Genomic DNA, 45,554 nt, shown 5'->3' on the forward strand with positions numbered 1-45,554 from the left:
GGAGGGTTCCACCGGGACGGCGCGCTCCGTTGTTGCCGGGCCGGGCTACTTCAGGCCCAGCACCAGGGCGTCGGTGGGCGAGGCCCACACCGGGCGGGCCTCCGCGAAGCCCGCGTCGCGCAGCACGGCGGCGTGCCACGCGGCCGACGGGGTGTCGCCGTCCGCGTGCTCGCCGTAGATCTCGAAGCGCTCGGCGGTCGGCGCGGCCAGCCGTGGATCGGCGGCCGCCAGCTGCCACCACTCGGCCCAGTCCACGGCGCCGGCCGCCTTCGCCGCCTCCCTCCGCGCATGCCGGAAGGCCCGCTCGGCGGCGTTGATCCGCGGGGTGCCCTCCTCGGGCATGTGGTCGGCGTTCAGGAAGACCCCGCCGTCCCGCACCAGCGTGCCGAGCTGCCCGTAGAGCGCGCGCAGATCCTCGGTGTGGAGCCAGTGCAGCGCGGTGGCGGTGAGCACCGCGTCATACGTGTCGTGCGGCAGCTTGTCCGTCCACCGCGGGTCCTTGAGATCGGCCCGTACGAAGCGGACCCGGGGCTCGCCTTCGAAGTACCCTTCCGCGATGGCCAGCAGCGCGGGATCCAGATCGACGCCCACACTCGTGGCCTCGGGGAAGCGCGTCAGCAGCCGGTCGGAGATACTGCCCGTGCCGCATGCCAGGTCCAGCACCCGGGGCGCGGGACCCACCAGGGCCTCGACCATGTCCAGCATCACCCGGAACCGCTCCTCGCGGTCGGGGAGGTACCACTCCTGCTGGCGGTCCCAACTGTTCTGCCACGCTTGCCAATCGGCGCCGACGACGGTCTCGGTCATCGCTTCCCCTCCAGGCCGTAATACCCTCGTAGTGAGGACACCCCTTACTACGGGCATGTACCCGTACCCTAGCCTCCGCCCGTAAGGACTACAAGTGGAACTGGCCTATTACTCGGACTATGCCGTGCGACTGGTCAACACCGAACAGCCCGAGCGCGGCACCGACACCCTCACCTCGGTCGAGGTCGTCCGGGAACTCTTCGGCCCCGCCCAGCAGGCCGCCCGGCGCGCGACCGACAGCGACGTCACCAGGCTGCGCACGGTCCGCGCCCGGCTGCGCGCCGTCTTCGAGGCCGCCGACGCCGGTGACGAGGTGCTGGCCGTGGACCTGCTCAACGCCCTGATGATGGAGTTCCCGGTCAGCCCGCAGATCTCCGGCCACGAGTTCCGGGACGACAACGGCCGCCCCGACTGGCACATGCACATCGCCGATCACGCCGCCAACGCGACCGCCGGCTTCACCGCGACCGCGTGCATGGGGCTGGCCTTCCACCTCACCGAGCTCGGCGTGGACCGGCTGGGCATCTGTGAGGCACGGCCCTGCCGCAACGTCTACCTGGACACCTCGACCAACCGCTCCCGGCGCTACTGCTCCGACCGCTGCGCCACCCGCGCCAATGTCGCCGCCTACCGCGCCCGCAAGCGACTGGAGAGCGAACGCGCGGCCCGCACCGGCCGGACCGCCGAGACGACCCAGGACAGCACCCCGGCGGCCGACCGCTGAATGCCCCGCGGCGGCCGCACCCGGATCCAGGCGCGGGCGATGACCAGTTCGTCCGGGACCACCCCGAATTCCCGGCTGTCGTTCTCGACGAACGGATTGTCCCCCTGGACCCACCAGCCGCCGTCGCGCCGCTGCACGGCCCGCTTGACGATCAGCAGATCCTGCCGGAACGGATGCCGCAGCACGACCACGTCACCGGGCCGCACCACCGCCCCGTACCGCACCACCAGCTGGTCCCCGGGCTGGAGCGTCGGCACCATCGACGGGTTGTACACCTCGGCCAGCCCGAAGGCGCGAAGGAGGCCGCCCCGCTCCTGGCCCGCGTCCGCGTCCCGCTCCGGCTCGCGCTCGTGTACCCGCTCCGGCATCCCGTACCTCCCGGTCCGACCCTCCCCCGGACTCCGTCCGGGGGCACCCCCGTCTCGCTTCGCTCACCGGCCCATCCTCCAACAGTCCCGGCGTGACACCGGACTTTTGCCCTAAGACCCCCGGCCCGCCCGAGAAAAGCCTTCCCGCACCGAGTAATCTCGCACCTGAGAAGACGATCACGAGGAAGGACTGAGCATGCTTTCCCGCCTGTTCGCCCCCAAGGTCAAGGTCAGCGCGCACTGCGACCTGCCCTGCGGTGTGTACGACCCCGCCCAGGCCCGCATCGAGGCCGAGTCGGTCAAGGCCGTCCAGGAGAAGTACCAGGCCAACGAGGACGCGGACTTCCGCACCCGCGCCGTTCTGATCAAGGAGCAGCGCGCCGAGCTGGCCAAGCACCACGTTTCGGTGCTGTGGAGCGACTACTTCAAGCCCCCGCACTTCGAGAAGTACCCGGAGCTGCACCAGCTGGTCAACGTCACCCTCAAGGCGCTCAGCGCCGCCAAGGGTTCCAACGACCCGGCCACCGGCCAGAAGGCCCTGGACTACATCGCCCAGATCGACAAGATCTTCTGGGAGACCAAGAAGGCCTGACCCCGGCCAGGCGGACCCGCGGCTTCGCGGGTGGCCCAGCCGATCTGTCCGCACCCGGTCCGCGTACCGCCGAGCACGGCGGTCATGACGGAGCGGGTGCGGTCTTCTTTTGCCCGGCACGAGCACCCCGCCCCCGCCCTGCCGCCGGGGCGGCATCCCCTGCCGAAAAGGGACGTTGGACCACCAGGCGCCCGCGGCCCGAGCCGGGGGCGGACACCCGTTCGAGCGCCCTGGCCTGCTCCCCGTACGCCCCTCAGGCGCGCTGGTACGGCGGCGCTATGTCCGACATCGTCCGTCCTGTGCGCCTCTGACGCCATGACGCTTCGGCCCGGGCGCATCCCCATCAGCTTCTTGCGAAAGGGAATTCGTGCCTCAATTATCGCGAACCGGTAGCCGCTTCCTGGCCCTCGCGGCTGCCACCCTCCTGTCCCTCGGGGTGGGCACGGCAACGGCCGCCGAGGTGAGTGCGGCTCCGGCCGCCGAGGTCGAAATCATCGACGGTTACACCCGGACGGTGCGGGAATCGGCCGGCACCCCCGTCGAGTGCCCGGCGTATCAGGTCCTGATCGGCCGGAGTCACTCCGGCGACGAGAACGGCAACACGACGTACTACTGCGGCTTCATCCTCATCTACGGCGAGCTCGTCCACGTCAGCCCGCCCACCTGGAGCAGTTCCCAGCGGGAGAGCAACTCCTTCTTCGCGGCCGCCCCGAACAAGGCTCTGGTCGGCCGGGTCCACTCCGGCGACGAGAACGGACAGACGAGGTACGCGACCGCCTCGATGACCTGGCAGGGGCGAGCGGTGACACTGACCTCGTACCGCTGGACCCCGGGCCAGAGGGAGAGCTCCAGCCACTCCAGGGCCGGCGCCGGAGAGGTCATGACCGGGCGTCAGCACAACGGGGACGAGAACGGCCAGACGTTCTACCAGTACGCCCGGGTCTCCCTGGGCTGAGCCGAGTGTGCATGTCGCTGCCTGCGGCCACCGCAGGCAGCGAACCCATGCGTGCGTGCCGGACACCGCACCGCCACTCCCACCGGGCCGCGAGCCCGCCGTCGGACCGGCCGGCGCACCCCGCCTGCCCGGCCGACGCATCAATGATTCCGCGCCACCGCTCGCAAGCAACGGAAATGACGATTCGCCCAGAAATGCTTCCGGACGAGGAGAAGTCATGCACGCCACGAGCTCCGGCCACCCCCGGCATTCCGGCCCCGGGTTCCGCATCGGCCGCAGGACGATGACGACGGCGTCGGTCACCGCAATCCTGTCAGCCGTCCTGGCGGTGTCGTCCACCCATTCCTCGGCGTCGCCGAAAGGCTCCGGCGGCCGCGCGGCAAAGCCCACCGCAGTCGTTTCGCTCGGCGACAGCTTCATATCGGGCGAGGGCGGCAGATGGCAGGGGAACGTCGACTTACCGTACAGCGAGACGGACAGCCTGTTCGGCACGGACCGGGCCACCGTGTGCGGACCCTCCGGATGCCGGAAGGATCCGAACCGGGTCTATGTGGATAATTCCTATCTGAATCCGGAGACCGGGAAAGAAAACGGCTGCCACAGATCGGACGTCGCGGAGATCATCGAGTCGCACATCCCGGTGCAGCGAAAATTCAATCTCGCCTGCTCGGGTGCGGTCACGGACAACCTCCTGCCCGCGGCGGCGGGCGGCCGGCGCTTCAAGGGGGAGCCACCCCAGGCGGATCAGCTGAAGACCCTCGCGAACACACATGACATCAAGCTGATCCAGGTCTCCATCGGCGGAAATGACCTGGGCTTCAGCCATATCATCGAGAGCTGCATCCGGGGATTCCTCTACGGCCCGTTCGGGCAATACTGCTGGAAGAATTTCGACTGGGAAGTCAAGGAGAAGCTGAGAAGAGAAGTTCCGGCCAAGGTGAAAAACGTGATCGACCAGATCCGCAGGGTCATGCGGGACACGGGCCACCCGGACTCCTCCTACGCACTGGCGCTCCAGTCCTATCCTTCGCCGGTTCCACTGTCCGCCGCATATCGCTACGCGCAGGGCGTCAGCTTTTCTTCCCAGCGCTACAGTCCGGGCGGCTGTCCCTTCTACGACCAGGACACCAACTGGGCGCGGCTGGATCTGGTGACGGGAATCGCCGACATGCTGGAGGGAGTCGCGGCGGAGAAGAACATTCACTACCTGGACCTCCAGTGGAGTTTCAACGGCCACGAGGTCTGCGCCAGGGGGGTCCGCCAGGCCAGGAGCGGTGACACGCTGAGTTCTCCCATTCCCACCCGGGACGCGGAGTGGATGCGCTACCTGTCCCACGGAGCGGCACACTCACAAGGGCAGGTCGAGGAGTCCTTCCACCCCAACTCCTACGGCCAGAAGGTGCTGGGAGAGTGCCTGCGGGAGTTCTACGACCTGGCACGGTCCGCAGGGCGAAGTGAATACACCTGCCTGCCTCGCCAGGGCCAGGGGGCCGAAGGGATGCGGCTGAAGCCGCTCAGCCGGTCGTAGCCCTGTGCACCCTCACGACACGGACGGGCCGCCCCCGTGGCGCCGGTGCCGGAACCCGCCCGCCGCCATGCCCCTGACGGGCAGTTCCTGGGGCGGGGCGCCGGCCGGGGCCGGTTCCCCGGCCTTCGCGCCGTAGCGGTTCGCCAGCGGCGCGGAGGTGAGGCCGTGGGCGAGGACGCTGAGGAGGACGGTGCAGGCGATCACCGGGAGGACCTGCCGGGCCCCTTCGGGCGTGAGCTCCTCGACCGCGAGCAGGCCGAAGATGATCGAGGCCAGTCCGCGGGGGCCGAACCAGCCGATGAACCCCACCGTCCGGGCGTCCAGCCCGCTGCCGGCCAGACACAGCGCCACCGGCACCATCCGGATCAACGTCAGGCTCAGGACGGCGTAGACCACGGCCTGCCAGGTGAGGTGGGCGAACGCATCGGGCAGCAGCACGGCGCCGAAGAGCAGCCATACCAGGACGGAGAGCAGCGCCCCGGACTGCTCGACGTAGAGCAGCACCCGCGGGGGCGCACCGTGCGTCGTGCCGAACGCCAGGCCGGCGACGAAGGCGGCGACGAAGCCGTTGCCGCCGATCGCGAGGGACGAGGTGTAGCTGAGGAGGGAGAGCGCCAGGACGCCGGCGCCGGCGAAGTCCTCGGCGGCCCAGCCGTTGCGGAGGGTGGTGCGCAGCAGCCATCCGGCGGCCAGCCCGAGCGCCGCGCCGTACGCCGTGCCGACGGCCAGCTCCACCACGGCATGCCCCGCGGCGTCCGGCCCGGCGTGGTGTTCGGCCGCGACCACCCCGGCCAGGGCGAGCACCACCAGCGGCGTGACGATGCCGTCGTTGAGGCCGCTCTCCACGTTGATGACCCGGCGGATCTTCGCGGGCACCACGGGGTTGACCATCATCGTGGCGCCGAGCGCGGCGTCCGTCGGGGCCAGCGCGGCGCCGACGTAGAGGGCGGACCAGCCCGAGACCCCGGGCAGCAGGACGGCCGCCAGCAGCGCGCCGAGGCCCACGCACAGCGGCAGTCCGATCCCCAACAGCCGTACGTAGAGCCCGAGTTCCGGGCGCAGGGCGCGGAAGGAGAGCCGGGCGGCATCGGTGAACAGCACCCAGACCAGGGTGACCTCCGCGAGCGCCTTGACCGTCTGGTGCGGGAGGGCGAGATCGAGGGCTCCGGTGCCCTCGCCCAGCAGCAGGCCCAGCAGGACGAAGGCGGCCGGCGCGGTGAGTTCGAAGCGCTCCATCCGCCGCGAGCACAGGCACCACAGGAACAGCAGAAGCAGAACCAGGGAAAGCGTGCTGTCCACGGGGTCTCCAGGCTTGGCCGGGCCGGCGCTCGGACCTCCCACTCTCGGCCATCCCCGCGCCCCCCGGCCGCTCCGGGAAGACCGGCCCCGCGCCTTTCACACGGTTGGCGGCACCGGCGCCCCGGGGGCGGGGAAGGGGGCCCTAGGACCCCACCGGCAGCGGCCCGTCGTGCCGTACCAGCCACGCCCGGTAGGCGTCGCTCGCCCAGGCGATCTCCATGTACGCGGCGGTCAGGTCGGCGAACAGGTCGTCCGCCGGGGCCGCGGGGGTGTCGTCCTGGCGGCAGGCCATGAACAGGCGGACCGCCAGCGGGTCGCCGTACAGGGGACGGATCGCCATGCCGTGGCGGGAGCGGGCGGTCGGCTGGCAGGGGGTGACCACCTCGCCGGCCGTGACGAGATCCACCGTGGTGAGGTAGTCGCCGTGCACGACCCGGGGGTTGATTCCGGCCGCGGCCCAGATGCGGCGCAGTCCGGCCCATTCGCCGTCCACGGTCGGGTCGACCATCCACTGGTCCTCGGCGAGATCCGCCACCCGGATGACCTCCTGGGCGGCCGCCGGGTGGGTGTCCGCCAGGGCGATGAACTGCGGCTCCCTGGCGATGAGTTCATGTTCGGCCAGGCCGTCGGGGACCCGCAGCGGCGCGCCCTCGACCTCGTGCACGAAGGCGGCGTCGAGCTGCCCCGTCGAGACCATGTGCAGCAGGGCGTTGGCGGACACATCGGTTCTTATCGTGGTGTCCGTCTGCGGCAGCCGTATCCGTAGCCTCCGCAGCCAGCCGGCGACGGCGGGGCTGTTGGTGCTGCCGATATGCAGCCGGGTGCCCTGTTCGCGCTGCGAGGCCGAGGCGACTTCGTCAATAAGTGCCCGCATTTCGGCCACTATCGGCCGGGCCCGGCACAGCACCGAATGCCCCAGCGGGGTGGGCCGGCTGCCGCTCGGTTCACGGAAGAAGAGCTGGCCACCGAGGGCTTTCTCGATGCGGTGGAGCTGGGTGGTCAGGGAAGGCTGGGTCATGCCGAGCTGCCGGGCAGCCTTGCGTACGCTGCCGGTGTCGGCGATGGCGCACAATGCGCGAAGATGCCTTACCTCGAGCTCCACATCCGGAGCATAACGACGTCGGCATACGTGACACCAGACTCTCAAACCCGTCTGAACTCCGTTTTTTTCGCAGGGTATTGGCTGGCGCTATCGCCGCCTGACATCTCCGTCTTCCGGGTGAACTCCGTCCAGACTCAACGGCACCAAGAAATCCGCAGGGCCCCGGTCGCCGCCCCACACGGCGACCGTACGGCCCTCGGAAATTAAGGAGCCCCCACATGAGATCTCCCAAGACGGCGCTGTCGGCGGCGCTCGGTCTGGGCCTCGTCGCCGCGCTCGCAGCCGCGGCGCCGGTTTCGGCAGCTTCCCCCTCCCCCACCAAGTCCTCCCACAGCACCGCCGCTTCGATCGCGGCGTACAACGGCTCGGCCGCCGAGAAGGCGGACACCAAGGCGTTCTTCGAGGCCGTGATCAAGTCGGCCAAGGCGAAGATGAAGGCGCACCCGGACACCGCCTCGGTCACCGTCACCTATGACGCGAGCAAGGCCCCGAAGTTCGCGGACCAGATAGCGCAGAGCACCTCCATCTGGAACGGCGCGGTGCAGAACGTGAAGCTCCAGGAAGGCAGCGGCGGCGACTTCGAGTACCGCGAGGGCAACGACCCGCGCGGCTCGTACGCCAGCACCGACGGGCACGGGAAGGGCTTCGTCTTCCTGGACTACGCACAGAACCAGGAGTACAACTCCACCCGGGTGACCGCGCACGAGACCGGCCATGTGCTGGGCCTGCCGGACCACTACGAGGGCCCGTGCAGCGAGCTGATGTCCGGCGGCGGCCCCGGCACCTCGTGCCAGAACGCCAACCCGGACGCGAACGAGCGCGCCAAGGTGGACCAGCTCTGGGCCAACGGCCTGGCGGGCGTCCGCTTCGGCAAGCTCTCCTGACCTCCCCGACCGTCCCGCTGACGTAACGAGTCCGGCGGCGGCCCGCGGACCTGACCGAGCTGACGGTGGCCGGGTCCGCGAACGGCTTGGGGGCTGTCGAGTGCCGGAACCTGGCGGCCGGCCCTCGTACCCCACCAGCCCTCGCATCGTGCGCCGCCCCCGCGGTGGGGCTCCCCCCGGAGCCCCACCGCTTTCGTCTGCCGGTTTCGTCTGCCGCAGGCCGCAGGGCCGCCGGGTCAGCCCCACAGCGCCCGGGCGGCGGCCACCCCGGCGAACGCGGCCGCGAGCCCGGCCGCCACACTCGCCACGGCATTGGCGGCGGCATAGCCCCGCGCCCCGTCGGCCGCCAGCCGCAGCGTCTCGTACGAGAAGGTCGAGTAGGTCGTCAGCCCGCCGCAGAGGCCGGTGCCGAGCAGCAGTTGGGCGTGCGAGGAGGCGGCACCGGCGGCGACCGCGCCGGTCAGCAGGCCGAGGATCAACGAGCCGGCGACATTGACGGTGAACGTCCCCCAGGGGAAGACCGTGTCGTGCCGGGACTGCACATAGCGGTCGGTGAGATAGCGCAGCGGCGCCCCGACCGCCGCACCGGCCACCACCAGCAGCCAGTTCACCCGCGCCCGCCCTCCGCCGGAGCCGGACCGTCGGTGCGCGGATAGCTGATCCGCTCGCACGGGTCGAGGGTGACCAGGCCGCCGCCCGCGAGGAGTTCGTCCAGCTGCGGGAGAAAGCCGCGGATCCGTTCCTCGGTGTCGACGATCACGACCGCGACCGGCAGCTCCTCGCTCAGCGACAACAGCCGCTGGGTGTGGACGAGGGAGGTGGCGCCGAAGCCCTCGATGCCACGGAAGACGCTGGCCCCGGCCAGTCCGGCGTCGCGGGCGCGGTGCACGATCTCCGCGTACAGCGGCTTGTGGTGCCAGCCGTCCTGTTCGCCGACGAAAACCGTGAGCCGGAGCGCCGGGGTGCCGCCGGGGTGTGCCGTGCCGGGTGTCATACCGTCCGCCGCCTCAGTGCGAGAAGTGCCCGGGTGCCGGTCACCGCGCCCCATACGGCCGCGAGCGCGGCGAGCAGGGTGCCCGCGAGACAGGCCATGGCCTGGGCGGGGTGCCGGGCGTCGATCAGCCGCTGGATGTCCACGGCGTAGGTGGAGAAGGTGGTGAAGCCGCCGAGAATCCCGGTGCCGAGGAAGGGGCGCAGCAGCCGGTGGGCCTGCCAGACCTCGGTGACCAGCACCATCAGTACGCCCATCAGCGCACAGCCGACGACATTGACGGCCAGGATCGTCCAGGGGAAGGAGCCGTCGCCGGTGGGCCAGAGGAGGGCGGCGCCGTAGCGGGCCGCGGCGCCGATGCCGCCGCCCGCGGCCACCGCACCGATCACCGGCCACTGCCCCCGCCAGGGGGCCGCCCGGCGGCGTCGCTCGTCCATGTGTCTCCCGAGATCATCGGCGCTCTCAGGCTACCGCCGCTCCGCCGCCGGTGCCGCCGCAGACTGATCGGCGGAGACCGAAGGGAGACCCCTGGGGAGACCGAAGGGACACCCCAGGGAGCCGGCCGTTCCGCCTAAAGCCAGCCGTTCCGCTTGAAGCCGCGGTGGATCACCCAGCAGAGGGCCACGGTCACGCTCATCACCAGCGGATAGCCGAAGGTCCAGTGCTTTTCCGGCATATGGTCGAAATTCATGCCGTAGACCCCGCAGACCATGGTCGGTACGGCCAGGATCGCGACCCAGGCGCTGATCCGGCGCATGTCCTCGTTCTGGGCGACGGTGACCTGGGCGAGATGGGCCTGAAGTATGGAGTTGAGCAGTTCGTCGAAGGACGTGATCTGCTCGGTGACCCGGTCGAGATGGTCGGCGACATCCCGGAAGTACGTCTTGATCCGCGGGTCGACCTCGGACACCGGCTGGGTCGCCAGCTCCTGCATCGGCCGGTCCAGGGGGGCCACCGCGCGCTTGAGTTCCAGCAGCTCGCGCTTGAGCTGGTAGATCCGGCCGGCCCCGCCGCTGCCGCGGACGGAGAATACCTCGCTCTCGACGTCGTCGATGTCGTTCTGGACGGCGGAGGTGACATCGAGGTAGTCGTCCACGACGAGGTCGGCGACGGCGTGCAGCACGGCGGACGGGCCGATCGCCAACTGCTCGGGGTTGCTCTCCAGTTGCTCGCGCAGCGGGCCCAGTGAGCCGTGCCCGCCGTGCCGCACCGTGATCACGAAGTCGGTGCCGGTGAAGACCATGATCTCACCGGTCTCGACGACCTCACTGGTGTCGGTGAGCCGGTCGTGATCGACGTAGCAGACGGTCTTGAAGACGGTGAAGAGCGAGTCGTCGTAGTGCTCCAGCTTGGGCCGCTGGTGGGCGTAGACCGCGTCCTCGACGGCGAGCGGGTGGAGCCCGAACAGCTCGACGATTCCGGCGAATTCCTTCTCGGACGGCTCATGCAGCCCGATCCAGACAAATCCCCGGCCGGTCTTCCGGACCCGCTGGATCGCCACATCGGCCGGGTGGTCGCCCTTCTGCCGCACACCGTCCACGTACACCGCGCAGTTCACCACGGCGGTGCCGAGCGGCGACCGCGCGGGGTGGCTGAGGTCGACTCCCCGGCGGCGCGGCTGCGGCAGCCGCACGGCCTTGCGGAGGTTGCTGATCATCGACACCCGGCCAGTATGGCAAGCCGGAGGCCGCGAACGGTACGGCGAAGCGGCCGTTTTTACCCGGCGGGGCGGGGCGGTGACCCCGGGTCGCGCGGCGTGTTCCGGGGTCCCCGGCTAGGCGTGCGGCCCCACGCCGACCGTGCCGATCGTCAACTCCGCGGTGCCCTGGAGGATTTCGCCGACCCGCCGCACCTGGGCGTCCAGGGCGCGCCGCTGCCGGGCGGTCAGCGGTGTCAGCGGCTCGACCGTGAGCTGAATCATCCGGCGCCCGGAGCGGCGCTGGTGCCAGACGCCGGCGACCGTGCCGTCGATCAGCAGCACGGGGAAGTTCCCGGCCTGCCGCCCGGCCGTACGCGTACAGATAGCGCCGTACGAGGGCGGCCGGGCCGTCCGCCGGGCGGAATCCGGGCAGCGCGCGCCGCGGGCTGCGGGGCCGCCCCGGTGCGGGGCCGTTCGTCAGGAGACCAGGGCGGGCCGCTCCTCCGCTCCGGCTGCGTCCCGGTCCGTCCGCTCCGGCGCGTCCGGCGCGTCCGGGGCGTCGGGGGCGTCCGCCGCGTCCGGGGCCGGCACCGCGGGCGCCCGCCGCGGCAGCAGGAACAGCAGCCCGAAGATGAGGACCAGGCCGCCGGAGATCCACCACAGGGCGTGGGTCGTCGCGTCGACGAAGGAAGGGGCGAGGGCCGCGGCCGCCGCGCCGCGCGTCTCCCCCGTACCGCCGACGACCCCGAAGAAGGCCACCGACGACAGGCCGAGACCGAGCGCCATGCCCAGCTGGCCGGTGGTGTTGAAGATGCCGGAGGCCGATCCGGAGTGCTCGGCCGGGACCTCGGAGATCGCCGCGTCGGTGATCGGGGCGACGATCAGGCCCATCCCGCCCCCCAGCAGCAGCATCGCCGGTGCCATCTGCCAGGACTCCAGGGCGGTGCCGTAGTGCCCGGCCTCCCAGAGATAGAGCAGCGCACCGCAGAGCATGGTCAGCGCACCGGCCTGGAGCACCGCACGGCCGAACCGCGGCACCAGCTTCTGTACGGACAGCCCGGCCGCGGCGGAGCAGGCGAGCGAGAACGGCACCCCGGTCAGCCCGGCGTGCAGCGGGCCCCAGCCCAGCCCCAGTTGCATATGGAGCGTCCAGACCAGGAAGAACAGGCCACTGACGACGCCGAAGGTCAGCTGGACGCCGGCGCCCGCCGCGAAGGTCCGCACCCGGAAGAGGGCGAGTTCGACGAGCGGTGAGCCGTCCCTGCGGGCCTTGATCCGCTCGTAGCGGACGAAGACCGCCAGGACGAGCGGGCTCGCGGCCATCGACCCGAAGCCCCACCACGGCCAGCCGGACTCGCGTCCCTGGGTGAGCGGGTAGAGCAGCATCAGCAGACCCACGGTGGCCAGCGCGGTGCCGAGGAGGTCGACCCGCAGGGCGCGCGGGGCCCGGGACTCGGTCAGGAAGTGGCGGCCGAGGAGCAGCCCGGCGATCCCGACCGGCAGATTGATCAGGAAGATCGGGCGCCACTCCAGTCCGAGCAGATCGCCCTCGGTGAGCAGGGCGCCGATCAGCGGGCCGCAGACCGCGCCGAGTCCGACCACCGCGCCGAACATCCCGAAGACCTTGCCGCGTTCGCCCGCCGGGAAGGTGACGTGGATGATCGCCAGCACCTGCGGCACCATCAGCGCGGCCATCGCCCCCTGGAGCACCCGCGCGCCGATCAGCATCCCGGGACCCGCCGCGGCGCCGCACAGCGCGGAGGCGAGCGTGAAGCCGCCCATCCCGAGCAGGAACAGCTTCCGGCGGCCGTAGATGTCGCCCAGCCGGCCGCCGGTGATCAGACCGAGCGCGAAGGCGAGGGCGTAGCCGGCGGTGACCCACTGGACGGCGCTGAAGCCCGCGCCGAGGTCCCGCTGGATGCTCGGGACGGCGATATTGACGATGGTCGCGTCGACCAGGTCCATGAAGCTCGCGGTCAGCAGGACGGCGAGCGCGATCCAGCGTCTGCGGGCGGCCGGCGCGGGGGCCGGGACGGCCGCCTCGGGGGCCGCGGGCACGGTCGTGGTCATGGGCGTTCTCCAGGGGAGCCGGTGCGGAAGGAAGGGGTGACGGACGCCGGTGCCGCCGGGCGGTGGCCGGCCGGGGCGTCGAGGTCTTCGACACTAGGCCCGATATAGGACAGCACTGGTCCTACTGGGACCGCCATCATCGGTCCCATGAGTGAGACATCGGCGCGACTGCTGAATCTGCTGTCCCTGTTGCAGACCCCGCGCGAATGGCCCGGCAGTGAGCTGGCCGGGCGGCTGGGGGTCACCACCCGGACGATCCGCCGCGATATCGACCGGCTGCGCGAGCTGGGCTATCCCGTGCACGCCACGATGGGCGCGGAGGGCGGCTACCGGCTGGCGGCGGGCGCCGCGATGCCGCCGCTGCTGCTGGACGACGACGAGGCGGTGGCCATCGCGGTCGGTCTGCGCTCGGCCGCCGGGCACACCATCGAGGGCATCGAGGAGGCGTCCGTACGGGCGCTCGCCAAGCTGGAGCAGGTGCTGCCGGCCCGGCTCCGGCGGCGGGTGGGCACGCTCGGCACGGCCACCGTCGCGCTGCCGTACGGCGACCACCCGACCGTCGACCCGGAGCATCTGACGGTGCTCGCCGCGGCGATCACCAACCATGAGCGGCTGCGCTTCCGCTACCGGGCCGGGGCCGGCACCCGCAGCAAGCGCCTGGTGGAGCCGCACCGCCTGGTCGCGGCGGGGCGCCGCTGGTATCTCGTGGCGTACGACAACGACCGCGAGGACTGGCGGATCTTCCGGGTGGACCGGCTGAGCGAGCCGTTCCCCACCGGCGTCCGCACCCCGCCGCGCACCCTGCCGGCCGCCGACGCGGGCGCCTACGTGCGGGAGCGGATGCAGGCGGCGGCCGCGACGTACCGGGCGGTGGCGACCGTGTACGCACCGGCCTCCGAGGTGGCCCCCCGGCTGGGCGGCGCGGCGGCCGGCGAGCTCGAACCGGTCGACGAGGCGTCCTGCCGCTGGCACAGCGGCCCCGAGGCGCTGGAGTGGCTGGCGGTCCGGCTGGCCCTGCTGGGGCACGAGTTCACCGTGCACGAACCGCCGGAGCTGGTCGCGTATCTGCGGGCGATGGGCGGCCGGGCCCAGCGGGCGGCGGGCGAGGACGGGGACGGAGGCGGGGACGGGGGCGCGACGTCGTGATACCACCCTCGGGAATACCCTAGGGGGGTATATGGTTGACGCCGGAGACAAGCACTCGCAGCAGACCGAGGAGCAGGTATGGCCACCGCGATCGGAGCGCACGGCGTCGAGTTGGAGATCGGCGGGATGACCTGCGCCTCGTGCGCCGCCCGCATCGAGAAGAAGCTCAACCGCATGGAAGGGGTCACCGCCACCGTCAACTACGCCACCGAGAAGGCGCAGGTGACGGTCGCGGAGGGCAGCGCCGTCGCGCCCGCCGACCTGATCGCCACCGTGGAGCGGACCGGCTACACCGCGACGGTTCCGGAGCCGCCGGCCGCCGAACCCTCCGGCGGCGATGCCGGGGACGCGGCGGACGGCCGGGACGACCCGGCGCTCGCCGCGCTGCGCCAGCGGCTGCTGGTCTCCCTCGTGCTGACCGTCCCGGTGGTGCTGATGGCGATGGTGCCGCCCCTTCAGTTCACCAACTGGCAGTGGCTCTCGCTGACCCTGGCCGCCCCGGTGGTCGCGTACGGCGCCTGGCCGTTCCACCGGGCCGCCTGGACGAACCTGCGGCACGGCGCCGCCACGATGGACACCCTGATCTCCATGGGCACCCTCGCGGCCCTGGGCTGGTCGCTGTGGGCGCTGTTCTTCGGCACCGCGGGCATGCCCGGCATGACCCACCCCTTCGAGCTGACCCTCGCCCGCACCGACGGCAGCGGCGCCATCTACCTGGAGGCCGCGGCCGGGGTCACCACCTTCATCCTGGCCGGCCGCTCCTTCGAGGCGCGCGCGAAGCGCAAGGCGGGCGCGGCCCTGCGGGCACTGCTGGAGCTGGGCGCCAAGGACGTCGCGGTACTACGGGACGGCCGTGAAGTCCGCGTCCCCGTAAGCACGTTGCACGTCGGGGACCGCTTCGTCGTACGGCCCGGCGAGAAGATCGCCACCGACGGGACGGTGGTGGAGGGCGCCTCCGCCGTCGACGCCTCGATGCTCACCGGTGAGTCGGTCCCCGTCGAGGTCTCCCCCGGCGGCACCGTCACCGGCGCCACCGTCAACGCGGGCGGCCGGCTCGTCGTCGAGGCCACCCGGGTCGGCGCCGACACCCAGCTCGCCCGTATGGCGCGGCTGGTCGAGGACGCCCAGAACGGGAAGGCCGCGGCGCAGCGGCTGGCCGACCGGATCTCCGCGGTCTTCGTCCCGCTGGTGATCCTGCTCGCGCTGAGCACCCTCGGCTACTGGCTCGGCACCGGCCACGGCGCGGTGGCCGCCTTCACCGCGGCCGTCGCCGTCCTGATCATCGCCTGCCCGTGCGCCCTGGGGCTGGCGACCCCGACCGCGCTGATGGTCGGCACCGGACGCGGCGCCCAGCTGGGCATCCTGCTCAAGGGCCCGGAGGTGCTGGAGTCGACCCGGCGGGTGGACACCGTCGTCCTGGACAAGACCGGCACGGTCACCACCGGAGTGATGACGCTGACCGGGGTCCATCTCGCCGAGGGAGAGACGGAGCCGGAGGTGCTGCGGCTGGCCGGCGCGCTGGAACACGCCTCCGAACACCCCATCGCCCGCGCCGTCGCCACCGGGGCCGAGGCCCGGGGCGCCACCCTGCCCGCCCCTGAGGACTTCGTGAACGTCCCGGGCCTGGGCGTCCAGGGAGTGGTCGACGGCCATGCCGTCCTGGTGGGCCGTGAGCAGCTGCTGCACCGGTGGAGCCAGTTCCTCCCGCCGGAGCTGGCGGCCGCCAAGGCCGCGGCCGAGGCCGAGGGCCGTACCGCGGTCACCGTCGGCTGGGACGGCGCGGCGCGCGCGGTGCTGGTCGTGTCCGACGCGGTCAAGCCCACCAGCGCCGAGGCGGTGCGCCGGCTGCGCGCCCTGGGGCTGACCCCGGTCCTGCTGACCGGCGACAACGAAGCCGTGGCGAAGACGGTGGCCAACGAGGTCGGGATCGACGAGGTGATCGCCGAGGTGCTCCCCGAGGACAAGGTCGAGGTCATCGCCCGGCTCCAGTCCGAGGGCCGCTCGGTCGCCATGGTCGGTGACGGCGTCAACGACGCGGCCGCACTGGCCCGCGCCGACCTGGGGCTGGCGATGGGCACCGGCACGGATGCCGCGATCGAGGCCGGTGACCTCACCCTCGTACGGGGCGATCTGCGCGCCGCGGCGGACGCCATCCGGCTGGCCCGGGCGACGCTCGGCACCATCCGGACCAATCTGTTCTGGGCCTTCGGCTACAACGTCGCGGCGCTGCCGCTGGCCGCGGCCGGCCTGCTCAACCCGATGATCGCCGGTGCCGCGATGGCCTTCTCCTCGGTCTTCGTCGTCGGCAACAGCCTGCGGCTGCGGCGCTTCCGGGCGCTGTCGTGACGGGGAGGGGCCGGGGCCGGGCGGTGGCGTAACGGGGGGCCGGGCCGGCGCCGTAACGGAGCGTGGCCGGGCCCTTCCGTAACGGGCCGCCGCCGTGCCCCGGTTCTGACAACTGTCTCCAGTTCTGGCGACGGAACATTGGCAGTTCACGCAGCCGCCGGGCGGCACCGAGGGGTGAGACTGGTGGGCATACCGACCACCCACGTACAGGGGAATTCATGACCGGGTCACGCGTCCTGGCCCTCGGCCATTACCAGCCCTCCGGCGTGCTCACCAACGACGACCTCGCCAAGATCGTCGACACCGACGACGCCTGGATCCGCAGCCGGGTCGGCATCCGTACCCGCCATGTCGCCGCCCCGGACGAGACCGTGGACTCGATGGCGGCCGCCGCCGCGGCCAAGGCCCTGGCCGCCAGCGGCCTGGCCCCGCAGGACATCGACCTGGTGCTGGTCGCCACCTGCACGGCCCACGACCGCAGCCCGAACGCCGCGGCCCGGGTCGCCGCCCGGCTCGGGCTGCAGGCCCCCGCCACGATGGACCTGAACGTCGTCTGCTCCGGCTTCACCCATGCGCTGGCCACCGCCGACCACGCCATCCGGGCCGGGTCCGCGACCCATGCCCTGGTCATCGGGGCGGAGAAGTTCACCGACGTGGTCGACTGGACGGACCGCTCGACCTGTGTGCTGGTCGGCGACGGGGCGGGCGCCGCGGTGGTCGGCGCCGCGCCGGAGCCGGGGATCGGCCCGGTGCTGTGGGGGTCGGTGCCGGAGATGGGCGCCGCGGTCCGTATTGAAGGCGAGCCGGCCCGGTTCGCCCAGGAGGGCCAGACCGTCTACCGCTGGGCCACGACCCAGCTGCCGGCCATCGCCCGCAAGGTCTGCGAACGCTCCGGGATCACCCCCGCCGATCTCGCCGGTGTGGTGCTGCACCAGGCCAATCTGCGGATCATCGAGCCGGTCGCGGAGCGGATCGGCGCGGTCAACGCGGTGGTCGCCAAGGACGTCGTCGACTCCGGCAACACCTCCGCGGCCTCTGTCCCGCTCGCCCTGTCCAAGCTGGTCGAGCGGCGCGAGATCGCCTCCGGCGCCCCGGTCCTGCTGTTCGCCTTCGGCGGCAACCTGTCGTACGCGGGACAGGTCATCCGCTGCCCGTGAGACGGGCCGGACCGGCGGCTGTCCGGGAAACGGGCCGGCCCCGCCTCGGTCCCGGCCCCACCTCGGGACGGCCCCGCCTCGGTCCCGGCCCCACCACGGTCCGTGAGACGAGACGGCTCCGCCTCCGTCCGTGAGGCGGGGCCGTCCCCGCGTCCGATTCGTTCAAGACGCGGCCCGGCGGCCTGCCTACGCTCGCCGTATGACCACTTCACCCTCCGCTTCACCGTCCTCCGCCACCCCCTCCGTCCCGCGGTTCGCGGCGCTCGGCATGGTCGTCGCCGACATGCCCGCCGCCCTCGCGTTCTACCGCCGCCTCGGCCTGGACATCCCCGCCGACGCGGACACCGCCCCGCACGCCGAGGCAGCGCTTCCTGGAGGGCTGCGGCTGATGTGGGACACCCACGAGACCGCACGCGCCATCGACCCGGACTGGACCCCGCCCCAGGGCGGCACCCCCACCGGGCTGGCCTTCGAGTGCACCGGCCCCGCCGAGGTCGACAAGCTCTACGCGGAGCTCACCGACGCCGGCTACACGGGCGAGAAGCCGCCGTGGGACGCCTTCTGGGGGCAGCGCTACGCCGTCGTACAGGACCCGGACGGCCATGGGATCGACCTCTTCGCCCCGCTGCCCTAAGACGGCAGGGCGGAAGCGCCTAGCCGATGTCCCCGGGGTGCTCGCGCAGGTACATCGCGCCGCAGCTGTGGCAGAACGGCTCCCCCTGGGGCGTGCCCCAGACGTCGGCCGTCTGGGTGGCGGCTGCCGGAGCCAGTTCCCGTCCGCACATCGCCGTGGTGCCGTCCAGCCGCACCATGTGCCAGATCTTCACCGGCGTGTCCGCGTGCGGCAGAACGCCTTCCTCGTACTCAGCGCGCATCTCGTGCTCCATGACGGTGCACCTCCTACGCCCACGATGCGCCAGCGGTTCGCAGGCCACAACGCCAACGGGGGCCCGGGGGCGGGGCCTCGCGGTGCAGGTCAGAAGACGGACCACCCCGTCAACGTGGTACTGCATCCCCCGGGGACAACCCCCGGACCCCCGGCCGGAACCCCCACGCCCCCGCTCAGAAGACGGACCACCCCGTCAAGGTGGTACTGCATCCCCCGGGGACAACCCCCGGACCCCCGGCCGGAACCCCCACGCCCCCGCTCAGAAGACGGACCACCCCGTCAAGGTGGTGAAGTGATCCAGGGCCGCGGCGCCCGCGACGGAGTTGCCGCGGGCGTCGAGTCCCGGGCTCCAGACGCACAGCGTGCAGCGGCCGGGGATGACCGCGATGATGCCGCCGCCGACCCCGCTCTTCGCGGGCAGTCCGACGCGGTAGGCGAACTCCCCGGCCGCGTCGTACGTCCCGCAGGTCAGCATCACCGCATTGATCCGCTTGGCCTCGCGGGCCTCCAGCAGCCGGCTGCCGTCGGCGCGCAGCCCGTGGCGGGCGAGGAAGCCGCCCGCGACGGCCAGATCCCGGCAGCTCATCTCGATCGAGCACTGCCAGAAGTAGTGCTCGATGACGCTGGGGACGGGGTTCTCCAGGTTGCCGAAGGACGCCATGAAGTGCGCCAGGGCGGCATTGCGGTCGCCGTGTTCGGCCTCGGAGTCGGCCACCGCCTGGTCGAAGGCGAGGTCCGGGTTGCCGCTCTCCTCCCGCAGGAAGTGCAGCATCGAGGTGCTGGCGTCGCCCGTGAGGGTCTGGAGCCGGTCGGTGACCACCAGGGCGCCCGCGTTGATGAACGGGTTGCGCGGAATGCCGTTCTCCGCCTCCAGCTGGACCAGCGAATTGAACGGCGTACCGGACGGCTCACGGCCCACCCGCCGCCAGATGCCGTCATCGTGGCCGCCATGGCTCTGCGCCATCACCAGCGCCAGCGAAAAGGCTTTGGAGATGGACTGGACGGAGAACGGGACCTCCCAGTCGCCGACCCCGTACACCTCGCCGTGGATGTCGGCCACCGCGATCCCGAAACGGTCCGCGGACACCCGCTCGAGGGCCGGTATGTAGTCGGCGACCCGCCCCTGTCGCACGAACGGCCGGGCATGGGCCGCTACCTCCTCGAGAACGGCCTGGTAGTCCATGACGGACACGCTAACCCGGGGCGAGCAGCACCCCCATCGGGGCCCCCGCCAGCGACTTCACCTCGCGCGCGAGGTGCGCCTGGTCCGCGTATCCGGCGCGCGCGGCGACCTGTGCCCAGGGCATCCCGGAGCGCGCCAGGTCGAGCGCGCGCACCAGCCGGAGCACCCGGGCCAGGGTCTTGGGGCCGTAGCCGAACGCGTCCAGGCTGAGCCGGTGCAGCTGGCGTTCGCTGAGCGCGACGGCGCGGGCGACCTCGGCGACCGGGCGGCCGCGGGCGAGCTCCGCGGCGACGGCGGCGGTCCGGCCGTCGTCCCCGGCGCCCTCTCGGAGGCGGGCCGCGGCGGTCTCCTCCAGCAGGCGGCCGATACCGGCCGCGCCGCCCGGCTCCCCGGCGGCCGCCAGCCGCTCGGTCAGCTCCCGTACCCGGCCGGCGGGCCACAGGTCCGCCAACGGCACCCGCCGGTCACGCAGTTCCCGGGCCGGTACGCCGAAGACGGCGGGCCCCTGGCCGGGCGCGAAGCGCAGCCCGACGAAGGGGGTACCGGGCGGCACCGCGCCCACGGACTGCGGCCCGGTGTCCGGACCCGCCACCAGCAGCCGGCCCGCGCTCCAGATCAGATCCGTACAGCCGTCGGGCAGCACCGGCCGGGCGGAAGGCGGCACGGTGCGGGTCCACAGCACCGCACCCGCCACCCGGGAGGCACGCTCCTGGTAGCCGCCGGGTACGCCGGATGGCCCCTTCAAGTCGCGCGTTTCGCCCACATGCCCCAGCCTGGCACGGGAACCCCACGGCCGTCCGCGCCGTTGATCCCTTACGACACGGACCGCACGGAGGTGGCACATGTCAGGGTTTCTCGACCGCGCCAAGGAGCAGGCCCGACAGGGTCTGGCACAGGGCAAGCAGAAGGTCGACGAGGTGCAGCAGAACCGCGCCGGCACCGAGCTGCTGAGAAAGCTGGGCGCCGCGTACTTCGCCGAACGGCGGGGCAGCGGCTCCCCCGAGGCGACCCAGGACGCGCTCAACACCCTGGAGGCGCACGTCAACGCCCACGGCGACGCGTTCCTGCACGCGCACGACTAGCGGTGCCTGCCGGGTTCGACCGTTCGTGGAGCACTCCGCCGAGCGGTGGAGCCGCGGCGTACCCATGGGCTGCCCCGGCACCCGGCACCCGGCACCCGGGACAATGGACGCGTGACCAGCACCGCCCCCGGCCCGCTGCCGGACCCGCGCGCCCTGCGCCCGCGCCTGCCCTCCCCCGTCCAGGAGGTCGAGGACGCACCGTTCGCCCGCCGCGGGGTACGGCTGCTGCTCAAGCGGGACGATCTGATCCACCCGGAGCTGCCGGGCAACAAATGGCGCAAGCTGGCGCCGAATCTGCGGGCCGCGGCCGCGGCGGGTGAGCGGGCGCTGCTGACCTTCGGCGGCGCGTACTCCAACCATCTGCGGGCCACCGCCGCGGCCGGCCGGCTGCTCGGGTTCGCCACCATCGGCGTGGTCCGCGGCGACGAGCTGGCCGACGCACCGCGCAATCCGTCGCTGGCCCGCTGCGCCGCCGACGGGATGCGGCTGCACTTCATCGACCGCGCCCGCTACCGCCAGAGGTCCGACCCGGAGGTGCTCGCCGAGCTGCGCGACCGCTTCGGCGCGTTCCGGCTCATACCGGAGGGCGGCAGCAACGCCCTTGCCGCGCAGGGCTGCACGGAGCTGGGCCGGGAGCTGCGCGGGGCCGCGGACACGGTCGCGGTGGCCTGCGGCACGGGCGGCACCCTCGCCGGACTCGCCGCGGGCCTGGGCCCGGGGCAACGTGCGCTGGGCTTCCCCGTACTGAAGGGCGGCCGGCCGCACTTCCTCCAGGAGACTGTCGAGGAACTACAGCGCGCGGCGTTCGGCGGACCGCGCGGCGACTGGCGGCTGGAGGACCGCTTCCACTGCGGCGGATACGCCCGCCGCACCCCGGAACTCGACGCCTTCGCGGCAGCCTTCGAGGACCGGCACGGCCTGCCGCTGGAGCGGATCTACGTCGCCAAGCTGCTCTACGGTCTGACGACCCTGGCCGAGGAGGGCGCCTTCGCCCCCGGCAGCACCGTGGCCGCCGTGATCACCGGCACCCCGTGAGCCGCCCCGGGCCGCGGCCGCCGACCACGGCCCTGACCCGCATGGATCACCTGGCCGGAGCACCTCGCACGACCGGCCACTCCCCCGGCCGTCGCGGCCCGGCCCGCAACGCGGCGCCAGGCCCTAAGACGCCCCCTCCCGATAGGCCGTGGCCTCCTCCAGGTCCAGCCTGCGCAGCAGCGTCCGCAGCATCTCGTCGTCGATCCGCCCGCCGTCCCGCAGCCGGACGAACACCCCGCGCTCGGCCTCGATCATCTCCCGGGCCAGCCGCCGGTAGGTCTCGTCGGCGGACTCCCCGGTGACCTCGTTGGGCGGGCCGAGCCGCTCCCACACGGAGTTGCGGCGGCGCTCCAAAACACTGCGCAACCGGTCGACGAGAGGCCCCGGCAGGGCGTTGCGCGGGTCCTGGAGGAGTTCTTCCAGGCGCTCCTCGGCGGCCCGCGAGGCTTCGTTCTGGGCCTGCGCCTCGGCGAGCGTCTCGGCCTGGGCGTCCGGGCCGGGCAGCTTCAGCGCCCGGATCAGCGGCGGCAGCGTCAGCCCCTGGACGACGAGGGTGGCGATGACGGTGGTGAAGGTCAGGAAGAGCACGAGGTTGCGCGCCGGGAAGGCCGCCCCGCCGTGCAGGGCGGCCGGGATGGAGAACGCGATGGCCAGCGACACCACCCCGCGCATCCCGGCCCAGCCGACGATGACCGGCGCGGTCCAGGTCACCTCCGGCTCGCGGGCGCGGATCCGGGCCGACAGCAGGCGCGGCAGAAACGTCGCGGGAAAGACCCAGACGAACCGCGACAGGACCACGACGACGAACAGCACCGCCGCGTACTCGAGGGCCTGCGCCCCGCTGAACTCGCCCAGCCCGCGCACCACGACGGGCAGCTGGAGCCCGATCAGCGCGAAGACCGCGGACTCCAGGATGAAGGAGACCATCTTCCAGACGGCGTCCTCTTGGAGCCGGGTCTCGAAGTCGACCTGCCAGGAGCGGTGCCCCAGGTAAAGGGCGACCACGACGACGGCGAGCACCCCGGAGGCGTGCAGCTGCTCGGCGGCCGCGTAGGCGACGAAGGGGATGAGCAGCGAGAGGGTGTTCTCCAGCAGCGCCGACTCCCGCAGCCGGACGCGCAGCCAGTGCAGCGGCACCATCAGGAGGAGGCCGACGCCGATGCCGCCCACGGACGCGATGGCGAACTGCTTGATCCCGTCGCCCCAGGAGACGCCCGCCCCGAGCGCCGCGGCCACCAGGACCTTGTACGCGGTGATCGCGGTGGCGTCGTTGAACAGCGATTCGCCCTGAAGGATCGTGGTGATCCGGTGCGGCAGCCCGATTTTGCGGGCGATGGCGGTGGCCGCGACGGCGTCCGGCGGGGCGACGACGGCCCCCAGGACGAGGGCGGCGGTCAGCGGCAGCCCCGGGATGACGAGATAGGCCGCATAGCCGACCACGAACGTCGCGAACAGTACATAGCCCACCGACAGCAGCGTCACCGGCCGCAGATTTGCCCGCAGTCCCAGATACGAGCTGTCCAGCGCCGCGGTGTGCAGCAGCGGGGGCAGCACCAGCGGCAGCACGATGTGCGGATCGAGGGTGTAGTCGGGGATGCCGGGGACGTAGGAGGCCGCGAGCCCCGCGGTGACCAGGAGCAGCGGCGCGGGGACCGGCGTACGGCGCGCCAGCCCGGCCACCGCCGCGCTTCCCGCGACCAGCAAAAACAGCGGCATGACAGCCATCGGCCCGTCCCGTCCCCGTACGCGTCACCGAGCATTCCGGCGATCTAACCTGGCCATCATGAGCGAGTGCACGCACGTTGCCGAATTGCCGCGCCCCGAACCGGCACCACAGAGCGCCACCTGCCTGGAGTGCCTGGCCGTCGGCAGCCACCCCGTACAACTGCGGCTCTGCCTGGCCTGCGGCCATGTCGGCTGCTGCGACTCCTCACCGTTCCGGCACGCGACCAGGCACTTCGAGGAGACCGGCCATCCCGTGATGCGGACGTTCGAACCGGGCGACTCCTGGCGCTGGTGCTTCACCGACCAGAAACTGGTGTGAAGCGATCACCTGCGTCCGTTTAGCCTTCACACATGATCCGCGAAGCGACACCCGACGATGTCCCCGTCATCCTGGCCATGATCGGCGAGCTGGCGGCGTACGAGCGTGCCCCCGAGGCCGCGCAGGCCACCGAGCCGCAGCTGAAGGAGGCCCTCTTCGGCCCGCAGCCGGCCGCCTTCGCACTGATCGCGGAGGACGGCGACGCCCCGGTGGGCTTTGCCCTGTGGTTCCGGAACTTCTCGACATGGACGGGCACGCACGGTGTCTATCTGGAGGACCTTTACGTCCGCCCCGAAGCGCGCGGCGGCGGCCACGGCAAGGCCCTGCTCGCGGCCCTCGCGAAGATCTGCGTGGCCCGCGGCTATGAGCGTTTCGAGTGGTCAGTCCTGGATTGGAATGAACCGTCCATCGGTTTTTACCGGTCGATCGGCGCGCAGCCCATGGACGAATGGACGGTCTTCCGGCTCACTGGAAAGGCACTGCACAACCTTGCGGACGCTTCGCGCGTCAACGGAGCGTAATCGGTATCGATTTGACAGTGCACACCTCTAGCCACTGTCCGTACCCGTGGCTTTACAATCAGTGACAGTGAGGGTGCCGGGCGACCCGGGACCGGATCGCCGCGCGGACGGCAGTGGTGCTCCTTCCGGGCGACACCGGCCCACAGATCGCGATAGCGTCACAGCCGAACCATGTGTCGCGCCGAATCGTTCTCCTTTCGTCCGAGGGGAGAAAAGTTCGGCGCGAATATCCCGAACAACGCGAATATCGCGCATTCCAGCTCAACCAGCTTGTGCCACCTTGGAGGTGAGGGTGTCCCAGATCGCAGGCGAGCCCGGGACTCAGGACTTCGTGGAAGTCCGTCTGCCCGCTGCGGGTGCCTACCTGTCCGTGCTGCGTACGGCCACGGCCGGGCTCGCAGCCCGCTTGGACTTCACCCTCGACGAGATCGAGGATCTGCGTATCGCGGTCGACGAGGCGTGCGCGATCCTCCTGCAACAGGCCGTCCCCGGCAGTGTGCTGAGCTGCGTCTTCCGCCTCATCGATGACGCACTTCAGGTCACCGTGTCGGCCCCGACGACCGACGGCCGCGCCCCGGAGCGCGACACCTTCGCCTGGACGGTGCTCTCCGCGCTCGCCGGCAAGGTCGATTCCACCGTCTCCGAGGACCAAACGGTCACCATCAGTCTGTACAAGGAGCGCGGCGCCGGTCCCGGACCGTCATGACCGAACAGGGGGCCCCGTGAAAGATCTCGAACGCGGCGGGAGGATGGCGTCGAGTGCGACCATCCCCGAGCAGCAGGCCCGGCCGCATCCGGTGGGCGTAGACGACCACGGCGGCCGGTTGGACGCGGCGGAGCAGGCAGAGCGGGCGGACCACATGGAGCAGAGCGAGCAGCCGGGGCAGCAGGCGCAGCAGCACGATGCGCCGGCCCCCGACGAACAGCGGCAGGATCCACAGCATTCCCAGGAGCCGCAGGACCGCAGCGGCGCCCGGGCGATGTTCTATGAGCTGCGCAAGCTGCCCGACGGCTCCCCGGAGCGCGCGGAGCTGCGCAACACCCTCGTCCGGATGCACCTCCCGCTCGTCGAGCATCTGGCCCGGCGGTTCCGCAACCGCGGCGAGCCGCTGGACGATCTGACCCAGGTCGCCACCATCGGTCTGATCAAGTCCGTCGACCGCTTCGACCCGGAGCGCGGCGTGGAGTTCTCCACGTACGCCACCCCCACCGTCGTCGGCGAGATCAAGCGGCACTTCCGCGACAAGGGCTGGGCGGTCCGCGTCCCGCGTCGCCTCCAGGAACTGCGGCTGTCGCTGACCACCGCGACCGCCGAGCTGTCCCAGCGGCACGGCCGGGCGCCCACGGTCCATGAGCTGGCCGAGCATCTGGCGATCTCCGAGGAGGAGGTCCTGGAGGGCCTGGAGTCCGCCAACGCCTACAGCACCCTCTCCCTGGACGTCCCGGACACGGACGACGAGTCCCCGGCGGTCGCCGACACCCTCGGTGCCGAGGACGAGGCGCTGGAGGGCGTGGAGTACCGCGAGTCCCTCAAGCCGCTGCTGGAGGATCTCCCGCCGCGGGAGAAGAAGATCCTGCTGCTGCGCTTCTTCGGCAACATGACCCAGTCGCAGATCGCCCAGGAGGTCGGCATCTCCCAGATGCATGTCTCCCGCCTCCTGGCCCGCACCCTGGCCCAGCTGCGCGACAAGCTCCTCGTCGAGGAGTGAACGGCGCACACATACGGTGGGCGGGGCCTTCGAGGGCCCCGCCCACCGTGCGTTCCAGGGTTCTGCCGGGGCGGGCGCCCCGCACTCACCTCAGGGCGTCTCGCGCGGCCCGATACCCAGCGCCTCGGTGGCCGTCGGGTTGACCAGCAGCACGAGCACCACCAGCGCGGCCACGGCCAGTCCGATGCCGGCCGCGATCAGCGCACCGCCGCCGTTGACCAGCGTCCAGGCCACCGGCAGCGCCACGATCTGGGTGATCAGCGAGGGGCCCCGGCTCCAGCGGCGGCGCAGCCACAGCCCCCGGGCGGCCACCAGCGGCAGCACGGCGAGCGCGAGGACGGTGAGCCCGCCCATCTCCGCCTGCTGCGGACTGTCCGGCGAACCGGCGATCCCCATGATCAGCATGTAGCCGCCGAGGGCGGCCAGGGCGAGCCCCTCGACCGCGGTGAGCGCCGCTGCGGCGCTCAGCCGGGCGGGTCGCGGGCCGGCCGGCGCGGTGGACGCGGCCGTCGCGGGGGCGCCGGCGGCTCGGGACGCGGACTGCTTCTGCTGACTGCTCACCCCAGCAGGGTAGCGCCGGCCGTCCCGGCCTCCGGGGACGCCCCGGAGCCGGACGGGGCGTGAGGCCGGTACCCGCAGGTAGGTACGCTGCTGCATATGCGCGCACTTCTCGTGGTCAATCCCGCAGCAACCACCACCAGTGCCCGCACCCGTGAGGTGCTGACCCACGCACTCGCCAGCGACCTCAAGCTGGAGGTCGCACAGACGCAGTACCGCGGGCACGCCCGTGATCTCGCCCAGCAGGCCACCGAGGCCGGCGAGACCGACCTGGTCGTGGCACTCGGCGGCGACGGCACGGTCAACGAGGTCGTCAACGGTCTGCTGGCCAACGGCCCCGATCCCGACTCGCACCCCCGGCTGGCGGTCGTCCCCGGCGGCTCCACCAATGTCTTCGCCCGCGCGCTCGGGCTCCCCAACGACGTCGTGGAGGCCACCGGCGCCCTGCTGGACGCGCTGCGCGACGGCAGCGAGCGGACGATCGGCCTCGGGCTGGCCGCGGGCACCCCGGGCAGCGAGGACGAGGGCGTACCGGAGCGCTGGTTCACCTTCTGCGCGGGCTTCGGCTTCGACGCCGGCGTCGTCGGCCGGGTCGAGCAGCAGCGCGAACGCGGCAAGCGTTCGACCCACGCCCTGTACGTGCGACAGGTCGTACGGCAGTTCCTGGTGGAGGCGAACCGCCGGCGGGGCATCCTCAGCCTCGAACGTCCGGGCGGGGCCGACGGCGACGCGGAGACCGTCGAGAACCTGACGCTCGCCATAATTTGCAACACCGCCCCGTGGACCTACCTGGGCAACCGTCCGATCTATCCGTCCCCGGACGCCTCGTTCGACACGGCCCTGGATCTGTTCGCACTGAGCAAGCTCTCACCGTCCGCGGTGGCCCGCTATGCGACCCAGTTGCTGACGTCCACACCCGAGCGCGGGCCCCACGGCAAGCACGCCCTCTCACTTCACGACCTCACGAACTTCACCTTGCATTCGCAGGTTCCTCTGCCCTTCCAGATGGACGGTGACCACCTGGGACTGCGTACGAGTGTGACGTTCACAGGCGTACGCCGTGCACTGCGTGTGATTGTGTGAGCAGTAGGGCCCAAAGTCCTTTCACTCGAACGTTTAGACTGGTTTCCACCCCCTGGAATGACGGCTGTGAGCTAGGCGACACCAAGGATTCAAAAAAAAGTTTCCGGAAGGGGTTGTATCCGCCGCCGAGGTTTGCGAGTCTCTTCATGGCGATCGGGACGGCCGCTCTACCGGCCCCCTTGAGAGCCCGAATCCTCCTCCTCATTCCACAGGACCGCGCCAGTTCACGACTGGATTTCGGCCCTTCCCTTGTGGAGGGATTCGTGAAAGCGTTCACATTCACAAGCAACGATCCCGTCACACGAGGAGATGGAGCAGCCATGGACTGGCGTCACCGCGCCGTTTGCCGCGAGGAAGACCCCGAGCTCTTCTTCCCTATCGGCAACACCGGTCCTGCGCTGCTGCAGATCGAGGAAGCCAAGGCCGTCTGCCGCCGCTGCCCCGTCATGGAGCAGTGCCTGCAGTGGGCGCTCGAGTCCGGCCAGGACTCCGGCGTCTGGGGTGGTCTGAGCGAGGACGAGCGCCGCGCGATGAAGCGCCGTGCAGCTCGCAACCGGGCGCGCAACGCCAGCGCCTGAGCCAGCAGCCCCGTGGCCCCCGAGCCGCAGCGCGCAGTACACCCGATGCACCCCCGGCGCTGAAAAGCCCGGTCGTTATCGCATCGACACAGCTTTGAGCCCCGGACCGCATGGTCCGGGGCTTCCTGCTGTTCAGGGCCGGGGCGGACGCGGCCGCCGGGCGCCGGCCCCGGAGCTCAGTGCTGCTTCTCGGCGCGCACCGGGACGTCGAGGATGACCTGCGTACCGCGCTCGGGCGCCCGCACCATGTCGAACTTTCCGCCCAACTCCCCCTCCACCAGGGTCCGGACGATCTGGAGCCCCAGGTTTCCGGCGCGGTGCGGATCGAAACCCTCGGGGAGACCGCGGCCGTTGTCCTGGACGGTGACCAGCAGCCGCGGCTCGGTACGGCTGCCGCCGCGCACCGCGCCGACCTCGACCACACCCCGCTCCACCTGGTCGAAGGCGTGCTCCAGGGCGTTCTGAAGCACCTCGGTGAGCACCATCGACAGCGGAGTGGCCACCTCGGCGTCCAGGATGCCGAAGCGTCCGGTGCGGCGGGTGGTCACCTTGCCCGGGGAGATCTCCGCCACCATGGCCAGCACCCGGTCCGCGATCTCGTCGAACTCGACCCGTTCGTCGAGGGTCTGGGACAGCGTCTCGTGCACGATCGCGATCGAACCGACCCTGCGTACGGCCTCGTTGAGCGCCTCGCGGCCCTGTTCGGAATCCATCCGGCGGGACTGTAGCCGCAGCAGCGCGGCGACCGTCTGGAGATTGTTCTTCACCCGGTGGTGGATCTCCCGGATGGTGGCGTCCTTGGTGATCAGCTCGCGCTCGCGACGTCTCAGTTCGGTCACATCACGCAGCAGGACCAGTGAACCGATGTGCGTCCCCTTGGGCTTGAGCGGGATCGCGCGCAACTGGATCACGCCGTCGTCGCCCTCGACCTCGAACTCCCTGGGGGCCCAGCCGCTGGCGAGCTTGACCAGCGCCTCGTCCACCGGGCCGCGGGCGGGCGCCAGTTCGGCGGTGGCCTGGCCCAGGTGGTGGCCCACCAGGTCGGCGGCGAGACCGAGCCGGTGATAGGCGGAGAGGGCGTTGGGGCTGGCGTACTGGACGATGCCGTCCGCATCGAGCCGGATCAGTCCGTCGCCGGCGCGCGGCGAGGCATCCATGTCGACCTGCTGGCCCTGGAAGGGAAACGTTCCGGCAGCGATCATCTGGGCGAGGTCGGAGGCGCTCTGGAGGTAGGTGAGCTCCAGCCGGCTGGGGGTGCGTACGGTCAGCAGATTGGTGTTGCGGGCGATCACCCCGAGCACCCGGCCCTCGCGGCGCACCGGGATGGACTCGACCCGCACCGGCACCTCCTCCCGCCACTCCGGGTCGCCCTCGCGCACGATGCGGCCCTCGTCCAGGGCGGAGTCCAGCATCGGGCGGCGGCCCCGGGGAACGAGATGGCCGACCATGTCGTCCTGGTAGGAGGTGGGACCCGTATTGGGCCGCATCTGGGCCACCGATACATAGCGGGTGCCGTCGAGAGTGGGCACCCACAGCACGAGATCGGCGAAGGAGAGGTCGGAGAGCAGCTGCCACTCCGAGACCAGCAGATGGAGCCACTCGAGGTCGGTGTCGCTCAGAGCGGTGTGCTGGCGTACGAGATCGTTCATGGAGGGCACGTCTTGGAGCCTACCGGCGTACGGTGTATGTGTTGTATCTGCACGGGCATGGACAAGTGAGAATGGTCTAGTCCAGAATTCAGCAAAGACCTCCGCTCTCCCCGCACAGGAGAGCGGAACGAGGCCGAAGGCGCTCTCTGCCCTGACTGCGCCGGGGCCTCCGATCGACCGGTCCCAGGACGGGATGCACCCCTACCGCACACAGGGGCGCCGCCCGCCCGTTAGGCGGGGTCGGCCGATGTCAGCTCCGGGCTGCGGTGCCGGACAGGTTGAGGGTCCTGTCCCGGCGCCGCGGCCCGCGGGTGCTTCCGGGGGTCTTCAGCGGACCTCCCCGCCCGTCTTCCGCGGCCACGCCTGGAGCGCCAGCTCGGCGATCGCCTCCAGCTCCGTCCGCTCCGCGCCGTCGCGTGCCTGCTGGGACAGGCCCTGGATGACGGCGCCGGTGTAGGCGGCCAGCGCGCCGGCGTCCGTATCGGGGGGCAGCTCGCCCGAGGCGATGTCCGCCCGGATGGCACCCGCGATCTCCCGGACGTTCGACAGCCTCATCTCCCGCAGGGAGTCGGCGACTTCGGCCGATGCGGGCGAGATGTTCAGGGCGGCGCTGATGACCAGGCAGCCGCGGGGTCGGCCGGGGAGGGTGTATTCGGCCGCGGCCTCGCGCAGCGCACGTTCGACACCCCGGCGGGCGGTCGGTTCCTCGGCCACGGCGCGGGAGAGGAAGCCTCCGTAGAGCCGCCCGTACTCGGCCACGACCTCGCTGAACAGGGCCCGCTTGTCGCCGAAGGCGGCGTAGAGACTGGGGGCACTGATGCCCATGGCGCGGGTGAGGTCGGAGATCGAGGTGGCCTCGTAGCCCTGCTCCCAGAAGGACCGGACCGCCTGCTCCAGGGCCGTCTCGCGGTCGAAGGACCGGGGCCGCCCGCGCTGTTTCGTCTCCTTGGTCGCCATGGGAAGAATTTTATAGCGGTCGGTACGGATCGCGTGCTACGGTTTTTCTGTAACGAGCGATATAGAAATCGCTCGATGCGGGGGTGCGTGCGTCGGTGCACGTCGGCGTGCCTCCGCAGACGTCCGGGGACATCCGCACAGGGATCGGGAGGGGACTGCCATGAGTGCGCTCAGCGGCAAGACGGCACTGGTGACAGGCGGCAGCAGGGGGATCGGCCGGGCCATCGCGGAACGGCTGGCCAGGGAGGGCGCGCGGGTCGGCGTGCATTACGGCCGGGACGCGGCCGCGGCCAAGGAGACGGTCTCGGCGATCGAGGCCGACGGGGGCCTGGCCTTCGCGCTCCAGGCCGAGCTGGGGGTGCCGGGGGACGCCGAAGCACTGTGGAGCGCGTTCGACGCGCAGGCCGCGGGGCTGGACATCCTGGTCAACAACGCCGGGATCAACAAGGCCGTGGACGGCACCCTGAAGCGGATCGACGCGGTGACGAGGGAGGACTTCGACACCCTCTTCGCGGTCAACACCACGGCGCCGTTCTTCATCACCCAGCAGGCGCTGCCCCGGCTGCGGGACGGGGGACGGATCATCAACACCTCGACCGGCCTGACGCGGGGCGCGGCCAAGCCCGAGTTGATCGCGTACGCCATGACCAAGGGCGCGCTCGACGTCTTCACCTCGACCCTCGCCAAGGACCTGGGCCCGCGCGGGATCACGGTCAACGCGGTGGCGCCCGGCGTGGTGAACACCGATATGAATGCCGGATGGCTGCGGGGCGAGGCCAGTGCCGCGGCGCGGCAGCAGGTGAGCGAGATATCCCCGCTGGGCCGGGTCGCGGACGCCACCGACATCGGCGACATCGTGGCCTTCCTCGCCTCGGACGACAGCCGTTGGGTGACGGGTCAGTGGATCGACGCGACGGGTGGCGCGCTGCTCTGACGGAGTGCCGTCCGGCGGTCCGACGGAGTGCCGTTGGGGGGCGTGGGCCGCCGGTCCGGGCCGCCGTGCGGGCCGCCGGACGGAGGCGTGCCGGGCGGCGGAAAACTTGACCGGCCGTTCGGATGTGCCGACGAGTTCCGGGAGCCGTCCTCTGCTAGATTGGTCTATACCACATGGATCTCTCCAGAACGGCAGGCCAAGCGTGGAAGTTGTCATCGTTCCGGATGCCGTGGCGGGCGGCGAGCTGATCGCGGAGGCCATCGCCACCCTCGTGCGCCGTAAGCCCGACGCACTGCTCGGTGTGGCCACCGGCTCCACCCCGTTGCCCATCTATGAGGCGCTGGCGGCGAAGGTCCGGGCCGGCGCGGTGGACGCCTCGCGAGCGCGCATCTGCCAGCTCGACGAGTACGTCGGACTGCCGGCCGGGCACCCCGAGTCCTACCGTTCGGTGGTCCTGCGCGAGGTGGTCGAACCGCTCGGTCTCGCCGAGGAGTCCTTCATGGGCCCCGATGGTGCGGCGGAGGATGTGCAGGCCGCCTGTGAGGCGTACGACCGTGCGCTGCGCGAGGCGGGCGGGGTGGATCTCCAGCTGCTCGGTATCGGCACGGACGGGCACATCGGCTTCAACGAGCCCTGCTCCTCGCTCGCTTCGCGTACCCGCATCAAGACGCTGACCCGGCAGACCCGGGAGGACAACGCCCGGTTCTTCGACAGCCTCGACGAGGTGCCGCACCACGTCATCACCCAGGGCATCGGCACCATCCTGGAGGCCCGCCATCTGGTGCTGCTCGCCACCGGCGAGGGCAAGGCCGACGCGGTGGCCCATGCCGTCGAGGGCCCGGTCGCCGCGCTGGTCCCGGCCTCGGCACTTCAGCTCCACCCGCATGCGACGGTCGTCGTGGACGAGGCCGCGGCCGGCAAGCTGAAGCTCGCGGACTACTTCCGTGCCACGTATGCGGCGAAGCCGGAGTGGCAGGGCCTGTAGGCACTGCCGGGGGGCTGGGGGGCCGCGCCGTGCGCCGAAGGGGCCGGCGCTCCTGGTCACGCGTCGGGCGACGGCGTCCGGCCCGTGAGGGCCTCGGCCGCGGCCTGGGCGCAGACGCGGGCGGCGCCGTGGGTGGCGACGTGGAGGGCGCCCTGGGGCGGGGCCTGGGGGACGCCCATTTCGACGACCGCGGTGTCGGGGCGGGCGGCGAGCAGGGTGTGGAGCGCGTCGGCCATCCAGGGGTGGCGGTGGACGTCGCGGACCACGGCGACGAGGCGGCGGCCGGCGGCCGCCGTGAGCAGGCCGTCGACCAGGGCGGCGGTACCGGCCGCGGCGGCGGCCTCGCCGGTGCGGGTGGCGGTCTCGGTGCCCGGGAGGAGGCGGGCCAGTTCGGCGGCGACGCCCCAGGGGGTCTCGTCGCCCACGGCGATGTTGGCGAGGGGGGTGAAGGCGGCGACGTAGACGGGCTCCGTCAGGGGTCGGTACGGGCCGGCGGCGGTGAGGCGCAGGGCGCGCCGGGCCGCGGTGAGGCCGATGCCGGGGGCGGGTGCGGCCCGCTCCCCCGCGCCCGTGCTCCGGATCCGGCCGGCCAGAGCGCGCACCCGCGCCGCGGCGTCGGCGAGCCGCTGCTCCGGCAGTTCGCCCTCGCGCACCGCCCGCACCAGGGCGTCACGCAGTCGCAGCACGATGTCCTCGTCCGCCAGCCCGCCGCCCACACAGATGGCGTCGGCACCGGCCGCGAGGGCGCGCACGCTGCCGCGCTCGATGCCGTAGGTGGCGGAGATGGCCTGCATTTCCATCCCGTCAGTGACGATCAGCCCGTCGAAGCCGAGGCCGCCCTCGGCTTCGGGGGCCCGCAGCAGACCGTGCAGCGCGGCCGGGCTGAGCGTGGCCGGGTGCTCGGCGTCCAGCGCGGGCAGCAGGATGTGGGCGCTCATCACGGCCCGGGTGCCGGCGGCGACGGCGGCGCGGAACGGCACCAGTTCGCGTTCCTGGAGGGTGGGCAGACCGACGGCGATACGCGGCAGATCGTGGTGCGAGTCGACGGCGGTGTCGCCGTGGCCGGGGAAGTGCTTGGTGCAGGCGGCGACGCCGGCGGACTGGAGGCCCTCGACGTAGGCGGCGGTGTGCCGGGCGACCAGCTGCGGATCGGCGCCGAAGGAGCGGACGCCGATGACCGGGTTGGCGGGGTTGGAGTTGACGTCCGCGGAGGGGGCCCAGTTGAGGTTGATGCCGCAGTCGGCCAGCCGGCGGCCGAGTTCACGGGCGACCGCGCGGGTCACTTCGGTGTCGTCGACGGCGCCGAGCGCATGGTTGCCGGGGAAGGAGGAGCCGCCGCGCACTTCGAGGCGGGTGACATCGCCGCCCTCCTCGTCGATGGCGACGATCAGTTCCTCGCGTTCGGCGCGCAGCCGGCCGGTGAGCGCGGCGAGTTGGGCCGGGCCGGCGACATTGCGGCCGAAGAGGCCGACCGAGACCAGGCCCTCGCCGAGGCGCCGCAGCAGCCAGTCGGGCGCGGTGGTGCCGGTGAAGCCGGGCTGGAGGACGGCCAGGGCATCGCGGGTGAGGGTGTCGGCGGGGCGTACGGAGCGTACGAGAGGCGTCATGAGCTGCTTATCCCTTCACTGCGCCGGAGGTGAGACCGCCGACCGCCTTGCGTTGCAGGAACAGGAAGAGGACCAGGATCGGCACGGCGAAGATCGAGGCGGCGGCCATGGTGGCACCCCAGTCGTCCCCGAACCGGGTCTGGAACTGCGAGAGCCACAACGGCAGGGTGCCGGTGGCCGGTTCCTTGTTGAGGACCAGGACCAGCGGGAATTCGTTCCAGGCGGTGATGAATCCGAAGAGCGAGGTGGCCATCAGGCCGGGCGCCAGCAGGGGGAAGACCACCTTGAGGAACGCCTGGCGGCGCGAGCAGCCGTCGACCATCGCGGACTCCTCCAGCTCCTTGGGCACCGCGGCGACATAGCCCCGGAGCGTCAGCAGGGTGAAGGGCAGCACCATCACCATGTAGAAGAAGGTGAGCGGCAGCAGGCTGTTGAGCAGGTCGGCGTCCCGGACGATCAGGTAGACGGAGATCACCATGACCTCCCAGGGAGCCATCTGGGCGACCATGAACGTCAGCAGGATGCCCTTCCGGCCCCGGAAGCGCATCCGGGTCAGGGCATACGCCCCGCAGAGCGCGATCACCAGCGACAGGCCGACGGCGAGGACGGTCACCAGCACCGAATTGCCCGCCAGGATCCAGAAGTCCGGGGCGTGCACGGCCGTCGCGAAGTGTTCGAGGGTGCCGTGGACGGGGAACCACACGGGGTCCTCGGTGATGATGTCCCGGGTCGGCTTGAAGGCCGTGTTGAACATCCAGTAGACCGGGAAGACGAAGCCGAGGGCGAGCACGGCCGCCGTGGCATTGTGCCGGACCCGGCCGGCGAGGGAGTGCTTCACGACTCGTTCTCCTCCTGCTGTTCCTGGGTGACCGTCAGCCGCAGGTAGTACGCGGTCATGGCCAGTAGCACCACGATCGTCAGCAGGGAGATCGCGGCGCCCATGCCGAAGTGGAGATTGCCGACGCCCTCGGTGAAGGCGTAGATCGGCAGCGTTTCGGTGAGCCGGTCGGGGCCGCCCTCGTTGATGGCGAAGATCTGCGGGAACGCCTTGAAGACCCAGATGACCTCCAGAAACGTCGTCGCGAGGAAGAACGGCTTGAGGAAGGGGAAGGTGACGGAGGTGAACACCTGCCAGCTGCCGGCGCCGTCCATCCGGGCCGCTTCGTAGAGCTCTTCGGGGATGGTCGTGGTGGCCGCGTAGAGGTTGAGAGCCACGAAGGGCAGCGACTGCCAGACGATCAGCACGGTGATGACGGCGAACGTCGACAGCTGGCTGCCCACCCAGTCGTAGTGGGCCATGCCGTGCCGGCCGAGCTTGTCCAGCAGCCAGTTGACGACGCCGTAGCGGGAGTCGAAGAGCCACTGGAAGACGGTGGTGGCGGCGATCACCGGCATCGCCCAGGCCAGCACCAGCGCGGCGGAGAGCGTGAGGCGCATCTTCGTACCGAGCCGCGCCAGCAGCAGCCCGATCAGCACGCCGAGGATCATGATCAGGGCGACATTGACCGCGGTGAAGACGAGGGTGCGCAGGGTGACCCGCCAGAACTGCTCACTGCCCAGGATCTCCTGGTAGTTGCCGATTCCGCGCCAGTCGGTGAGGTGCTGGATCAGCTCCTTCATATTGAGGTTCTGGAAGGAGAGCAGGAGGTTGCGGACCATCGGCCAGCCCAGGAAGACCGCGGTCGCCAGCAGGGCCGGCAGCAGCAGGAGGTAGGGGGCGCCGCGCGCGGCCCGCCGGCGGCCTCCGCCGCGCCGGGTGGGCGGTGCGCCGCCCTTGCCGGTCCGCGGCGCGGTCTGCTCCACCGCGCCGTCGAGCTGCACTGCCATGGCCCCTGCTCCCCCTCGTATGCCGTCAGAACTCGGTGCGCCGGCGGTGCCCGGGTACCGGCCGGGGGCGGCCGGCCGGCACCCGGCGCCTGGTGGACGCGCCCCCGGGCGTCCGTTTACTGCTTGGCGAGCCGTGCGTTGATCTCGGGCTCGATGTCCTTGGCGGCATCGGCCGGGGACTTACCGTTCAGAACGGCGGTCATATAGCTCTTGATCGGGTTCGGAATGTTCTCCACCGCGGCCCACTGGGGAATCAGCGGTGTGGTGCCCCCGGACTTCTCCGCCGCCGGCGCCGCGGCCGCCACGGCCGGATTCTCCTGTGCGGCACCGGCCAGGTCGGCGGACTTCGGGGCCCAGCCGGACTCCTTCACCATCTGCCGGTCGTTCTGCTTCGACAGGGCGACCTTCAGGAATTCCTTGGCGAGTTCCTGGTTCTTCCCCATTCCGGCGACGGCGAAATTGGAGCCGCCGAGGAAGACACCCTCCGGCTTGTCCGCGGTCTCCCCGGGGATGGTGAAGAAGCCGATGTCCTTCTTCATCTCCGGATTGGCCTTGACGGCGGTGGCGGCCTCGTAACCCATGGCGATCAGGGCGCCGGTGCGGCCCTTGGCGAAGACCTCGGCCTGCTGCGGGGTGGCCTCGTCCTTGTTCTTGGGGGCGGTGCTGAACGCCTGGTACTGCCGGTAGATGTCCATGGCCTTGGCGACCTTGGGATCGCCGAGGTTGGAGACCCATCTGCCGCCCTGCCGCTTCACCAGGTCGGCGCCGGTGCCGAGGGTCAGGCCGTCGAAGAAGTACCAGTTCTGGCCGGGGAGATACAGCGGTTCGGCGCCGGTCTTCTTCTTGATGGTGTCAAAGGCCCGGAAGAGCTCGCCGCGGGTCCGGGGAGTTCCCTTGAGACCGGCCTCGGCCCAGATCTTCTTGTTGTACATCACCACCCGGTTTCCGGCGAACCACGGGAGTGCGTACTGCTTTCCGTCCACGAGCGACGCCTTGTTGATGGCCTCGTTCCAGTCGGCACCGATCTCCTTCTTCAGATCGCCGAGTTCGGCCAGGGCACCGGCCTTGGCATAGGCGGCGGTCTGGGTGTTGCCGATTTCGACGACGTCCGGCGGAGTGTCCTCGGAAAGGGCGGTGCTCAGCTTCTGCTGAATACCGTTCCACTGCTGGACCTTGAACTCGACGGTGGCGCCGGTCTTCTTCTTGAACTGCGCGGAGACCTGCTCGGTCCACTGCGCCGGATTCGAACCATTCATCACCCAGACGGTCAGCTTCTGGCCCTTGAAGCCGTCCGCGCCCGTCTTCGTGCCGCCGCCGGACCCACAGGCAGTGACACCCACCAGCATTCCCGCGACCGCCGTCGCCGCCATGAGTCCACGCTTCATTGCGCTCTCCCCCCAAAGGCCGGGTGTGTGGTCTTTAATGGTTTAGACCAGTGCCCCGCAGCTTGGCCTAGACCTTTAGGGGTGTCAAGGGTGTATAAGAGTCGCTGTCAGGTCCGTTACCGGACCGACATCCGGCGAGCCGGGGGCCTGTAAGGGAGCGCGGGAAACCCACCCGTGCCACGATGTGAGCCGCTACGTACGGAGGCGCCGGTGACGGCAGCACGACAGGAGTCGGAGAGGCGGGTCATGGACACGGACGGGGGCAGCGGTGCCGAGAGCGGCGGCACGCGGACCGCACGGGTGCCCAAGTACTACCGGCTCAAGCGGCACTTGCTGGAAATCACCGAGACCCTGCCGCCCGGCACCCCGGTCCCGCCCGAACGGACCCTCGCCACGGAGTTCGACACCTCGCGCACGACGGTGCGTCAGGCCCTCCAGGAGCTGGTGGTCGAGGGCCGGCTGGAGCGCATCCAGGGCAAGGGCACCTTTGTCGCCAAGCCCAAGGTTTCCCAGGCCCTGCAACTGACCTCCTATACGGAGGACATGCGGGCCCAGGGCCTGGAGCCGACCTCCCAGCTGCTGGACATCGGCTATGTCACCGCGGACGACCGGCTCGCCGGACTGCTGGACATCGCCACCGGCGGCCGAGTGCTGCGCATCGAGCGGCTGCGGCTGGCCAGCGGTGAGCCGATGGCCATCGAGACCACCCATCTGTCGGCGAAGCGCTTCCCCGCGCTGCGGCGGAACCTCGTCAAGTACACCTCCCTCTACACCGCGCTGGCCGAGGTGTACGACGTCCGGCCGGCGGAGGCCGAGGAGACCATCGAGACCTCCCTCGCCACCCCGCGCGAGGCCGGTCTGCTGGGCACGGACGTCGGACTGCCGATGCTGATGCTCTCCCGGCACTCGCTCGATGCGCAGGGGCAGCCGGTGGAGTGGGTGCGCTCGGTCTACCGCGGCGACCGCTACAAGTTCGTCGCCCGGCTGCGGCGCCCCACGGACTGACCCAGGACCGCGCCGGGCGGAGCGCGCTCCGCCCGGCCTCCCCTCCGTCCTGCCGCGCCCCGAGGGACGGCGGCGCAGGTCGCGGCCGGATGGATTCTTGATACCGATATGCGGACAGCTAGTGACGCGTGCCACTGGCCTGCCATAGATTTCCAGCCGATCGCACAGGAGACAGCCAGGGGACGGAGCCACGGTCATGACTCAGCCAGCCGCATCACCGGTTCGCAGACAGGTCGTCACGCCCACGCGTGTGGTGGCCGGGCTCTGCCTGATCGCTCCGTTCGTGGCGATGCTCTGGGTGAGCTCGTACGCCAAAATCGAGCCGACGGTCATCGGGATCCCGTTCTTCTACTGGTACCAGATGCTGTGGGTGCTGATCTCGACCGCGCTCACCACCCTCGCCTACAAGCTCGTGCAGCGTGAGCAGCGCGCCCGCAAGGGTGGTGCGGACCAGTGACTTCCACGAACGCGCTCGCCGCGTCCCAGACCCAGGGCGTCAACGGCGTCGCCCTGGCCGTCTTCATCTTCTTCTTCCTGGCCGTGACGGTCATGGGCTTCCTGGCCGCCCGCTGGCGCAAGGCCGAGGAGTCCGCCAACCTCGACGAATGGGGCCTGGGCGGCCGCAGTTTCGGCACCTGGGTGACGTGGTTCCTGCTGGGCGGGGACCTCTACACGGCCTACACGTTCGTGGCCGTCCCGGCGGCGATCTACGCGGCGGGCGCGGCCGGTTTCTTCGCCGTGCCGTACACGATCCTGGTCTACCCGCTGATCTTCACCTTCCTGCCCCGCCTGTGGTCGGTCTCGCACAAGCACGGCTATGTCACCACCTCCGACTTCGTCCGCGGCCGCTTCGGCTCCAAGGGCCTGTCGCTGGCCGTGGCGCTCACCGGCATCCTGGCCACGATGCCGTACATCGCCCTCCAACTGGTGGGCATCCAGGCGGTCCTGGACGTGATGGGCATCGGCGGCGGCGAGCACACCAACTGGTTCGTCAAGGACCTGCCGCTGCTGATCGCGTTCGCCGTGCTGGCCGCGTACACCTACTCCTCGGGGCTGCGGGCGCCGGCGCTGATCGCGTTCGTCAAGGACGGGCTGATCTACCTCGTCATCGCGGTGGCGATCATCTACATCCCGATCAAGCTGGGCGGCTTTGACGCGATCTTCGACTCGGCCGGCAAGGCGCTGGCCCAGCCCGGTGCCGTGCCCGGCAAACCGCGCGGCGAGCTGATCAGCGGCCCCAACGCCCAGTGGGCGTACGCGACCCTGGCACTCGGCTCGGCGCTGGCGCTCTTCATGTACCCGCACTCGATCACCGCGACGCTGTCCTCGCGCAGCCGCAACGTGATCCGCCGCAACACCACGATCCTGCCGCTGTACTCCCTCATGCTGGGTCTGCTGGCGCTGCTCGGCTTCATGGCGATCAAGGCCGGTACGGACATCCAGGGCAACCCGCAGCTGGCCATCCCGCAGCTGTTCGAGGACATGTTCCCGAGCTGGTTCTCCGGTGTGGCGTTCGCCGCGATCGGCATCGGCGCGCTGGTGCCCGCGGCCATCATGTCGATCGCCGCGGCCAACCTCTTCACCCGCAACGTCTACAAGGACTTCCTCAAGCCGGGCGCCACGCCCGAGCAGGAGCACAAGGTCGCCAAGCTGGTCTCGCTGCTGGTGAAGGTCGGCGCGCTGGTCTTCGTCCTCACCATGGACAAGACCGTCGCGATCAACTTCCAGCTGCTGGGCGGCATCTGGATCCTCCAGACCATGCCGTCCCTGGTCGGCGGCCTCTTCACCCGCTGGTTCCACCGCTGGGCGCTGCTGGCCGGCTGGGCGGTCGGCATGCTCTACGGCACGCTCGCGGCCTACGGCGTCGCCAGCCCGACCCAGAAGCACTTCGGTGGCTCCAGCGCGGAGATCCCCGGCATCGGCGAGATCGGCTACATCGGTCTGACCGCCTTCGTGCTGAACGTGGTGGTGACGGTCGTCCTCACCTTCGCCCTGAAGGCCGCCAAGGCCCCCGAAGGCATCGACGAGACCAGCCCCGCCGACTACACGGCGGACGCCGGCGACGAGGGCGTCGCCGTCGAACTGCCGCCGGCCACGGCGGAAGCGCCGGCCGGGCACTGAGGACCGGTCAGCCGAATTCCGGCAACGGGCCGTCGCGTTCCCTCCGGGGCGCGGCGGCCCGTTAGCGTTCGCCGTTCAGTTCACCCAGTTCTTCAGCTGCTCGGTTTCGAGGGTGATGCCCACGGGGTCGGGGAGGTGGAGGGGCTTGCCGTACGGGACGGTGCGGACGTCCTCGTAGCGGGTGCCGTCGGGTTCGCTGTAGAGCGACACCTGGCATTCCTGCCGGTCGATGAGCAGATAGAGCGGGATACCGGCTCCCGCGTACGCACGGGGCTTCTCCACGCGGTCACGCTGGTGCGTGTCGGAGTCGGAGGACGTGACCTCGACAACCATCAACACCGGCTCGGGGTCGACCCATTCCCCCTGGCCGACAAAGGCACCGCTGACGGAGAGTGCCCCGTCCGGCCGGGCCCGGCCACTGCGGTACTCCTCCGCCTTGAGTCCCTGATCCGGGTAGAGCCACAGCTCAGGTCGTGACTGAATGCAGATGCGTGTCAGCCACTCGATGATCCGACCGTGATCCCCGTCCCGGCAGGGGCTTGCTCTTGACCTTCCCGTCGATGAGTTCCAGACGCGCGCCCTCCTCCAAGCGGGCGAGTATCTGCGCGGCCTCTTCGAAATGCTCGGTCTCCATGATGTGCGGCCGGTCGGCGAGCGCGGTCATGAAACCTTCTCCTTCTTCCACGGGACGGAACAAAGAACTGCAACCGACCATAGCCGAGGCCACTGACAGACACTGTGTGATCACTCACGACACACTAGATGTGGGGGTGCACTTGAGGGGCCACCCCCACATGTATGCTCGTCCTCGCTGTCGCCGCAGGGGAATCCGGTGGGAATCCGGAACTGTCCCGCAACGGTGTAGGAGCGCGCTCGGCCGGGCGGATACCGGCCCTGGGCGCGTGCCCGTGTAGTCCGAGGACCTGCCGACGGTACGTCCGCACCGCAAGGGGTGCGGTCGTCGATACGTCCGGGCCCCGAGGGTTGGGCCGGTGGACGCCGCGCGGTGTGCCCGCGCACCCCTGAGCGTCATGGGGTGCCGCATGCCCGCGTGCGCCCGTCGCGTCCCTCCCTCCCGGCCCCCGCCGAGTGAGGGAGAGCATCGCGTGACCATCGCGCCAACGGAGCCCGCGTCAGACGCCGAGGTCGTGCCGCCCGTGGTGGCCACGCCTCCCGGTGCCGCCGGCGGCGGCCCGGGCGAGGACGGGCCGGGTGTCGCCCTGCTGCGCACCCTGACCCAGCTGACCGAGGACCTGACCGCGACCGACCCCGGCAAGGTGGCCGCCGCCGCCCTGCGCGGCCGGTACGACGGCGCAGGCGAGGCCGAACTGCGGTCGCTGGCCACCGATGCCGCGGCCGGTCTGATCGGTGACGAGCCGCAGTACTCCAAGCTCGCGGCGCGGCTGCTCACCCTCGCGATCTCGGAGGAGGCGGCCGGACAGGGGGCGGTCGCCTTCTCCGCCTCCGTCGAGGTCGGCCACCGCGAGGGGCTGATCGCCGACGAGACCGCGGAGTTCGTCCGGGCACACGCCGCCCGGCTGGACGCGCTGGTCGACCGGGCGCTCGCCGACGGGGCCGACGACCGCTTCGGATACTTCGGGCTGCGCACCCTGCACTCGCGCTACCTGCTGCGGCACCCCACCACCCGTCAGGTCATCGAGACCCCGCAGCACTTCCTGCTGCGGGTGGCCTGCGGCCTCGCCGAGGACCACAGCGACCGCGCCCTGGACGACGTCGCCGAGCTCTACCGGCTCACCAGCTCGCTGTCCTACCTCCCCTCCTCCCCGACCCTCTTCAACTCCGGCACCCGCCACCCGCAGATGTCGTCCTGCTATCTGCTGGACTCGCCGCTGGACGAGCTGGACTCGATCTACGACCGCTACCACCAGGTCGCCCGGCTCTCCAAGCACGCCGGCGGCATCGGCCTCTCGTACTCCCGCATCCGCGCCCGCGGTTCGCTGATCCGCGGCACCAACGGGCACTCCAACGGCATCGTGCCGTTCCTGCGCACCCTGGACGCCTCGGTCGCGGCCGTGAACCAGGGCGGCCGGCGCAAGGGCGCCGCCTGCGTCTACCTGGAGACCTGGCACGCGGACATCGAGGAGTTCCTGGAGCTGCGCGACAACACCGGTGAGGAGGCGCGCCGTACGCACAACCTGAACATCGCGCACTGGATCCCGGACGAGTTCATGCGCCGGGTGGAGGCGGACGCCGACTGGTCGCTGTTCTCGCCCTCGGACGCCCCGGAGCTGGTGGACCTGTGGGGCGACGCGTTCGACGCCGCCTACCGGAAGCTGGAGGCCGAGGGCCGGGCGCTCAAGCAGATCCCGGCCCGGGTGCTGTACTCCCGCATGATGCGCACCCTGGCGCAGACCGGCAACGGCTGGATGACGTTCAAGGACGCCGCCAACCGCACCTCCAACCAGACCGCCGAGACCGGCCAGGTCGTGCACTCGTCCAACCTGTGCACGGAGATCCTGGAGGTGACGAACGACGGGGAGACCGCGGTCTGCAACCTGGGGTCGGTCAACCTCGCGGCGCACCTGGGCGACCACGGTGAGATGGACTGGGAGCGGCTGGACGCGACCGTCCGCACCGCCGTCACCTTCCTCGACCGCGTCGTGGACATCAACTTCTACCCGACCGAGCAGGCCGGGACGTCCAACTCCCGCTGGCGCCCGGTCGGTCTGGGCCTGATGGGCCTCCAGGACGTCTTCTTCCGGCTGCGGCTGCCCTTCGACTCGCCCGAGGCGCAGGAGCTGTCGACCCGTATCTCCGAGCGGATCATGCTCGCCGCCTACGAGGCGTCCGCCGACCTCGCCGAGCGGCACGGCCCGCACCCGGCGTGGTCCGCGACCCGCACCGCCCGCGGTGTGCTGCACCCGGACCACTACCCGAACGCCGAGCCCCGCTGGGCGGACCGCTGGGCGGCGCTGCGCAGCCGTATCGCCCTGACCGGCATGCGCAACTCCCTGCTGCTGGCGATCGCGCCGACCGCGACCATCGCCTCGATCGCGGGCGTCTACGAGTGCATCGAGCCGCAGGTCTCGAACCTCTTCAAGCGCGAGACGCTGTCCGGTGAGTTCCTCCAGGTCAACGCGTATCTGATCGAGGAGCTCAAGGCGCTGGGGCTGTGGGACGCGCGGACCCGGGACGCGCTGCGCGAGGCCAACGGCTCGGTGCAGGACGTCGAGTGGATCCCGGAGGAGGTCCGGGCGCTGTACCGCACCGCGTGGGAGATCCCGCAGCGCGCGCTGATCGACATGGCCGCGGCCCGTACGCCCTACCTCGACCAGAGCCAGTCGCTGAACCTCTTCATGGCGTCGCCGACCATCGGCAAGCTCAGCTCGATGTACGCCTACGCCTGGAAGCGCGGCATCAAGACGACGTATTACCTGCGGTCGCGGCCGGCGACCCGGATCGCCCAGTCGGCGCGCGGCACCGCGGCCGCCGCCCCCGCCCCCGTACCGCAGCAGGCCACCGACCCCGAGGCGGTCGCCTGCTCCCTGGAAAACCCCGAGTCCTGCGAGGCATGCCAGTAATGACCACCGAGACCCCCAACGCCTCCGCCGCGCACACCGCCACCACCGGCGAGAAGAACCTCCTCGACCCGGGCTTCGAGCTGACCCTGCGGCCGATGCGGTACCCGGAGTTCTACGACCGCTACCGGGACGCCATCAAGAACACCTGGACCGTGGAGGAGGTCGACCTCCACTCGGACGTCGCCGACCTCGCCAAGCTCTCGCCGGGTGAGCAGCACATGATCGGCCGGCTGGTGGCGTTCTTCGCGACCGGCGACTCGATCGTCGCCAACAACCTCGTGCTGACGCTGTACAAGCACATCAACTCCCCCGAGGCGCGGCTGTACCTGAGCCGTCAGCTCTTCGAGGAGGCCGTGCACGTCCAGTTCTATCTGACGCTGCTGGACACCTACCTCCCCGACCCGGACGACCGTGCCGCGGCCTTCGCGGCGGTGGAGAACATCCCCTCCATCCGCGAGAAGGCGGAGTTCTGCTTCAAGTGGATGGACTCGGTCGAGAGCATCGACCGGCTGGAGTCCCAGGCCGACCGGCGCCGCTTCCTGCTCAACCTCATCTGCTTCGCGGCCTGCATCGAGGGGCTGTTCTTCTACGGCGCCTTCGCCTACGTGTACTGGTTCCGCTCCCGCGGGCTGCTGCACGGGCTGGCCACCGGCACCAACTGGGTCTTCCGCGACGAGTCCATGCACATGGAGTTCGCCTTCTCGGTGGTGGACACCGTCCGCCAGGAGGAGCCCGGCCTCTTCGACGACAAGCTGGAGCAGCAGGTCACCGAGATGCTCAAGGAGGCCGTCGAGGCGGAGCTCCAGTTCGGCCGCGATCTGTGCGGTGAGGGCCTGCCGGGCATGAACACCGCGTCGATGCGCGAGTACCTCCAGTGCGTCGCGGACCAGCGACTCCAGCGGCTCGGCTTCGCGCCCGTCTACGGCTCGGAGAACCCGTTCTCCTTCATGGAGCTCCAGAACGTCCAGGAGCTGACCAACTTCTTCGAGCGCCGGGCATCCGCCTACCAGGTCGCCGTCGAGGGTTCGGTCTCCTTCGACGACGACTTCTAGGCCGGCTCCCAGGACGACTTCCAGTCCGACCTCCAGGCCGACTTCTGGAACGACTCCTCGTACGGGCGAAGGGGCCCCGCCCGGCGGGCTGCCGGGGGGGGGCCCCTCGGGGTTTGGCGGGCGCGACCCCCGGTTTGGGCGGTGTGTTTACACCACAACCCGGGGCCGGGGCGGTGTCTGATAAACAAATACCCGCCCCC

The 45,554-nt window shown here is 71.0% G+C and carries 44 protein-coding genes, 2 pseudogenes and 1 riboswitch; of the genes and pseudogenes, 24 read left to right on the top strand and 22 right to left on the bottom strand.

Annotated elements, in window-relative coordinates:
• Window positions 1-45: 45 nt before the first annotated feature.
• The gene (locus ACFWJW_RS31360) at window positions 46-807 is read right to left on the bottom strand and encodes a class I SAM-dependent methyltransferase (protein WP_387247560.1); all 762 of its coding nucleotides are present in this window, start codon (window positions 805-807) and stop codon (window positions 46-48) included.
• Window positions 808-901: 94 nt separating this feature from the next.
• Between ACFWJW_RS31360 and ACFWJW_RS31365 the strand changes: the two genes are divergently transcribed.
• Window positions 902-1,531, top strand: coding sequence for a CGNR zinc finger domain-containing protein (locus tag ACFWJW_RS31365; protein WP_387247561.1), 630 nt, complete (start codon window positions 902-904; stop codon window positions 1,529-1,531).
• Here ACFWJW_RS31365 and sodX read toward each other — a convergent pair.
• Entirely contained in the window at window positions 1,435-1,899 is a 465-nt protein-coding gene (sodX, locus tag ACFWJW_RS31370; RefSeq protein WP_387247562.1) for a nickel-type superoxide dismutase maturation protease, read from the bottom strand. The genes ACFWJW_RS31365 and sodX overlap by 97 nt on opposite strands.
• A gap of 196 nt (window positions 1,900-2,095) precedes the next feature.
• Here sodX and sodN point away from each other — a divergent pair, with 196 nt between their 5' ends.
• The 3 genes from sodN to ACFWJW_RS31385 all read left to right on the top strand — a co-directional run bounded on the left by sodN (window position 2,096) and on the right by ACFWJW_RS31385 (window position 4,974).
• On the top strand, window positions 2,096-2,491 hold the full coding sequence (gene sodN / locus ACFWJW_RS31375) for a superoxide dismutase, Ni (RefSeq protein ID WP_387247563.1): 396 nt from the start codon (window positions 2,096-2,098) through the stop codon (window positions 2,489-2,491).
• A gap of 367 nt (window positions 2,492-2,858) precedes the next feature.
• On the top strand, window positions 2,859-3,446 hold the full coding sequence (locus ACFWJW_RS31380; RefSeq protein ID WP_387247564.1) for a hypothetical protein: 588 nt from the start codon (window positions 2,859-2,861) through the stop codon (window positions 3,444-3,446).
• 217 nt (window positions 3,447-3,663) lie between these two features.
• On the top strand, window positions 3,664-4,974 hold the full coding sequence (locus ACFWJW_RS31385; RefSeq protein ID WP_387247565.1) for a hypothetical protein: 1,311 nt from the start codon (window positions 3,664-3,666) through the stop codon (window positions 4,972-4,974).
• Window positions 4,975-4,986: 12 nt separating this feature from the next.
• Here ACFWJW_RS31385 and ACFWJW_RS31390 read toward each other — a convergent pair whose 3' ends face one another.
• Together ACFWJW_RS31390 and ACFWJW_RS31395 are read right to left on the bottom strand one after the other, a co-directional pair.
• Window positions 4,987-6,273, bottom strand: a complete 1,287-nt coding sequence (locus ACFWJW_RS31390) for a cation:proton antiporter (protein WP_387247566.1) — start codon at window positions 6,271-6,273, stop codon at window positions 4,987-4,989.
• Window positions 6,274-6,415: 142 nt separating this feature from the next.
• Complete coding sequence (locus tag ACFWJW_RS31395; protein ID WP_387247567.1) at window positions 6,416-7,375, bottom strand: LysR substrate-binding domain-containing protein; 960 nt, start codon at window positions 7,373-7,375, stop codon at window positions 6,416-6,418.
• A 218-nt stretch (window positions 7,376-7,593) separates the two neighbouring features.
• Here ACFWJW_RS31395 and snpA point away from each other — a divergent pair, with 218 nt between their 5' ends.
• Window positions 7,594-8,259, top strand: a complete 666-nt coding sequence (gene snpA, locus ACFWJW_RS31400; protein ID WP_387247568.1) for a snapalysin — start codon at window positions 7,594-7,596, stop codon at window positions 8,257-8,259.
• A gap of 236 nt (window positions 8,260-8,495) precedes the next feature.
• Here snpA and crcB read toward each other — a convergent pair whose 3' ends face one another.
• The 6 genes and pseudogenes from crcB to ACFWJW_RS31430 form a co-directional block, all read right to left on the bottom strand.
• Window positions 8,496-8,870: a fluoride efflux transporter CrcB gene (gene crcB, locus ACFWJW_RS31405; RefSeq protein ID WP_387247569.1), complete on the bottom strand. Its 375-nt coding sequence runs from the start codon at window positions 8,868-8,870 to the stop codon at window positions 8,496-8,498.
• Window positions 8,867-9,253 (bottom strand): DUF190 domain-containing protein, encoded by a 387-nt coding sequence (locus ACFWJW_RS31410; RefSeq protein ID WP_387247570.1) that lies wholly within the window; start codon window positions 9,251-9,253, stop codon window positions 8,867-8,869. Before ACFWJW_RS31410 ends, crcB begins: the two co-directional genes overlap by 4 nt.
• Window positions 9,250-9,687, bottom strand: a complete 438-nt coding sequence (locus ACFWJW_RS31415) for a fluoride efflux transporter FluC (protein WP_387247571.1) — start codon at window positions 9,685-9,687, stop codon at window positions 9,250-9,252. Before ACFWJW_RS31415 ends, ACFWJW_RS31410 begins: the two co-directional genes overlap by 4 nt.
• 134 nt (window positions 9,688-9,821) lie before the next feature.
• Complete coding sequence (locus ACFWJW_RS31420; protein ID WP_387247597.1) at window positions 9,822-10,907, bottom strand: magnesium and cobalt transport protein CorA; 1,086 nt, start codon at window positions 10,905-10,907, stop codon at window positions 9,822-9,824.
• Between the two features lie 117 nt (window positions 10,908-11,024).
• Window positions 11,025-11,258 (bottom strand): annotated as a pseudogene (locus ACFWJW_RS31425) (DNA glycosylase AlkZ-like family protein); the annotation flags it as partial.
• A 108-nt stretch (window positions 11,259-11,366) separates the two neighbouring features.
• The gene (locus ACFWJW_RS31430; protein ID WP_387247572.1) at window positions 11,367-12,959 is read right to left on the bottom strand and encodes an MFS transporter; all 1,593 of its coding nucleotides are present in this window, start codon (window positions 12,957-12,959) and stop codon (window positions 11,367-11,369) included.
• A gap of 147 nt (window positions 12,960-13,106) precedes the next feature.
• On the opposite strand from ACFWJW_RS31430, the gene ACFWJW_RS31435 reads away from it, so the two are divergent.
• From ACFWJW_RS31435 to ACFWJW_RS31450, 4 genes are all read left to right on the top strand, one after another.
• A complete protein-coding gene (locus ACFWJW_RS31435; protein ID WP_387247573.1) occupies window positions 13,107-14,105 on the top strand; it encodes a helix-turn-helix transcriptional regulator in 999 nt (332 codons plus the stop codon).
• 78 nt (window positions 14,106-14,183) lie between these two features.
• A complete protein-coding gene (locus ACFWJW_RS31440; protein WP_387247574.1) occupies window positions 14,184-16,451 on the top strand; it encodes a heavy metal translocating P-type ATPase in 2,268 nt (755 codons plus the stop codon).
• Window positions 16,452-16,669: 218 nt separating this feature from the next.
• Window positions 16,670-17,608 (top strand): beta-ketoacyl-ACP synthase III, encoded by a 939-nt coding sequence (locus ACFWJW_RS31445; protein ID WP_387247575.1) that lies wholly within the window; start codon window positions 16,670-16,672, stop codon window positions 17,606-17,608.
• Between the two features lie 199 nt (window positions 17,609-17,807).
• A complete protein-coding gene (locus ACFWJW_RS31450; protein ID WP_387247576.1) occupies window positions 17,808-18,242 on the top strand; it encodes a VOC family protein in 435 nt (144 codons plus the stop codon).
• A gap of 19 nt (window positions 18,243-18,261) precedes the next feature.
• Here the strand turns inward: ACFWJW_RS31450 and ACFWJW_RS31455 are convergent, their stop codons facing one another.
• From ACFWJW_RS31455 to ACFWJW_RS31465, 3 genes are all read right to left on the bottom strand, one after another.
• Window positions 18,262-18,495 (bottom strand): hypothetical protein, encoded by a 234-nt coding sequence (locus ACFWJW_RS31455; RefSeq protein ID WP_387247577.1) that lies wholly within the window; start codon window positions 18,493-18,495, stop codon window positions 18,262-18,264.
• A gap of 261 nt (window positions 18,496-18,756) precedes the next feature.
• On the bottom strand, window positions 18,757-19,680 hold the full coding sequence (locus ACFWJW_RS31460; protein ID WP_387247578.1) for a glutaminase: 924 nt from the start codon (window positions 19,678-19,680) through the stop codon (window positions 18,757-18,759).
• A 10-nt stretch (window positions 19,681-19,690) separates the two neighbouring features.
• On the bottom strand, window positions 19,691-20,443 hold the full coding sequence (locus tag ACFWJW_RS31465) for a helix-turn-helix domain-containing protein (protein WP_387247579.1): 753 nt from the start codon (window positions 20,441-20,443) through the stop codon (window positions 19,691-19,693).
• 79 nt (window positions 20,444-20,522) lie between these two features.
• Here ACFWJW_RS31465 and ACFWJW_RS31470 point away from each other — a divergent pair, with 79 nt between their 5' ends.
• The gene (locus tag ACFWJW_RS31470) at window positions 20,523-20,762 is read left to right on the top strand and encodes a hypothetical protein (protein ID WP_387247580.1); all 240 of its coding nucleotides are present in this window, start codon (window positions 20,523-20,525) and stop codon (window positions 20,760-20,762) included.
• A gap of 111 nt (window positions 20,763-20,873) precedes the next feature.
• Complete coding sequence (locus ACFWJW_RS31475; RefSeq protein ID WP_387247581.1) at window positions 20,874-21,797, top strand: 1-aminocyclopropane-1-carboxylate deaminase/D-cysteine desulfhydrase; 924 nt, start codon at window positions 20,874-20,876, stop codon at window positions 21,795-21,797.
• A gap of 123 nt (window positions 21,798-21,920) precedes the next feature.
• On the opposite strand, the gene ACFWJW_RS31480 is transcribed toward ACFWJW_RS31475, so the two are convergent.
• Window positions 21,921-23,522, bottom strand: a complete 1,602-nt coding sequence (locus ACFWJW_RS31480) for a Na+/H+ antiporter (RefSeq protein WP_387247582.1) — start codon at window positions 23,520-23,522, stop codon at window positions 21,921-21,923.
• Between the two features lie 58 nt (window positions 23,523-23,580).
• Between ACFWJW_RS31480 and ACFWJW_RS31485 the strand changes: the two genes are divergently transcribed.
• From ACFWJW_RS31485 to ACFWJW_RS31500, 4 genes are all read left to right on the top strand, one after another.
• Window positions 23,581-23,841 carry a UBP-type zinc finger domain-containing protein gene (locus ACFWJW_RS31485; protein WP_085922842.1) on the top strand — a complete coding sequence of 87 codons (261 nt, stop codon included), beginning with the start codon at window positions 23,581-23,583 and terminating at the stop codon, window positions 23,839-23,841.
• A 32-nt stretch (window positions 23,842-23,873) separates the two neighbouring features.
• Entirely contained in the window at window positions 23,874-24,362 is a 489-nt protein-coding gene (locus ACFWJW_RS31490; RefSeq protein ID WP_387247583.1) for a GNAT family N-acetyltransferase, read from the top strand.
• A gap of 292 nt (window positions 24,363-24,654) precedes the next feature.
• Window positions 24,655-25,068, top strand: a complete 414-nt coding sequence (locus ACFWJW_RS31495; protein ID WP_042148531.1) for an anti-sigma regulatory factor — start codon at window positions 24,655-24,657, stop codon at window positions 25,066-25,068.
• 43 nt (window positions 25,069-25,111) lie between these two features.
• Window positions 25,112-26,071: an RNA polymerase sigma factor SigF gene (locus ACFWJW_RS31500; RefSeq protein ID WP_387247598.1), complete on the top strand. Its 960-nt coding sequence runs from the start codon at window positions 25,112-25,114 to the stop codon at window positions 26,069-26,071.
• A 90-nt stretch (window positions 26,072-26,161) separates the two neighbouring features.
• Here ACFWJW_RS31500 and ACFWJW_RS31505 read toward each other — a convergent pair whose 3' ends face one another.
• Window positions 26,162-26,632, bottom strand: a complete 471-nt coding sequence (locus ACFWJW_RS31505) for a hypothetical protein (protein ID WP_387247584.1) — start codon at window positions 26,630-26,632, stop codon at window positions 26,162-26,164.
• Window positions 26,633-26,728: 96 nt separating this feature from the next.
• Here ACFWJW_RS31505 and ACFWJW_RS31510 point away from each other — a divergent pair, with 96 nt between their 5' ends.
• Together ACFWJW_RS31510 and ACFWJW_RS31515 are read left to right on the top strand one after the other, a co-directional pair.
• Window positions 26,729-27,712, top strand: coding sequence for a diacylglycerol/lipid kinase family protein (locus ACFWJW_RS31510; protein ID WP_387247585.1), 984 nt, complete (start codon window positions 26,729-26,731; stop codon window positions 27,710-27,712).
• A gap of 320 nt (window positions 27,713-28,032) precedes the next feature.
• Window positions 28,033-28,290, top strand: coding sequence for a WhiB family transcriptional regulator (locus ACFWJW_RS31515; RefSeq protein ID WP_003983230.1), 258 nt, complete (start codon window positions 28,033-28,035; stop codon window positions 28,288-28,290).
• Between the two features lie 176 nt (window positions 28,291-28,466).
• Here the strand turns inward: ACFWJW_RS31515 and ACFWJW_RS31520 are convergent, their stop codons facing one another.
• Window positions 28,467-29,939, bottom strand: a complete 1,473-nt coding sequence (locus tag ACFWJW_RS31520) for a sensor histidine kinase (protein WP_387247599.1) — start codon at window positions 29,937-29,939, stop codon at window positions 28,467-28,469.
• 327 nt (window positions 29,940-30,266) lie between these two features.
• Entirely contained in the window at window positions 30,267-30,896 is a 630-nt protein-coding gene (locus tag ACFWJW_RS31525; protein WP_387247586.1) for a TetR/AcrR family transcriptional regulator, read from the bottom strand.
• Window positions 30,897-31,056: 160 nt separating this feature from the next.
• On the opposite strand from ACFWJW_RS31525, the gene ACFWJW_RS31530 reads away from it, so the two are divergent.
• The gene (locus ACFWJW_RS31530; protein ID WP_387247587.1) at window positions 31,057-31,830 is read left to right on the top strand and encodes an SDR family oxidoreductase; all 774 of its coding nucleotides are present in this window, start codon (window positions 31,057-31,059) and stop codon (window positions 31,828-31,830) included.
• 202 nt (window positions 31,831-32,032) lie between these two features.
• Window positions 32,033-32,815 carry a glucosamine-6-phosphate deaminase gene (gene nagB / locus ACFWJW_RS31535; RefSeq protein ID WP_387247588.1) on the top strand — a complete coding sequence of 261 codons (783 nt, stop codon included), beginning with the start codon at window positions 32,033-32,035 and terminating at the stop codon, window positions 32,813-32,815.
• A gap of 56 nt (window positions 32,816-32,871) precedes the next feature.
• On the opposite strand, the gene ACFWJW_RS31540 is transcribed toward nagB, so the two are convergent.
• The 4 genes from ACFWJW_RS31540 to ACFWJW_RS31555 form a co-directional block, all read right to left on the bottom strand.
• Window positions 32,872-34,422, bottom strand: coding sequence for a glycoside hydrolase family 3 protein (locus ACFWJW_RS31540; RefSeq protein ID WP_387247589.1), 1,551 nt, complete (start codon window positions 34,420-34,422; stop codon window positions 32,872-32,874).
• 7 nt (window positions 34,423-34,429) lie between these two features.
• The gene (locus tag ACFWJW_RS31545; protein WP_387247590.1) at window positions 34,430-35,260 is read right to left on the bottom strand and encodes a carbohydrate ABC transporter permease; all 831 of its coding nucleotides are present in this window, start codon (window positions 35,258-35,260) and stop codon (window positions 34,430-34,432) included.
• Complete coding sequence (locus tag ACFWJW_RS31550) at window positions 35,257-36,249, bottom strand: carbohydrate ABC transporter permease (protein ID WP_387247591.1); 993 nt, start codon at window positions 36,247-36,249, stop codon at window positions 35,257-35,259. The genes ACFWJW_RS31545 and ACFWJW_RS31550 overlap by 4 nt, the downstream gene beginning before the upstream one ends.
• Window positions 36,250-36,365: 116 nt before the next feature.
• Window positions 36,366-37,634, bottom strand: a complete 1,269-nt coding sequence (locus tag ACFWJW_RS31555; protein ID WP_387247592.1) for an extracellular solute-binding protein — start codon at window positions 37,632-37,634, stop codon at window positions 36,366-36,368.
• Window positions 37,635-37,880: 246 nt separating this feature from the next.
• Here ACFWJW_RS31555 and ACFWJW_RS31560 point away from each other — a divergent pair, with 246 nt between their 5' ends.
• The 3 genes from ACFWJW_RS31560 to mctP all read left to right on the top strand — a co-directional run bounded on the left by ACFWJW_RS31560 (window position 37,881) and on the right by mctP (window position 40,760).
• Window positions 37,881-38,639 (top strand): GntR family transcriptional regulator, encoded by a 759-nt coding sequence (locus tag ACFWJW_RS31560; RefSeq protein ID WP_387247600.1) that lies wholly within the window; start codon window positions 37,881-37,883, stop codon window positions 38,637-38,639.
• A 196-nt stretch (window positions 38,640-38,835) separates the two neighbouring features.
• The gene (locus ACFWJW_RS31565; RefSeq protein ID WP_387247593.1) at window positions 38,836-39,096 is read left to right on the top strand and encodes a DUF3311 domain-containing protein; all 261 of its coding nucleotides are present in this window, start codon (window positions 38,836-38,838) and stop codon (window positions 39,094-39,096) included.
• Window positions 39,093-40,760 (top strand): monocarboxylate uptake permease MctP, encoded by a 1,668-nt coding sequence (gene mctP, locus ACFWJW_RS31570; protein ID WP_387247594.1) that lies wholly within the window; start codon window positions 39,093-39,095, stop codon window positions 40,758-40,760. The genes ACFWJW_RS31565 and mctP overlap by 4 nt, the downstream gene beginning before the upstream one ends.
• Window positions 40,761-40,835: 75 nt before the next feature.
• Here the strand turns inward: mctP and ACFWJW_RS31575 are convergent.
• A pseudogene (locus ACFWJW_RS31575) lies at window positions 40,836-41,424 on the bottom strand (Uma2 family endonuclease).
• A 159-nt stretch (window positions 41,425-41,583) separates the two neighbouring features.
• A riboswitch (cobalamin riboswitch) is annotated at window positions 41,584-41,684 on the top strand.
• A 182-nt stretch (window positions 41,685-41,866) separates the two neighbouring features.
• On the opposite strand from ACFWJW_RS31575, the gene ACFWJW_RS31580 reads away from it, so the two are divergent.
• Together ACFWJW_RS31580 and ACFWJW_RS31585 are read left to right on the top strand one after the other, a co-directional pair.
• Window positions 41,867-44,302: a ribonucleoside-diphosphate reductase subunit alpha gene (locus ACFWJW_RS31580; RefSeq protein WP_387247595.1), complete on the top strand. Its 2,436-nt coding sequence runs from the start codon at window positions 41,867-41,869 to the stop codon at window positions 44,300-44,302.
• Window positions 44,302-45,354, top strand: a complete 1,053-nt coding sequence (locus ACFWJW_RS31585; protein WP_387247596.1) for a ribonucleotide-diphosphate reductase subunit beta — start codon at window positions 44,302-44,304, stop codon at window positions 45,352-45,354. The genes ACFWJW_RS31580 and ACFWJW_RS31585 overlap by 1 nt, the downstream gene beginning before the upstream one ends.
• Window positions 45,355-45,554: the final 200 nt, after the last annotated feature.

The sequence above is a fragment of the Streptomyces sp. NPDC127097 genome (assembly GCF_042724075.1).
Taxonomy (GTDB): Bacteria; Actinomycetota; Actinomycetes; order Streptomycetales; family Streptomycetaceae; genus Streptomyces.

Bases quoted from the DNA above. Each gene is read 5' to 3' on its own strand.
- ACFWJW_RS31520 (WP_387247599.1), bottom strand. From the start codon at position 29,939: ATGAACGATCTCGTACGCCAGCACACCGCTCTGAGCGACACCGACCTC.
- ACFWJW_RS31490 (WP_387247583.1), top strand. From the start codon at position 23,874: ATGATCCGCGAAGCGACACCCGACGATGTCCCCGTCATCCTGGCCATG.
- snpA (WP_387247568.1), top strand. From the start codon at position 7,594: ATGAGATCTCCCAAGACGGCGCTGTCGGCGGCGCTCGGTCTGGGCCTC.
- ACFWJW_RS31510 (WP_387247585.1), top strand. From the start codon at position 26,729: ATGCGCGCACTTCTCGTGGTCAATCCCGCAGCAACCACCACCAGTGCC.
- ACFWJW_RS31525 (WP_387247586.1), bottom strand. From the start codon at position 30,896: ATGGCGACCAAGGAGACGAAACAGCGCGGGCGGCCCCGGTCCTTCGAC.
- ACFWJW_RS31360 (WP_387247560.1), bottom strand. From the start codon at position 807: ATGACCGAGACCGTCGTCGGCGCCGATTGGCAAGCGTGGCAGAACAGT.
- ACFWJW_RS31585 (WP_387247596.1), top strand. From the start codon at position 44,302: ATGACCACCGAGACCCCCAACGCCTCCGCCGCGCACACCGCCACCACC.
- ACFWJW_RS31560 (WP_387247600.1), top strand. From the start codon at position 37,881: ATGGACACGGACGGGGGCAGCGGTGCCGAGAGCGGCGGCACGCGGACC.
- ACFWJW_RS31445 (WP_387247575.1), top strand. From the start codon at position 16,670: ATGACCGGGTCACGCGTCCTGGCCCTCGGCCATTACCAGCCCTCCGGC.
- ACFWJW_RS31420 (WP_387247597.1), bottom strand. From the start codon at position 10,907: ATGATCAGCAACCTCCGCAAGGCCGTGCGGCTGCCGCAGCCGCGCCGC.
- sodX (WP_387247562.1), bottom strand. From the start codon at position 1,899: ATGCCGGAGCGGGTACACGAGCGCGAGCCGGAGCGGGACGCGGACGCG.
- ACFWJW_RS31500 (WP_387247598.1), top strand. From the start codon at position 25,112: ATGGCGTCGAGTGCGACCATCCCCGAGCAGCAGGCCCGGCCGCATCCG.
- ACFWJW_RS31410 (WP_387247570.1), bottom strand. From the start codon at position 9,253: ATGACACCCGGCACGGCACACCCCGGCGGCACCCCGGCGCTCCGGCTC.
- ACFWJW_RS31515 (WP_003983230.1), top strand. From the start codon at position 28,033: ATGGACTGGCGTCACCGCGCCGTTTGCCGCGAGGAAGACCCCGAGCTC.
- ACFWJW_RS31565 (WP_387247593.1), top strand. From the start codon at position 38,836: ATGACTCAGCCAGCCGCATCACCGGTTCGCAGACAGGTCGTCACGCCC.
- ACFWJW_RS31450 (WP_387247576.1), top strand. From the start codon at position 17,808: ATGACCACTTCACCCTCCGCTTCACCGTCCTCCGCCACCCCCTCCGTC.
- ACFWJW_RS31555 (WP_387247592.1), bottom strand. From the start codon at position 37,634: ATGAAGCGTGGACTCATGGCGGCGACGGCGGTCGCGGGAATGCTGGTG.
- ACFWJW_RS31460 (WP_387247578.1), bottom strand. From the start codon at position 19,680: ATGGACTACCAGGCCGTTCTCGAGGAGGTAGCGGCCCATGCCCGGCCG.
- sodN (WP_387247563.1), top strand. From the start codon at position 2,096: ATGCTTTCCCGCCTGTTCGCCCCCAAGGTCAAGGTCAGCGCGCACTGC.
- ACFWJW_RS31480 (WP_387247582.1), bottom strand. From the start codon at position 23,522: ATGGCTGTCATGCCGCTGTTTTTGCTGGTCGCGGGAAGCGCGGCGGTG.
- ACFWJW_RS31540 (WP_387247589.1), bottom strand. From the start codon at position 34,422: ATGACGCCTCTCGTACGCTCCGTACGCCCCGCCGACACCCTCACCCGC.
- ACFWJW_RS31430 (WP_387247572.1), bottom strand. From the start codon at position 12,959: ATGACCACGACCGTGCCCGCGGCCCCCGAGGCGGCCGTCCCGGCCCCC.
- ACFWJW_RS31455 (WP_387247577.1), bottom strand. From the start codon at position 18,495: ATGGAGCACGAGATGCGCGCTGAGTACGAGGAAGGCGTTCTGCCGCAC.
- ACFWJW_RS31485 (WP_085922842.1), top strand. From the start codon at position 23,581: ATGAGCGAGTGCACGCACGTTGCCGAATTGCCGCGCCCCGAACCGGCA.
- ACFWJW_RS31550 (WP_387247591.1), bottom strand. From the start codon at position 36,249: ATGGCAGTGCAGCTCGACGGCGCGGTGGAGCAGACCGCGCCGCGGACC.
- ACFWJW_RS31470 (WP_387247580.1), top strand. From the start codon at position 20,523: ATGTCAGGGTTTCTCGACCGCGCCAAGGAGCAGGCCCGACAGGGTCTG.
- ACFWJW_RS31530 (WP_387247587.1), top strand. From the start codon at position 31,057: ATGAGTGCGCTCAGCGGCAAGACGGCACTGGTGACAGGCGGCAGCAGG.
- ACFWJW_RS31415 (WP_387247571.1), bottom strand. From the start codon at position 9,687: ATGGACGAGCGACGCCGCCGGGCGGCCCCCTGGCGGGGGCAGTGGCCG.
- ACFWJW_RS31440 (WP_387247574.1), top strand. From the start codon at position 14,184: ATGGCCACCGCGATCGGAGCGCACGGCGTCGAGTTGGAGATCGGCGGG.
- ACFWJW_RS31435 (WP_387247573.1), top strand. From the start codon at position 13,107: ATGAGTGAGACATCGGCGCGACTGCTGAATCTGCTGTCCCTGTTGCAG.
- ACFWJW_RS31385 (WP_387247565.1), top strand. From the start codon at position 3,664: ATGCACGCCACGAGCTCCGGCCACCCCCGGCATTCCGGCCCCGGGTTC.